This window comes from Roseicella aerolata (assembly GCF_020523605.1).
Taxonomy (GTDB): Bacteria; Pseudomonadota; Alphaproteobacteria; order Acetobacterales; family Acetobacteraceae; genus Paracraurococcus; species Paracraurococcus aerolatus.
In genome coordinates this window covers 1-56570 of the sequence record NZ_JAJAQI010000034.1, presented here as the reverse complement: position 1 = coordinate 56570, position 56570 = coordinate 1, and the positions used below count along the sequence as shown (strand labels likewise).

Genomic DNA, 56570 nt, shown 5'->3' with positions numbered 1-56570 from the left:
GGCATCAACACCGCCGCGTCGAGCGAGGACAATACCCCAGGCCGGAACGTCCGCGTGCCCCCCCCTTCAGAGCGGGCCGAGCTTCCCGAGTTCCATCGCCTTGATCTGCAGGGCGAGGTATTTCGAGTTGATCCGGCATTGCGACAGGCCACCGGCGATGAACCAGAGGCATTCCTGCGGCGTGCGCTTGTACATGTTGTTGAGCTCGCCATCCTCCCCGATGCCCCAGACCGGCCCGATGCGTTCCACCATCTCATCGCCGAGCGCGCGGCGGACGAGCTCCTGTTGCGGGTAGTAGCCGGTCGCCAGCACGATGAGGTCGGCGGGAACCGTCGATCCATCCTTCAGGAGCACGCCATCGGCGGTGAAGCGCTCGATCCGGTCATACTGCAGCAGGCCCAGCTCGCCCTTGATCATGAGAGCCGAGCTGCCCGCATCGAGGTTGTAGCCGCCGCCGCGCCGGAAATACTTCATCTGGTGGCCGGCCTCGTCCTCGCCGACATCATGCTTGAAGCCGATGCCCTTCAGCCCCTCGATCATCTCCCGGTCGAACTCGAGCATGCGCTTCGTAACGGCCTTGTAGCCCTTGACGATCAGGGGCGGCGTCGCGGAGGAGACGATCAGATCGCAATCCTCGAGCGGTCCCCCCTCATCCCAGATCGCCTCGTTGAGCCTGGCACTCGGGTCGATCGATACGACGGTCGTGGACCCGCGCTGGATGAGCGTTGTGTTCACGCCATGGCTGTGCAGGTCGAGCGCGATGTCATTGGCGCTGCTGCCGGTCCCCAGGATGAGCGCGTTCTTCCCCTTCCAGCCGGCGCCGCTCTCGAAGCCTTCGGAGTGGATGATCTGTCCCTTGAAGTCCGCAAGGCCCGGCAGGTCGGGGATGATGGGATAGCTGCTGACGCCATTGGCGAAGACGAGATGCCGGGGCCGGACGACGCGTTCGGTGCCGTCGGACCGCTTCAGCCGGGCCGTCCAGCACCTGGCCTTCCCGTCCCAGGCGCCGCTGACGAATTCCGTATCCGTCCAGCAGTTGATCTCCATGGCATCGGCATAAAACTCGAACCAGTTTCCCAGCATGTCCTTCGGGATGTATTTCGGCCAGGTCGGCGGGAATTCCATGTAGGGCAGATGGTTCAGGTGGATCGAGTTGTGCAGCGCGAGCGAGTGGTAGCGCTTCCGCCAGCTGTCGCCGATGCGTGGCCATCTCTCGACGACGAGCGTGTCGACGCCGATCTGGTTGAGCCGTGCGGCGATCGAGAGCCCCGCCTGGGCGCCGCCGATGACGAGAACCGTCGGCTCCCGGTCGTCATAGGCGCTGGCCTTCCGGCGCATGTCGGCCCAGTTGTCGCCGCCGAAATTCCGCGAATAGGCCGCCCCGGTCGGCCGGTTGGCGCCGATCTTCTCCTCATGCCCCGCAAGCGTCTCAAGCGTGGTCGAAAGGAGCCAGGCCTTCTTCTCCCCGCCGTCATCGCCGGCCGGCGACAGGCGGATGATTCCTGCCCCGCGCCCCTCGGCCGTGGTGAACTCGAAGATCGCCTCGATGCTGTCGATGCCGAGGCGCGTCACCCGCCGTGGCGGCTTCCGGCCTCGCGGCAGGTGGAAGCCATGCGCGGCCGTGCGCGCCTGTTCCGCCGCGAGTCGCGCCGCGATGCCGTCCCGGCCCGCGGCGGAGCTGAAGGTCCATGTGAAGGCCAGGATATCCCGCCAATGGGAGTCCGCATGGAACAAGGCGCCGATCCGTGACGCATCACGGGATGCGAGAGCCGACTCGAAGGATTTGAGCCAGGTCGCGGCGGAACGCCGGGCCTGTTCCGCAAGCTGGAACTCGCGCAGGGATTGATCGAAATCGTCCATTGTCTTCTCGCAGTGAGAGGTTGCCCCTGTCATGCCTCATGGTGATGCAGGGTCAGGCAATCGGGAAAGCGTCCATGCAGGCATCCCGTCCGCTGAGCGAGCCTCCGCCTGGCGCGAGCGCCGGCGGATCCGGCCTGTCACCCCGCGCCCCGGCCTGCGTTTCCGTCATCCGCCGCGGACCAGGGGACAGCCGCCCTGTTCGAGGGGACGATAGGCCTCCTCGACCGGCACCTCCCGCTCCAGCCTGTAGACGTCGTAGCGTCCGCGGGATTCCGCGGGCGACTTCACGTTGAAGACGTAGACCGGGCTGACACGGCGGCCATCGGCGCGGATCATCCCGCGACCGAAGATGGAATCCTCCGTCGGCAGCGCCTTCATCCTGGCGACGATGGCGCGCCCATCCGTGGAACTCCCCAGCGCCTCCGCCGCCCGGAGGAAATGCGTCACCGCGGCATAGACATTGGCCTGCAGGTCGGTCGGCATGCGCCCACCCATCCTTTCGCCGAAGCGGCGGGCGAAGCTGCGCGTGCCGTCGTTCAGGTCCCAGTACCAGTTGCCGACCACGGTCGCGCCCTGCGTCGCCTCCAGGCCGAGCGAGACGATGTCCGAGACATAGACCGCCAGGCCGACCACGCGCTGCCCGCGCCGGGCCAGGCCGAATTCCGAGGTCTGCTTCATCGCGTTGATGAAGTCCGCCTGGGAATTCGCCAGCGCCACGATGTTGGCGCGGGACGCCTGGGCCTGCAGCAGCACGGAGGAGAAATCGGTGGTGCCGAGCGGATGCCGGACCGAGCCGAGCACCTTGCCGCCCGCCCGCGTCACCGCATCCATCGATTGTTTCTCGAGATCATGGCCGAAGGCGTAATCGGCGGTCACGTAGAACCAGGTTGCCCCGCCGGCCTGCACCAGCGCGCGGCTCGGCACGTTGGACATGGACCAGGTGTCGAGCGAGTAGTGGACCAGGTTGGGTGAGCAGGCATCGCCGGTCAGGCGGCTGGCGACCGCCGCCGTCACCAGGGCCACCCGGTTGGCGCTGCGCGCCACCTCGCCCACCGCCAGCGCGATCGCCGAATTGGGCAGGTCCACCACCGCATCCACGCCTTCCGTGTCGAACCAGCGGCGGGCGAGGGCGGAACCGGTATCGGCGCGGTTCTGGTGGTCGCCGGAGAGGATCTGCACCGGCAGCCCCGCGGCGCGGCCGCCGAAATCCTCCGCCGCGAGCTGCGCCGCGACGACCGAGCCAGGGCCGGCGACATCGGCGAAGCTGCCGGAGAGATCGCTGAGGATGCCGATGCGGATCGCCTCCCGCTTCGGGGCCGGCTGCGCCGCGGCGGGCAGCGCGCCGAGGCCGGCGAGCGCCGTCGCCAGCAGGAGCATGCGTCTGATCATGGTTGTTTCCTCCCTTCCTTCGTTCAGCGGTCGTTGCCGCCCGAGAAGTCGCCCTCCGCCATGGGCCCGACCCCGGCGGCGGCGCGCGCCTGCGCCAGCATCGCGGGGGGCGGCCTGGCGTAGTGGCCGATGCGGCTGACCTTGAGCCCCAGCGCCGTCCTTGCCCCGGCCATGAAGGCGGCGTGCCGGAACAGCGTGCCGAGCGCATCCATCACCGGCGCGCCATGCAGGCGCCGCACGCCATGGCGCCAGGCGAATTCGTTCAGGAAGCCGTCGCCCGGGATCAGCACCTCCGCCCCCATGGCCACCAGCCGCCCGCAGGCCTCGGCGAAGGCGTCCAGCAACGGGCGCGCGGCCGCCTCGTCCACCTCCAGCATGTACTCGTCGATCGGCGGGTGCATCGGCACCACGCCGGCCAGCCGCTCCCGCAGCCCATAGGCGCGGGCCAGTTCCTCATGCTGGGCGCGCTGGCTCTCCTCCAGCGAAACCAGACCGAAGCGGTGGCCCAGCGAGCAGGCGACCAGCATGCAGGTCTCGGAAAGCCCCATGCAGGGGATGTCCACCAGCGACCGGCAGGCACGCAGCGCCGGGTCGTAGAAGCAGCCGAGGGCGAAGGCATCGTAGCCTTCGCGCTCGGCGGCCAGCGCCGCCTCCACCACCTGCTGCTCGTTCAGCATCTCCAGGTAGCGGTGCCGGATGGCGTGGATCGGCGCGAATTCCACCCCGTAGGTCCCGGGCCTGAGGCCATGCAGCGCCACGCTGTCGCCCGCCGGCATCACCGCCGCCACATGCCGCGCCAGGGTCGCGCGGTAGACCGGCACGCGGTCCAGGTCGCTGAAGCTCTGGTGCCAGATGCGCATCGGCTCAGGCCGCATTGGCCCGGCGCGCCGCATGCCTGCCCGCCAGCCTGCCGAAGACCAGCCCCTTCAGCACGGAGGTCGCGCCGGTATAGGTGCGATAATAGGTCCCGATGATCTCGCCGGCGGCATAGAGGCCCTCGATCGGCCAGCCATCGCCGTCCAGCCCCCGGCCCTCGCTGTCCACCTTCACCCCGCCGAAGGTGAAGACATTGGCGGAGATGATCGGATAGGCATGGAAGGGCGGCTCGTCCAGCGGCAGGGCCCAGTTCGACTTGGGCGGGGTGAGGCCGCGGGTGGCGAGGCCGTCGGGTTCCAGCGGCTTCCATTCGCCCGGCATGCAGGCGGCGTTGTAGGCCCGCACGGTCCCGGCCAGCGCCTCGGCCGGCAGGCCGAGCTTCGCCGCCATCTCCTCGAGCGTCGCCGCCACGACCGGCGGCTTGTCGGTGCGGATGGCGAGCCGGTGATTCGGGATGCGCAGGTGCTTCGCATCCAGGATCACATGCGCCAGGCCGTCGCGCTGCTCGAAGATCCGGCGCGTCACGCTTTCATAATGCGCATCCACCGTGCCCGGCGCCTCATCGGTGAAACGGTGGCCGTCCTTGTTCACCAGGATGCCGTATGGGAAGATGAAGACGGAGGGCTCGGAGACGCCCGAGCGGGGGTCGATCGGCTCGGCATGGTAGCTGCCGAAATCCCCGGCGGTCGCGGCGCCGACCTCCAGCGCCATGCGGATCCCGTCGCCACGGTTGAAATTGGCGCCCTTGCAGATCGGCCGCAGGAAGGCGGCGCGCGGGCCGATATAGCGCGCCAGCATCTCGGCATTGCCCTCGAACCCGCCGCAGGCCAGCACGACGCGGCCCTGCAGGCGCAGCCGCCCCTCGGCGCGGCTGCGCGCCACCAGCCCGGTCACGCAGCCCTGCGCGTCACGCTCCAGTTGCTCCGCCGTCGTTTCGTAGAGGAAGGCGACGCCCAGCGCCTCGGCCCGCGCCGCCATGCCCTCCACCAGCGCGAGGCCGCCGCCCACCGGCAGCAGGCGCGGCTGGGACTTCGTCAGGAATTGCGTCGGCAGGAAATCGAAGCGCAGGCCGAAGCCCTTCAGCCAGGCAATGGTCGGCCCGGCCTGGTCGGCGAAGGTGGCGATGAAGCCGGGCTCGGCGATCGACAGCGCATTGGCATAGGGCGCGCGCTCGCCGGCGGGACGGGCGCTCTCCTCGATCAGATCGGGATCCACATAGCCGCTGCTGTTCTCGGCGAGATGCGTCTCGAAGTCGTCGGTGACTTCGGCCTCGCTCTTCATCCGCAGATAGGCTTCGGTGTAGCGGCTCTGGCCGCCTCGCTCCTCACGCGGCGCGCGTTCCAGCACCGCGACCCGCGCACCCGCCTCGGCGGCAGCAACGGCGGCGGACAGGCCCGCGGCGCCGCATCCCGCCACGACCACATCGAAGCGCCGTTCCTGCATGGCGCGTCCTCCCATTTCGGGCAGCATGGCATGCGCCCGGTCGGCCCGGAAGACAGGGCGCGGCACGGCTTCAGGCGGCCGGTGACGAGATCAGGGGAATGCCCATGGCGCGCGACATCGTGGTGCGGCGGATGGCGACCCGCCGCGCGGCGCTGACGAGCCGCGGGAGTTCCCGATCGCGCGGGCATGCCATGCCGCTGCCTCCCATGCCGCGGCAGCGTCGCATCGACGGATCGAGGCGGATCTGCTGCTGAACGGGGCTGCCATCCGCCGCCGGCTTCGCATGGGGCGTCATGGCAAGCCGCGCGCTCCGGCCCGACGATCCAGCCCTGACGGTCAGCGGAGTGCTGCGGCAGGCGTCCGGACTCTCGCCGTCTTCCGCAACCGCTGGGATGCAGGCCGGCATCGCGACAGCGGAACATGCACGCCGGTCGCCGGCAGCAGGGCACGGATTTCGAAGCCATCGGGCCGGGTCCGGCGTTGCTTCGCCGCAGCCTGCATCGGAGACTCAGGATGGCATCGGACAAGCCAGACCCCATGACCAGCCCGGACCGGGACAAGCCCGGCAATCACCCCGCATCGCGGCCAGGGCAGGAGCCCGATCCGAAGGCGCAGAAGCCGGGCGACAAGCCGGGCGAGCCCGGGCTGGCGGGTGGGCCTGCCGGTGCAGGTTCCATGGCCGGCACGGGCGGCAGCAGAGGATAGCGAGCGTCCTCGGCCCTCCTGCGATCGGTGGCCGCCACCGCCGCCCGGGAGAGTTGCCGCTGCCTTGAAGAGCGCTTCCTGGACGGATCGTGCCTTGCTGGCATCCGGCGGGCGTAGTCCAAGGCGGCATGCCCCTGCTGCGTGCCTTCCTGCGTAATCTCGCTATTGTCCTTGTGGTCGGGTCCGTTGGTTTCCTCGCACTGCGCCTGCCCTTCTCGCCATGGATCAGCGCCTTGCTCTACGCGGCCGCGCTGGCCGCGCTGATGACCTGGGGAGAACACGCCCCGCCGCCCAGGAATCGCTCCAGGCGCAATGGCCAGCGCGATGCCGGCAACCGTTCCCAGCGCCGGCCCCGTGCCGCATCCAGGGCCAATACCTGAGAACCACCGCCAGTGCCGTGCCGTCCCGGCAAGGGACCGGGCAGGGTGAGAGATGCCGCGGGATGGCAGGCAAGTTCGACTTCCCCTTCGGAATGCAGTAGATTTTGTCCTTCGCCATGCCGCGCGCACGAGCCCGGTTTCGCGATGCCTCGCTGACGGAGCGCCCAGTGTCGAAGAAGTTCCTGACCGATGCCATCCTGCAATCCGCCGAGATGCCGGCGAGTTCGGCCAACCGGCTTGCCGGCGACATCATCGCGGCCATCAGGGCGGAGATCATCGAGACCGGCCGCTTCACCATTCCCGATTTCGGCGCCTTCGTGGTCCGCGAGACGCCGAAGCGGACCGCGCTGAATCCGCGAACCGGCGAGAAGGTCGCGGTGAAGGCCGGCGCGACGGTGAAGTTCAAGGCAAGCCCTTCGCTGAAGGAAGCTGCCTTTGCCGGCCTGAAGAAGGCCAAGCGGAAGGCCGCTCGGCAGGCCTGAGCACCGTCGCCGGCCGTGCGGCGGCGCCGGCGGGACAACCGTGCGGCGGCTCCGGGCTCACTGCAGCGGATAGGCGGGATGGACAGGCCGTGCCCTTCTTCGACAAGGCCCGCGCGAGCCTCCCGGCCTGCTGGCAGGCGGCGATCGGCGGTGAGTTCGACGCACCGTACATGCGTGCCCTGGAGGCGCTCATCGCCTCCGAATCGGCGGCGGGGAAGACGCTCTACCCGGCGGAGGAGCTGATCTTTGCCGCCCTGGCCCGGACACCGCTGAGCCGGGTGAAGGCCGTGATCCTTGGCCAGGACCCTTATCATGGGCCCGGACAGGCCATGGGCCTCGCCTTCTCCGTGCCGCCCGGCATTCGCTGTCCACCCAGCCTGCGGAACATCTTCAAGGAGCTCGAGGCCGATATCGGGGTCCCGGCGCCACGGCATGGCTGCCTCCTCGACTGGGCGGATCGCGGCGTGCTGCTGCTCAACGCCAGCCTGACCGTCGAGCACGGCAAGGCCGGAAGCCATGCACGGGCGGGCTGGCAGCGGTTCACCGACCGGGTGCTGCAGGCGGTCAGTGCCCGCTCGGCGCCGGTCGCCTTCCTCCTGTGGGGCAACCACGCACGGTCGAAGGCACCGATGCTGGATGCGGAGCGACACCTGGTGCATGTCTCCGAACACCCGTCGCCGCTCGCGGCCTATCGCGGCTTCTTCGGGTCCCGGCCGTTCTCGAAGACGAATGCCTTCCTTGCGGCGCGCGGGATCACGCCCATCGACTGGCAGATCGGCAGCGGCTGCGCGCGCTGACGCAGACCGCGGCAGGCCGTGGACGACCGGATCGCGGCGGGGACGCATCCCCTCGCCCCGGCTCTTCGCCGGCCCAGGCGCCCTCATCGAGCCCTGCTGCGCGGCCTGAAAGCGTTCGCGCGCGGCACCGCTTCCCTGACCGGTGCCCCCTGCCTGCGGGTGGGCGGAACGCCGTGCGGCGGGTAGCAGCCCCCCATCCGGGATGGCCGTGCCCGGCGCGTCCGGCAGCGCCCATTGCGGGATGCCCTCGGCATCCATGGCGATGCCCACGGCCCGATGGCGAAACCCATGTCTGCGGCGAGCCGGAGGCGCCGCAGGACCGGCCCGAGCACCTGCGGCATGCGCGGTGAAGCCGGTCGACCATCCGGCGGCAGCGGCATCACCATCGGACCGCGGACAGGATGGCTATGGGGCGGGGAGGCACGATGGCCGCCGCACGGGGCGCTCCGCTCAGCCGGCGCCTTCCTGTCACGCCCCGTGCTTCATGCCGCCCGCCCCAGGCTCGCGGGCCGATCCCGCCCTTCGGGGCGAGGCATCGCCGATGCCTCGCCCCTACGGCACTCGTCCCGGAGCCCGCGGCGGCCCTATCCGGCCGGATCAGCCCCAGAGATGGTCGGAATGGGCCTCGGCGTATGCCTTGACCGCTTCCTTGTCGATGGACTCGACATCCTTGAGCGTTATCGTGTTGTGCTTGCCCCAGGCGATGACGACGTCGCCATCTCCCTCGCCGTTGTTGAGCAGCTTGAAGTCGTAGTCGTCCTCAATCTTGATGACGTCGTGCTTGTCGTCGAAGCCCTTGATGGTGTCGTCACCACCATACTTGTCATCGAAGATGAATACCTCATCCTTGTACTTGTCTGCGATGTAGAACTGGTCACCGGGCTTGTCGTTGATGACCTTCACGGCATGGTCGTGGTGATCCTTGCCGGCGTGGTGGTCCTTGCCGTCGTGATGGTCCTTCCCGGCGTGGTGGTCCTTGCCGGCATGATGGTCCTTGTCGTGGTGCCCGCCCTTTTCGCCTTCCTTGTCCTTCCCGTGATGGTCGGGCCTGGTGCCCTCGTCATCCTTCTTGTGCCGCACAGGATAGGTGGGGCTGGTGCCTTCCTCGGCGTTCTTGTGCTTTCCGTAATGGTCGGGGCTGGCCTCCGCATCGTCCTTCTTCCGTGCGATGGGGTAAGTCGACTTGTAGTCCTTCATGCCTTCATAAGGCTTCTGGGAATAGCTGTGCGTCGTGGGCGCAGTGTCGTTGCCCATCGGAATCTCCTTTTCACATGAATACGAACCAAGCAACAAAGAAAACACCCATCTACTTTCCATGAATGCCCCTGGTCCGCGCGAGAGAGAACGCCGCAACCGCGCTTGGCTCCACGCAAGAATAAGAGATTTCAGTCAAGAACTACTTACAGATTCAAACAAGAGCCTCAGATTATTATCTTGAATGAAGACAATTGGCGGGGTGATTAGAGCGTGGGTTGCGGATTACGGCACCGATGACGGCGCCCTCATGTCATCTGTCTGGAAGGCAGCCAGAATCATCGCCCGGGTCGAAGCGCAGGACCTGACAGGCAGCCACCATCGTGCAGGAATCGTGAAGCCCGGACGACCGGGCCTGGCGCAGCCCGGGGCGAAGCGCCTTCGGGTCCGGGCCCAACCGCAGGCGGGCGGAAGGCTGGCGAGCCGGCCCTGATGGTCTGCGTGACGCCGGGGCCCACGCCGCTGGGGAAGCTGCCCGGTGATCCGGGCCGTGCGACCGCCCGAAGCCCCGCATGGCCAGGCCACCATGACCCGATCCGGTTCCGGGTCACTGCCGTCCCTGCAGACTCCGGCATTCCTGGCTGCCTCCATGCGCCCGGCGCGAAGGAAGCTGCAGTCATGAGCCGGCATGCCGGGCCCAAAGGCAAAGACCACCTTGCGGGCAGCGGCACAGGGGGTACATCCGCCCTGTGCTTCACCTCATCAAACTGTCGGTCGGCCCGAAGGATGTCACCCAGCTGCGGGACATCCAGGCGCGCCGCGCCCTGGCCGACCCGCCGCTGCGCCACCAGACCCGGATGTTTCCGAAGCGCGCGGCGGAAATCCTCGCCGGCGGCTCGATCTATTGGGTGGTCGCGGGCTTCGTGCAGGTGCGCCAGCGCATCCTGGAGATCCGGGAGGAAGCCTGGGACGACGGCACCGCCTGCGCCGGGCTGGTGCTGGACCCGGAGCTGGTCCCGGTGGCGGCGCGGCCGGTGAAGCCCTTCCAGGGCTGGCGCTACCTGGAGCCGGCGGCCGCCCCGCCCGATCTGGCAGAGGCCGCGGCGGCCGAGGGCCTAGAGGCCCTGCCGGCGAAGCTCCTGCAGGAACTGCGGGCGCTCGGGCTGCTGTAGGGCTTCGCCCCTCCTCGGGCCCTCGCCCGACATTCCCGTGCAGCGCGCCTGAGCCCCCGCCGAGGGCCCCGCGCCCGATCAAGGACAAGGAGGCTGCGCGCGGCCGGGCCACGCCCAATGGACCATGGTCGGCCTCGGCGAGGTTGCAGGCGCGCCTGCACCGGCATTGGCGGGGTGGCGCCCCCAGGCCCGGGCCCATGCCTGGCGCATGTCCTGCCTCCGCCGGCGGTCCCCAGGGTCCAGGGTCCTGGCTTCGCGGCATGGGCCGGTGGCGCGCGCCCGGCCCGCTCCACCGGCCGCAGGTCGGGACGTCATGCGCCAGACATCACAGCACCGCCCGGACCGCCGCCAGCGCGGCGAGCCCCGCCAGCAGCGCGGGCAGCAGCCGCCCGCCGGTCGCGCGGAAGGCCAGCAGCCCCACCGCCAGCCCCGCCAGCCGCGCCGGCCAGGGCACCGCCGCCGCCGCGCCGCCCGGCGCCGTCACGGCCAGCGCGACGAAGGCCGCGAGCGTCGCCTGGCTGACCGCGGCCGCCCAGGCGACCAGCGGATGGTCCGGCCGCAGTGCGCCCGCCACCAGCAGCCCGGCCGCGCGCAGCGCCAGCATGGCCAGCGCGCTGAGCGCCAGGGCCAGCCCGTGCCCGCCCCCGAGAGCACCGCCCAGGGCCTGGATCACCGGGGCAATGGGGTCAGCCACGCCGCCCCCATAGGAAGGCCAGCGTCCCGCCCGCGAGGCCGGCGGCCAGCAACCCCCAGGCGGGCGGCAGCAGCAGCGCGAGCGGCGCCGCCGCGATGCCGGCCAGGATCGCCCGGCGCGAGGCCGGCAGGCGCAGCTCGGCCGCCAGCAGCAGCGCGAAATAGAGCGGGTTGGCGAAGAGCAGCGCCGCCAGCAGCGGCGCATCGAGCAGCGGCGCGGCCAGGAAGCCGGCCGCCGTCGCCAGCCCGGCCACCATCCAGGAAACCAGCGCGAAGCCGAGGAACCAGGGCAGCCGCGCCGCCGGTGGCAGGCCGGGCAGCATCCGCATGGCCGCCGCCCAGGGCGTGATGGCGATGAAGGGCAGGGCCAGCCAGCGCCGCGCCCCGGAAGGGCCGAGCCAGGGGGCGATCGCCAGCGCCATGGGCAGGAAGCGGGCATTGGCGGCCGTGGCGCCCAGCGCCGCCGCAGCGCCGGACGGCCCGGCCTGCAGCAGCACCAGCTGCCCGGCCATGCCATAGACGAGAAGGGAGGCACCGAGCGCCCAGGCAAGGCCAAGCCCGGCCGCCGCCACCGCCGCGCCGAAGGCGAGGAAGCTCACCCCCATGGCGATGGCCGGGGCGCCGAGCGCCGCGGCGGCGCCGGATCGGGCGGGGTGGCTGGGTGCGGGCTGCGGCATGCAGGAGCCGCATCCTGGCACGGCCGACCGTCCCTGCCACCCGCTCCGTCAGGGCGAAGGCCGGTGCGCCGCCCGTCCGCCGAAATGCTGCGCCGCGCAGGGCGACGACCGCCGCGCTGGCCCTTCGGCCGGTCCCCGATGGATCCTGCGGCTTCCGGGCCGTGGCGGGCGGCTCCATGGGCGGTGCGGCCCATGGCGGCTGCGTGCGCAGCCTTCCGGAGCGGATCGCGGAGGGGCGTGAACACCCGGGAGCGTGACTCTGCTCGGGAAACAAGAGCACCAGCGGATCGGCGTTCAGACAGGAACGCAATCCGCTGTAGCGCCGCGGCACGCGATGCCGGAGCCGGGCGGCGACCATTGCATCATGACAAATTCCCGGGGCAGGGTCATGTGTAGGCCGGGGCGGCCTGACCGGTCGCAGCAGGCGGCCGGAAGGGCCATGTCAGGGAAGGCCGGACCGGCCTGGGCCGGTGACGAGGAATGATGGCGAGCATGGAAACGGCGCTGGATGTGCTGGAGGAGCGGGCGGCCGAAGCCGCGCGGCTGCTCCGCCTGCTGGCGCATGAGAAGCGGCTGCTGGTGCTGTGCCACCTGGCGGGCGCCGGCGAGATGAACGTGACGGAGATGGTGCGCGTCGTCGGCCTCTCGCAATCCGCCCTGTCGCAGCACCTGGCGCTGCTGCGGGAGGACGGGCTGGTGGCGACCCGGCGGGAAGCGCAGACCATCTGGTACCGGCTGGCGGATCCCAAGGCGGCGCGGCTGCTGGCGGTGCTGCGCGACCTCTACTGCCCGCCCGAGGCATAGGGCCGACTGCGCGCCCGCGCCGCAGCCGCGGGGCGGGCGAAGGGCGCAGCGCCGGGGCAGGCCGGATACGGCAGCGATGCGCCCCCGGTGCCCGCCGCTGCCCCTGGCGCGGATTGCGGGCGGGTGCAAACGGGCCGGCCCACGCGGCTCGCCTCTCCCGGGGGGCGTCGTCCCGGGGCATGCGCCACGCCGCCGCCGTTACCCTGAGGCGGATCGGCCGTCATGCCGACCGCATTCATCCGGCATCAGGCGCCGGCGCCGCCCCGGCACCGCGCCACCTAGCGCGGGCCGCCTATGGCGGCTGCTGCCAGAAATGCCCGGCAATCCGTCCCGGGCCATGGACCCGCGCGATGGCGCCGGGCCGCTCAGCGGGCGGCGGACTGGCTCCGCAGCTCGCGGGCGCGGGCGAGGACCTTGTCCTCCATGTCGGAATTCGTCGCGTTGGACACCGGGCTGTCCACCCACTGCCCGCGCTCCAGCACCTGCCGGAAGACCTGCACGCGGACGCCGTCCGAGCGGAGCTGGCGGCCGAGGACATAGGCCTGGGCGCGGAAGCGCTCATTCCCCGCGCCGGGGGGCGAGTACCAGTCGGTGATGATGGTTCCGCCGAAGGGGTCGGCCGAGGCCAGCGGCATGAAGGACAGGGTGTCGAGCGTCGCGCGCCAGAGATAGGCGTTGACCGAGAGCCCGGTGCCGGCGGCCGCGGCTTCCCGCGCCTCCCGGTTCTTGTCCACGCCGAAGACGACCAGGCCGGCATCGGCGCCGCGCGGGCGGTTGCGGGCGACGCCGCCCCGCCAGTCGCCGTATTCGTCATTGTTGACCATGCGCTGGTTGGAATCGCCGCAGGCGGCGAGCAGCGGCAGGGCGAGCGCGAGGGCGGCGAGGAAGGGCTTCATGGCGGGCGCACTATGGGCATGCCGCCGGCCGGATCAAGCCCGAAAAGCATCTGGAACGTTGAGGTTCCCGCCAAAAGAAAAGGGGCGGCGGATTGCTCCGCCGCCCCCGTTCCGGACAGGCCCCGATCAGAAGGCGAGGCGGGTGCCCAGGATGAAGACGTTCGCCGTGGTGCGGTCCTGGATGCCCAGCTGCTGCGGGTCGAGGTCGCGGCCACGCTCGGCGATCGTGAACTTGCTCCACTCCGCCACGATGTCCATGCCCGGGGCGATGCGGTAGTTGCCGCCGATGCCATAGCCGAGGCGACGCATCATTGCCGCACCGGCCGCGTTCGGCGTGGTCAGGCCGCTGCTGCCCGGGGCGGCATCGGCCGAGGCCGCGCTGAAGCTCGCGCGGCTCGCGCCCTCGAAGGTGCCCATGACGTAGTTGGCGCCGATGCTGAAGGGGCCAGCGGTGTAGCTGAGGCCGGCGAAGAACTGATCCATCGCGCGGTCGCCGCGAAGGGTGTTGCCCCAGAAGAAGTTCGCGTCGCCGTGCTCATACTGCGCACCAAGCGTGAAGCCATAGGCGGTCGCCTGGGCGCCGACCTGGAACACGCCGAGGTTGTTGAAGACGCGCGCCTGGGTGCCCTGCACCGTCAGCTCGCGGGCGGCGCCGGCGCCGACCCAGCCAACCGTGGTGGACAGGCCGATGCCGGCCAGGCTGCCGCGCCAGCGGCCGGCAATCTGGTACTCGTTCCGGCGAACGGACTGGTTCGGACCAGCGAAGGCGATGCCGTTTGTCGAAGCACCGGTGAACGCGTAGGACGCATCGCACCAGCCCGAGGAGGCGTTGGAGGAGCAGCCCGTGTCCTCGCCCTCGTTGTAGTTCGGGGCGTAGGAGGCGCCGAAGTCGAAGCCGAAGAACTGCGGCGACAGGTAGATGATCTTGGTGTTGTCGTTCAGCGCACCCGGGGAGGTGGTGGTGCGGGTGTTGGCCTGGCGGGTCACGAAGGACTCGCGGTCGCCGTAGATGCCGCCGGTGCCGAAGTTGGTGACCACGCCGGAGTTCATCAGGCCGCCGACCGGGCCGTCCTCGTCACCGAAGCGGAGCTGGCCGAAGCGCGGGGAGGCGATGAAGGTGTACCACTCGTCCGTTGAGGCCGTGGTCTTCCCGGTGCTGGCGCGAGCTTGAACCTGGTTGCGGCCTTCCTGCTGATTGAAGGCGATCTCGATGACCGCGCCATAGGTCAGGCCGTTGGCGGTCTTGCCGTTGACGAAGACATGGACTTCGCCATCGGTCGAGAAGTCGTGCTTCGACAGGCGGGCAATGCCGTTGCCATCGGCCGGCAGGTTGCCGCTGAGCGGGGCGGTTCCCGTAGGCGTGGTGTAGGGAACGGTCGAGTTCCGGCCGCTCTGCTGCGTGTAGCCGTAATAGACCCGGAAGAAGCCACCGATGCGGACGGTCGGGGCTTCCTGCGCCACCGCCAGGGACGGGGCCAGGAGCGCCGCGCCGACCACCGCGGTCGTGCCCAGCAGAATCTTACGCATCTCAATCCTCCTCACGCGCCGGCAATGCCGGCTGTTCCCACGACCCGCCTGTCCCCCTAGGCAGGAAGCCACCCCCCGCTTCCGGCGATAGCCAAGGAACGGATGCGCTCGGGTCCCACCAGACTATGGTGCAGCGGAACAAACGGCGGCAACCGGTCGGATGCGCCGACCGCGACTTCCCCGAAACACTGTGGCACGCCCGCCACATACCTCCGATGCATGCCCGTTACCCGCCGGACGCGGTGCTGGCCCCGCTGCTCCCCCCTTGGCCGGGCGGCTGGCCGAACGCGCCGATGGCGGCGAATCCAGCCGTCCAGCGCGGCAGCCGGGCGGCCTTCGCTCCGTCCAGCCCGCCCAGCGCCACCACCGGCCGTCCCGCCCGCCGCGCCAGCGCCGCCCAGGCCCAGGGGCCGAGCGCCGGCGCGCCCGGATGGCTCGCGGTCGGGAAGACGGGGGAGAGCAGCACGGCATCGGCGCCAATCCGGCGCGCCCGGGCGAGGCCGGCCCGGCCATGCGCCGCCGCCGTCAGCAGCAGGCCGCGGCGCCGGCGCCGCGCCAGCAGGAAGGCCGGCAGCCCCGTGCTGCCGCGCCGGTCCGGCAGGTGCAGCCCGGCCCCGAGCCGCAGCGCCAGCCGCCCCTCCGCCGCCACCAGCAGGTGCAGCCGGTGCCGGCGGGCGATCCGCGCCAGCCCCGCCACCACGCCCGGTGCCAGGCCGCGCGCCACCACCGCCGCGCCGGGCGGCAGGCGCGCCGCCGCGGCCCGCGGATCGGGCAGCCGCAGCGGGTCGCCGAGCAGGAAAAGCCGCGGCAGGTCCCCGGGGGCACCGATGCGCGGCTTGAGGCGCCGCGCCGCCGCCTCTAGCGTCCGTGCCACATGACCCCCGCCGAAGACATCGCCCTGAACCTCGCCCATATCCGGGAGAGGATCGCCGAGGCCACCGCCCGCGCCAACCGCCCGGCCGGCTCCGTCACCCTGGTCGCCGTCTCCAAGACCCATCCGGCGGAGGCGGTGGCGGCGGCGCTCGCCGCCGGCCAGACGGTCTTCGGGGAGAACCGGGTGCAGGAAGCGACAGGGAAATTCCCCTCCCTCCGGCCGGCCTGGCCGGCGCTGCGGCTGCACATCATCGGCGCGCTGCAGACCAACAAGGCGCGCGACGCCGTGCGGATCGCCGAGGTGATCGAGAGCCTGGACCGGCCGCGCCTGGCCGCCGCGCTGGCCGAGGCGATGGCGAAGGAGGGCCGGCGGCCCGACTGCCTCATCCAGGTGAATGTGGGGGAGGAGCCGCAGAAGGCCGGCATCCCGCCCGGAGAGTGCGACGCCTTCCTGCGCACCTGCCGGGAGGAGCATGGGCTGCCGGTGCGCGGCCTGATGTGCATCCCGCCGGCCGAGGGCGACCCGCGGCGGCATTTCGACTGGCTGGCCGGGTGCGCGGCGAAGCATGGCCTGCCGGTGGTCTCCATGGGGATGAGCGGCGATTTCGAGGCGGCGATCGCCTGTGGCGCGACGCATGTGCGGGTGGGATCGGCGATTTTCGGGGTGCGGGGGTGATAAACCTCGACGCGGCAGGACTCCGCGTGCGTTGCGCGAAGACCGGCGTCACGCCTGGGCTTGCGGCGCAAGCGCCCACCGAGTCCTGAGGCGGACGGGTCTACCGGCAGCCGTGAACGGTGCCCCCCTGCGGCGCGGGCGGCCGGGCTGAGCGCCTGAACGGCCGGGGCCCTGTGGAAGATGCGGCCGGCATCTTCCATGGGCAGCGGGGGCGCTGCGCCAGGTGGTGCGTCGCCAGGCCGCAGCGCGGCGCCGGCGACTGAGGCCGCAGGAATGCGTCAGCATTCCTGCGGGTTGGTATGACGCATGCGGGCCGCTGGCCAGGCGGCCAATCCGCGACAATCGGGGGGACAATGGCCCGCCTTGGCATCGCTCCGGCCGAAAAGCTGCCGCGGGCGCGGCGACCCTGACCATGGCGGCCGCGGCTCAGCCCGGCAGCACCTCGATCGCCGTCAGCCCGGCCGCCAGCGCCGCGCGCAGGTCGCGCTCGGGCAGGGCGATGCAGCCCTCGGTCGGCGCCAGGTCCGGCCGCGCCAGGTGCAGGAAGATGGCGCTGCCACGGCCGCGGAGAACCGGGTCGTCGTTCCAGCCGAGCACGCTGATCAGGTCGTAGACCCGGTCCTCGCGCCAGAGATGCTCGTGCCGGGCGGGGTAGGGCAGGCGGACCCGGCGGTTATAGGCGGCATCGCCCGGGTCGTCGCACCAGCCATCCTCGGGCGAGAGCGGCTCCACCGGCACGCGGCAGGCCGGCGGCGCCACCCGGTCGGCGCGGTAGAGCAGGCGGCGGAGCGGCAGCAGCCCGACCGGGGTGGCGCCATCCCCTTCCCGCTTGTCGGCGCGGATCCCGCCTTTCCCGAGGACGCAGCGCCAGGCGAGCGGGCCGAGGCGGAGGATCCCCTCCGGCCCCACCACCGCGCGGCCGGGGTCAGGCGGGCCCATGGCAGGCCTCCCGCCGCGGCGCAGCCCATGCCGGGAGGATCATCGCCAGCCCTCCTCCGGTCAGGCCAGCAGGTGACCGAAGCGGGCGGCCTTGGTCGCGAGATAGCCGTCATTCACCCCGTTGGGGGCGAAGGCATGCGCCTCCCGCCCCTCCACCGCGATGCCGCAGGCCGAGAGCGCCGCCAGCTTGTCCGGGTTGTTGGTCAGCAGCCGAATCCGGCCGATGCCGAGCTGCTGCAGCATGGTGGCGGCCACCAGGAAGCTCCGCTCATCCGCCCCCCAGCCGAGGGCGCGGTTCGCATCCAGCGTGTCCAGGCCGGAATCCTGGAGCGCATAGGCGCGGAGCTTGTTCACCAGGCCGATGCCCCTCCCCTCCTGCGCCAGGTAGAGCAGCACGCCGGTCCCCTCGGCCGCCATGCGGCGGATGGCGCCCTGCAATTGCGGCCCGCAATCGCAGCGGAGCGAGCCGAGCAGGTCGCCGGTGAAGCATTCCGAATGCATGCGGGCCAGCGGGGCGGGCGCGCCCTCCGGCACCGCCTCCGGCCTGCCGACCAGGATCGCCAGGTGCTCGATCCCGCCATCGGCGGCGCGGAAGGCGACAATCCGGGCATCCGGCGCGGCCTCCAGCGGCACGCCCGCCTCGGCGACCCGGCGCAGCGTGGTGGCGGCCCCGGCGGGGTAGGCCAGGATCTGGGCGGCCTCGACCGGGAGCAGGTCCTGGCGCAGCAGGCCCGGCCCCTCCCGCACCGGGGCGGCGACGAGGGCGGGCAGCAACCGCCCCAGCTTGGCGAGCGCCAGCGCGGCGCCGGCGCCGGCCGGGGCCGGCACCCGTTCGGGCCGCGCGCCCTCGGGCAGCAGTCGCTCGGCCGTGGGGTCGGCCAGGCTGCGGAGCGCCAGGGGATCGAAGAGGGCAGCGGACAGGCGGAGGGCGATGGCGGCCTCCTCCCCCTGCACCGGGCGCAGGGCCGGGGTGGGTGCGACCGCGGCGGCGCGGGCCGGGGCCAGCAGCAGGACGGGCGGCGTGCGGGCGAGGGCGGCAATCGCCGCGAGGCCCGGCGCGCCCACCGTCTCGGCCGCGGCGAGCAGCAGCGGCTGGCCGGCCCCGCGCAGCAGGACGGGCGTGCCCCGGCGCAGCTCCGAGGCGGCGCGATGCACGGCACGCAGCGCGAGCGCCGCAGCATCCGGCGCGGCGGGGGACGCCAACGGGGAGGTATTCGAAGGCACGGTGATCGTCATGCTCATGACTGTAGGTCCAACGCCACGGCATGGCGCGCCCCGAATGTGGCACCGGGACGGCGGCTGACAGGAGGGTGAACGAAATAATCTCCGGCAGCTACCCTGCTTGCGGAGGAGCCACCCGGACTCCCATGTAATCCTTGACAAGGACGCCACGGCTTCGCCATGCGGTAAAGCCATACGCGTCGACCGAATCGTACAGACACCCGGAGAAGGCATGGCCGGTCCGCGCCCCCTGCTGATCGTGGATGATGACGCCGCCCTGCGCGCGACGCTGGCCGAGCAGTTGTCCCTGGACGGCGAATTCGCGCCTGAGGAGGCGGAGACCGCCAGCGCGGCCGAGCAGATGCTCACCGGCCCCAACAGCCGCTACGATGCGGTGCTGCTGGATATCGGCCTGCCGGACGGCGACGGGCGGGAGCTCTGCGCCCGGCTGCGCCGCCAGGGCATCAAGATCCCCATCATCATGCTGACCGGCGCGGATGCCGAGCAGGATGTGGTCCGTGGCCTGGATGCCGGCGCCAACGACTACATCGCCAAGCCCTTCCGCCTGGCCGAGCTGCTGGCGCGGCTGCGCGCCCAGCTCCGCGTCTTCGACAATTCCGAGGACGCGGTCTTCGCCATCGGGCCCTATTCCTTCCGCCCCTCCGCCAAGCTGCTGATGGAGCCGGCGCGCAACCGGAAGATCCGGCTGACGGAGAAGGAGAGCGCCATCCTGAAATACCTCTACCGCGCCGGGGGGCGACCGGTGGGGCGGCAGGTGCTGCTGAACGAGGTCTGGGGCTACAACAGCGCGGTCACCACCCACACGCTGGAGACCCATATCTACCGCCTGCGGCAGAAGATCGAGCCCGATCCCAGCAATGCGCGGCTGCTGCTGACGGAGGGTGGCGGCTACCGGCTGGACCCGGCGGCGGGCCAGGCGGCGGCCTGAGAGCCGCGTGGCGGGTCGCAGCCTCCTGACGGAGCGGCTGCTGCTGCGGCCTTTCCACCCCCGGGATGTCGCGGCCTATGCCCGCATCCGCGCCAGGCCCGAGGTGATGCGCTTCCTGCCCGGCGGCGCGGCCCGCGCGGCCACCGCCGCCGCCGACACGCCCGGCCTGGTCGCCCGCTTCGCCGCGCTGTGGGAGGAGGTGGGCTACGGCCCCTGGGCGATGGAGGAGCGCGCGACCGGCCTGCTGCTCGGCCATTGCGGGCTGCGCCTGCTGCCCGAACTCGGCGGTGAGACGGAGATCCTCTACCTGCTGGACCGCCCGCACTGGGGGCGCGGCCTGGCGACGGAAGCCGCGGTGGCGGCGCGCGACTTCGGCCTCGGCTGCCTCGGCCTGCCGCGGCTGGTGGCCTATGCGCTGCCGGAGAATGTCGCCTCCCTCCGGGTCATGCAGCGCATCGGCATGCGGCCTGAGGGGCCCTGCGAGGCCTTCGGGCTGCAGGCGGTGCGCTACGCCTTGCCCTGAGCGGGCGGCGGCAGCGGATTGGCGTTCAGCGCTTGACGCCGCCAACCCGCCGGTGGCCATGGATTGCCTGGCAGCGTCTCCCTCCCGGGCCCTCCCGCGATCCGTGCTACTCCAGCCGGCAGGCCTCGTCGAAGGAGAGCCGCGGCAGGCGCGGATGCAGCCCGGCCGGGTCGCCATAGCCGAGATTGACCAGGAAGTTGGACCGCCAATTGGTGCCGGAGAGGAAGGCCTCGTCCACCTTCCAATTGTCGAAGCCGCTCATCGGCCCGGCATCCAGCCCGACCGCGCGCGCCGCCAGGATCAGATAGGCCCCCTGCAGCGTGCCGTTGCGCGTCGCCGTCTGGTCGGCCAGCGACCAGTTGTCGGCGAACCATGACTTCGCATCGGCATGCGGGAAGAGCTTCGGCAGCTCATCGTAGAAGCGGCTGTCATGCGCGACGATGACGGTGACCGGCGCGCTCATCGTCTTCTCGACATTGCCGGCCGAGAGGGCGGGGCGGAGCTTCTCCTTCCCTTCCTTCGTGCGGATGAAGACGAAGCGGCCGGGCGAGCTGTTGGCGCTGGTCGGCGCCCATTTCAGCAGGTCGTAGAGTTCCTGCAGCCTGGTGTCCGGCACCGGGCGGTCCTGCCAGGCATAATGGGTGCGCGCGGCGCGGAAGAGCAGGTCGCGCGCGGTATCATCAAGGGTCGCGGCGTCATTGGTCATGCTAGGTCTCCTCGGCCCCTGGCCGGTAACGTGCCCGAGATGACAGACCTTACCACGACCCGCGCGGTCTGAACTCCGGGCGGGGGACCGAGCGGTTGATGCGCAGGACCTGCGGACCCCGTTCGCCATGCGCCGATGCCGGGCGTCCGATGCCCGGACGATCCGGCGCGGAGCCTCATGCCCCGGGATTCGCGCCGGCGCTGCCCGGAATTCTCCGGCGGCAGGGGACGGGGAAGGCGGAACGCGCGGCCCTGCGGGGTGCTACAGAGGCCGCAGGAAAGGGACAACGGCATGGCAAGCAACGCGGAGCAGAAGGCATCCCCCAGCTACCGGCTGGCGGTCGAGGACCCGGACTTCCTGTTGCGCGACGAGGTGCGGGCGCTCCGCTTCGCCATGGAATACGAGAAGGCCGAGATCGCCCTGCGGGACTGGGGCGTGCGCTCCACCATCGTGGTCTTCGGCAGTGCCCGCATTCCCGCGCCGGAGGAGGCGGTGCCCGGCACGCCGCGCGCCCATCTGGCGCCCTGGTATGCCAGGGCGCGGGAATTCGCCCGCCTCGTCTCGCTGCGCGGCGGCGCGCTGGGGGTGCAGGAGGGCGGCCTCAGGGACAATGTCATCGCCACTGGCGGCGGCCCCGGCATCATGGCAGCGGCCAACCGCGGCGCGGCGGATGCCGGCGCCCCCTCGATCGGTTTCAACATCTCCCTGCCGCATGAGCAGGAGCCGAATCCCTGGTCCACGCCGGACCTGACCTTCCGCTTCCACTATTTCGCCATGCGCAAGATGCACCTGGCGATGCGGGCCAATGCGCTGGCGGTCTTCCCCGGCGGCTTCGGCACCTTCGACGAATTGTTCGAGGTCCTGACCCTGCTGCAGACGCGCAAGGCGCCGCCCGTCGCCGTGGTGCTCTTCGGCCGGGACTATTGGCGGGAGGTGGTGAATTTCGAGGCGCTGGCCCGTCACGGCCTGGTGGACGCGCATGACCTCTCCCTCTTCGGCCTGGTGGACGAGCCGGAGGAGGGCTGGGAATGGCTGCTGGCGCACGGGCTGAAGGCGCATGCGCCGGAGGCGTAGCGGAGGGGCGCCGGGGCCCCGCCCGGGCGGCGAGGAGGATGGTGGAGTCCCCCTCCCCGCTCCGGCGAAGGCGGCCTCCTTCGCCATGGGATGGCGCGGAGCCGTCCTGGGAAGACACTCGCGGCAAGCGCGAAGCGGCGGATCCCGATCGCGGCAACGACCTGCCGCTCGACCGCGGCCTCGGAGACGGCCCGCGGTTCGAAGTCCATCGCATACCGACCGCACGGAGTCCTGGCCCATGGCCGGCGGTGGTCCGGCCGGCATGACTCCCTTGTTGGGCGCGCCGCCGCCACGCCAACCCTGCGCGCGATATGCGCTATGGAAAGTCAGGATTTTCCGCGGCGCATATCAGGCCTCCGAACGGCTGCGCCGATGCAGGCGGCGGCTGTGGTCTTCCCCATGGCGCTGCCGCGAGCCCACCATCCTGTCCAGGCCCCTGGACGGCTGAGGCCGTGCTGCGCCTTGCGCCTGCATCCGCTCACATCCGGCGGCGCAGACCAGGTTTGGCGACCAGATGGATGCGCCGGCGCCCCGTGGTGAGCAAAGTGAGGCCGCCAGGAACCCGGCGAACGGCTCCGGAGCGGGATCGGGCGAAGATGGGTGGGTGGAGCGGATGCGGCTGCGCAGGGCCTGGGCGCTGATCAGGGACACGGGTGCAGGCTTCGTCGAGGACGAGGCAATGACCCGCGGCGCCGCGATTGCCTGCTACACCATGTTCTCCCTCGCGCCCCTGCTGTTCGTGGCCGTCGCGATCGCCGGGCTGGCTTTCGGCGAGGAGGCCGTCCAGGGGGCGCTGGCGGAGCAGCTGCGCGCCCTGGTTGGGCGCGAAGGCGCCCAGGCCGTACAGGCCATGGTCCGTGGCGCCGGCTGGGAGGGCGGCGATGGCGGGGGTAGCGGCTTTCCCGCCATCGTGGGTGCCGTGATCCTGCTGGTGACCGCGAGCGGCGTCTTCGCCGAGATCCAGTCCGCCCTCAACGTGGTCTGGAAGGCGGTGCCGAAAGCTCTCACCGTCTCCTACCTCGTCAAGGCCAGGCTTCTCAGCATCGGCCTGGTCGCAACCACCGGCTTCCTGCTGCTGATCTCGCTCCTGGCCAGCGCCGCGCTGGCGGCGCTCGAGACCTGGGCGCGCGGCTACCTGCCGGACCTCGCAGCGGTGCTGCGGGTGCTGAACTTTGCCGTCTCCTTCGCGCTCACGGCCGCCCTCTTCGCCGCCATCTACAAGATCCTGCCCGACCGCCGGCTGGAGTGGCGCGACGTGGCCGTGGGCGCGCTGGGCACCGCCCTCCTGTTCACCCTCGGCAAGGGCCTGATCGGCTGGTACATCGGCGGCAGCGGCGTGGCGGCGCGCTATGGCGCCACGGGCGCGCTCGTGGTCGTGCTGCTCTGGGTCTACTACTCCGCCCAGATCTTCCTGCTCGGCGCCGAGTTCACCCGCGCCTGGGCTGGGCTCGAGGGCAGCCGGCAGGTCGCCCCGATCAGCCCGGAACCGGAAAGGCTCAAGGCGGCCCGATAGTCCGGCGCGTCGCGCGGCTGACAGGGTGGCGCCACCCGACCCGGATACCGGACCCGGAACGAACCCGCGGCGCCGGGGCGCGTAGCTGACCGACAACAGCGCCCTGGGGCGCATGGGCAGGAACGCATCCAACGGCAGACCTCGTGGTGATCGGCTTCGACGGGCCGCATGGCCGTGTCATCGACCCCTCCGGGACCGGACAGGGCGTCAGCCCGCCCTGCGGCCGAGGCGCAGCGGCGCACCACGCCCGCCGCAGCGCGTCCCCGGCTTGACCCCGATCCTCCGCCGGGGGCTGCTGGCCGCGATGGCGGCGGGCACGGTGCCGGCAGCGCTTCCTGCGCCGCCCGCCCTTGCCATGCCGCCGGAGCCCCGCGCGGCCTTCCGACCGGGCCTGTTCCGGAGCTTCTTCCTCGGCGGCTTCGAGTGCTCGACCCAGCGCCGCGCGGATGGGCGGCGTCTCGACCTGATTGCCGCCACCCGACATGACCGGCTGGCCGCCTCCGATTACCGGCAACTTGCCGAGCACGGCATCACGGCCGCCCGCGACGGCGTGCGGTGGCACCTCGTCGAGGCGGGTGCGCCGGGGCGGTACGACTGGTCGGCCGTGCTGCCGCTGCTCCGCGCGGCGGAGGCGGCGGGCGTGCAGGTGTCCTGGGATCTGTGCCACTATGGCTGGCCGGACGGGCTGGACGTGTTCTCGGCCGGTTTCGTGGACCGCCTGGCGCATTATGCGGCGGCCTTCGCCCGCCTGCACCTCGAGGAGACCGGCCGGCCGCCCATGGTCTGCCCGGTGAATGAGATCTCGTTCCTTGCCTGGGCCGGCGGCGACATGGCACGGATGAACCCCGGCACACGCGGACGCGGGCTCGAGCTCAAGCGCCAGCTCGTGCGGGCTGCGGCGGCCGCGGCCCGGGCGCTGCGGCAGGCGGCGCCCGGTGCCCGGATCCTGGCAGTCGAGCCGGTCATCCATGTCGTACCGCACCGGCATGCGGACGCGGCGCTTGCCATGGCCTACTACAACGGCGCGCAGTTCCAGGCCTGGGACATGCTTGCCGGACGGGTGGAACCGGAACTCGGCGGCGGGCCGGAGGTGTTCGACGTGGTGGGCGTGAACTACTACTGGAACAACCAGTGGAGTTGCACGGGGGAATGGCTGCCGGAAGGACACTGGCTGTGCGAGGGCGAGCCGCTATCGCCCTTCGATCCGCGCACGCGCCCGTTGCATGCGCTGCTGGCGGCCGTGCATGAGCGCTACGGCCGCCCCCTCTTCCTGTCCGAGACAAGCATCGAGGGGGACCTGCGCGCCGCCTGGCTGCGCCATATCGGCGGGGAGGTGCGCGAGGCGCTGCGGCGCGGCGTTCCGGTCGAGGGCGTTTGCCTTTATCCGGTCCTCAGCCATCCCGGCTGGGACGATGACCGCTACTGCGCCAATGGCCTGTTCGAGATGGAGCCACTGCAGAACGGCCACCGTCCGGTGCATGAGCCCCTGGCGGCCGAACTCCGATGGCAGCAGCGCCTGTTCGCGTCCGAGTTCGGGGCGGAGGCGGGTGAAGGTGGGTTGCCGGTTCCTGGCGGATCGCGGCTCGGCACGGCACCTGCTCCACCCGGCCCGAAGCCCGCCGGCCCGGAGCGGCTGCAGGAATAGGACGGCGCCGTTGCATCCCGCGCCCGGTCAGCCGGTCATACCGGTTGCACGGAGTCCTGGCCCATGGCCGGCGGTGGTGCGGCCGCAATGACTCTCTTGTTGGGCGCGCAGCCGCCACGCCAACCCGGCGCGTGAGATGCGCCGGGGAAAGCCAGGACTTGCCACGGCGAGTATCAGGCCTCCCAGTCGGGCGCGATGTCCGGGTCAACCAGGCGCCGGTTCTTCGGCAGGGCGGCGATCGCCTCGATATCGCCGGCGTCCAGCCGCAGCGCCGCGGCCTGCAGGTTTTCCCGCTGCCGCGCCGGCGAGACGGCCTTCGGGATCGCCGCGACACCCGGCATGGCCAGCAGCCAGGCCAGCGCCACCTGCCCCGGCGTCGCGCCGTGCTTCGCGGCGATGCGGCGGATGGTGGGGTTGTCCGCCACCTCGCCCTTGGCCAGCGGCGTGTAGCTGGTCAGCACGATGCCGCGGGCGCGGCACGCCTCCAGCAGGCGCTGCTGGCCGAGGAAGACGTGGTGCTCCACCTGCAGGCAGGCGATGGGCACGATCTCCGCCTCCGCCGCCCGGCGCAGCAGGCCGGGCGGAAAATTCGCCAGGCCGACCGCGCACGCCAGCCCATCCTCCTGAAGCCGCGCCAGGGCGCGCAGAGCGTCGAGCAGATCGAGCCGGGGGCTCGGCCAGTGGATCAGGTAGAGATCGACATGGGACTGGCCGAGGCGGCGCAGGCTGTCCTCCGCCGCGCGCCGGATCTGTGGGCCGTCCGTCTTGTCGGTCCAGACCTTGGTGGTGAGGTAGACCGCCTCCCGGGGCAGGGCGGCGGCGCGCAGGGCGGCGCCGACGGCCTCCTCATTGCCATACATCTCCGCCGTGTCCAGGTGGCGATAGCCGAGCGCGAGGGCGGACTCCACGGCCGCCTGGCACTCCGCGCCGCGCATCGGCCAGGTGCCGAAGCCCAGGGCCGGCATGTGCGTCAACCCGGTCTCGATCACGGGAACGGTCATGGTCGGGATCCTCCTGACAGGGGCAGCCGAGGCGGCCCGTGCGCCTCATGCATCGCCGGCCGGAGCAACGCCGCGCCGCGCATCGGGACCGCCGCATCCCGGCCTGCCGGCTGGTGATGCCGCCTTGCCTGCACGGTTCCGGCTGCGCCCGCGGCGCCGCGAACCAGCCCTGGCCGCGCGCCAGGCCGGCGGCAACCTCCGGGTCGCGCCTTCGCCGGCGGCCCCGGGAGGCCGCCAGGATCGCGCAGCGGCCCAGGCCCATGATCGGGCCGGGGGAACATGCCGCGGGCCCACATCAGCCCACCCTGACCCGCTTCGGCGGCACCAGGAACCGGTCATCGCGCCGCCACCAGCCGGACTGCTGCAGCAGGGGATGGTCGAACTGGCCGTCCCGGCCGAGCGCCTTCGCGGCCATCGCCATCAGGGTCGGATGCGGGCGCCCGCTCGGGTGCCGCATGTCGAAGGCGCCGGGTTCGTAATGCCCGGTCTGGCGCGTGAGGAGGCTGTTCCAGTCCACCGCGCCGAGCAGCGACCAGACCGTCACGGCGCGCAGGTCGGCACCCTCTGCCCGCAGCTTGGCCGCGGCCTGCCACGCCTCCAGCAGCCAGCGGACCTGCTCATGGTCCGGGCACCAGCCGATATGCGCCTCGGTGACGGCCAGCGGGACCGGGCCGTAGCGCTCCCAGGCCTCGCGCAGGCGAGGTTCCCAGCCGGTGGCCTCGTGCGTTGGCAGCGGCACGCGCGCGGCCTCGATATCGGCATAGCTGTCGCGCCCATTGCCGCCATGCAGATGCGGCGGGTAGAGGGACAGCCGGTGGTCCAGGAAGCGCTCGCTGGTGATGTAGTAGTTCAGGCCGATCAGCATCGGCCCGGGATCGCCAGCGAGGAAGGTGTCCAGTTCCCATTCGGCCACGCCCGCGGCGCGCAGGCGCGGCCACCAGGGATGGTCGCGCCCGACGCGGCCGCAGAGCAGGTCGAGGCTGAGCCAGCGCCGCTCGTTCTCGTAGGCGGCCTGGTAGGCCAGGCGCCGCGTGCTGAAGGTCCGGCCGAGATCCTCGGTCTGCACCAGCTCCGCATCCGGGATGACGCGGCGGATGGCGCGCATCGACAGCAGCACCGCCCGGCATTCATTCACCAGGATGCGCAGGAAGCTCGCCTCGTCGCGCCGGTGCGGATGCCAATGGCCATAGAGACCCGAGAACCGCGCGGTGGTCAGCGGCTCGTTCACAGGGGTCCAGGACCGGATCCAGGGATAGCGCCGCGCGGTACGCTCCGCCTGTGCCGCCAGCAGCTCCGGGAATTCCGGATCCAGCAGGTTGGTGTAGTGCGGGCCGCCGCCGTGGTGGACGAGGCCGGCGACCGGCGTCACGCCCAGCTCGCACAGCCGGCCGAGCCGCTCGTCATGCCAGCGCCAGTCGCATTCGCCCGGATGATCGGGCGCGACATGCTCCCAGAGGACGGGATAGCGCAGCCTGCGGAAGCCAAGCTCGGCCACCACGTCGAGATCGGCGAGCCGGTCGTAATGGCCCCCCTCCCGCAGCTGGTCGCGCCAGGCATCGCCGACCCGCAGGACGGTGCACTCGATACCGCCCCAGAGCTCCAGATCACGCGCCCTGCGCCGCGCCTCTGGCTCCAGGGTGCCGAGGTCATTGGCCGGCACAGGACCGAGCGCTGCGAGATCACCGACCAGGGGCGAGCGCCACGCAACTTCGGAACAGCCCCCCCGTGATCCGGGCGCGGCAATCTCGTCATTGGCCGGCGTGACGTTTCGTTCGAGAAGCTGCTCAAAGGGCGCGCTCGGTTCCTGTGCGCCGGCCGACAGATTGTCGAGGCCGGCGCCGTCATCCAAATCAGCCATGCGAGTTCCCGGCCCCTGGGGTGAGGCACGGAAGCTCCTTCGGCGGCGTCCGGTTCAACGGGCGGCTGCCGAATTCCATGCATCACCGGCGGTGATGGAGCCGCGGTCTCGGCCGTCGCACGCACCATCCGGCCAGGACGGCACGCATGGCCCGGCGCCCTGAAATGCTTGGATACATTGCCCCGGGCGCCTGGAACCGGGTTCCGGCCAGGCTGCAATGGACCGGAACGGCATGGCATCGCGCCGATCCCGTGCGAGGTCCGTCATCGTGAACTCGTGATGGCGACGGCGATGACCGCCTCGGCTTGCCGCCCTTGCCCGGCTGCCGGAGGCAGCCCAGCCCCACGCCGCCAAGGGTGGCCACAGGCAGCTGCCCTGCGCCGGCCGCACCGGCGGCCAGGCCTCGGTCAGCCGTTTGGAGGCGCGGCCGACCGCGCGGCTGTGGCGATCGCGGTCAAAGAGCCCCAGCGGGTTGCCACGGCCGTTCCGCTCGCGCGGCGCAACCTCCCAGCCGGCATGGCCGGTAAGGGCGCAGCAGCTGACACCAGGCAGCGGCACGCCTTCCCGATGCAGGCGCATCCCGCCGGACCACTGCTTCCACACCCAGCGCTCCCCCGTCAATCCGCGGTTCCTCGACGAGGTTGGTCTCGGTACGCAGGACCGGCATCCGGCAGCGCCCGCATTGCTCCGGGGTAGCCGAAGACCTCGCCGGCCCGGCAGCAGTCGCCGTCTGCCGGGCTCAGGTGCCCGCTGGTCCGGCACCAGCCGTTGCCCATGATGCAATGGTGCTTCAGCGCCGGCCCTGGCGCAGGAAGACATGGCATTCCCCCCGCGTCGCATGCCCCAGCCCGCCGATCTTGGAACGGAGCAGGGCTGCAGCGGTTACCTCGGCGATGCCGCGCCGCCCTGATCCGGAGCCATCACATGCAACAGCGGGGCGCCGAGCGCGCGCTCGACGCCCTGAGCTTCTTCGTCTCCGACGCTCGCTACGGGCTCGGCGCCTATCTCGGTGTCTACCTGCTGGCCGAGCACGGCTGGGATCCGGCGAGCATCGGCGCGGCGCTCTCGATCGGCGCCCTGGCCGGGCTGGTGTCGCAGGCGCCGCTCGGCGCGCTGGTGGACGCGGTGCGGGCCAAGCGGGCGCTGATCGCCGGCGCGGTCGTGGTGGTGACTGCGACCTGCCTCGTCATCCCCCTCGCGCCCCGCTTCTGGTCGGTGGCAATGGCGGGGCTGGTCGGGGCGCTGGCCGGCGTCACCATCGGGCCCACCCTCGCCGCCATCTCGCTCGGCGTGGTCGGGCCGGCCCGCTTCGCCAGGCGGGCCGGGCGGAACGAGGCACTGTTCCATCTCGGGGACGGCTCGATCAGCCTGGCGATCCTGCTCACCGCCCCGTTCTTCGGCAACGCGGTCCTGTTCTGGTCCATGGGCTTCACGGCCATGGCCAGCGTCGCCGCCGCCGCGGCGGTCCCTGCGCGTGCGATCGACCACGACGTCGCCCGCGGCCTGCTGCCCGGCGACGCCGCGCATGGCGTGCGCCCCTCGGCCTGGCACCTGCTGCTGGGATCCCGGCCCCTGCTGGTCTTCGCCATCTGCGGTGCGCTGTTCCATCTCGCCAATGCCTGCATGCTGGGGCTGGTATCGCAGAAGCTCGCGCTGGGTGATCTCGGCCAGGGCATCGCCCTGACGGCGGCCTCCGCCATCGTCGCGCAGTCGGTGATGGTGCCGGTGGCGGCGCTGGTCGGCGCGCGGGCGGATGCCTGGGGACGCAAGCCGCTGCTGCTGGCCGCCTTCGCCGCCCTGGCGCTGCGCGGGACGCTCTACACCCTCTCCGACGACCGGGCCTGGCTGATCGGGGTGCAGTTGCTCGACGGCGTCGGTGCGGGGCTGATCGGCGCGCTCTTCCCGATCGTGGTCGCCGACCTGACGCGCGGCAGCGGCCATTTCGCGGCCGCCCAGGGCGTGGTGGGCACGGTGCACGGGACCGGCGCCATGACGAGCATGGCGCTCGGCGGGGGGCTGGTGGCGTGGGCAGGGTATGACGCCGCCTTCCTCGTGCTTGCCGCGATTGCCGCCTTGGGTGGGATCCTGTTCTGGCTGGCCATGCCGGAGCCCCGGGCTGCGCCGGCAATGGCGAGGGCCGGCGGGGCCGAGGCGAAACCCGTCGCCTGATACGCGCCGCGGCAAGTCCTGACCTTCCGCGGCGCGTATCGCGCGCTGGGTTGGCGTGGCGGCTGCGCGCCCAACGAGAGAGTCATGCCGCCCGCACGACCGCCGGCCATGGCTGAGGAAGCCGTGCGATCGGGATGAGGCATCAGGCCGGGTTGCGCATCGCCTGCCAGATCCGCTCGGGCGTCGCCGGCCCATCGAAGCGTGTCACCCCGAGGGGCGCCAGCGCATCCAGGATCGCGTTGCCGATGGCGGGGAAGATCCCGCCGACCGCCGCCTCGCCCGCGCCCTTCACCCCCAGCGGGTTGGTCGTGCAGCGGGAGGCATGGAAGTCGAGCACGAAGGAGGGCAGGTCGGCGGCGCGGGGCAGGGCGTAGTCCAGGAAGGAGCCGGTCAATGGCTGCCCCGAAGCGGGATCGTAGACCGCCTGCTCCAGCAGGGCCTGGCCGGCCCCCTGCGCCATGGCGCCATGCGCCTGGCCGGCGGCGATGACCGGATTCACCAGCACGCCGTAATCATCGACGGCCGCATGCCGGACCAGCGCGACGGCTCCCGTCTCGCGCTCGATCTCCACCTCCACCACATGCGCGCCGTTCGGGAATGTCATGTGCTCGCGCGTCCAGTGGTGGTAGGTGTCCAGCGGCGTCCCGGCCTCCCGCGCCAGCGCCGCAGCCTCCATCAGGCCGATCGCCCGGTTGCCGCCGGGGATGGAGAACACGCCCGCCTCGAAGCGCAGCTCGGCCTCCGTGGCGCCGAGCGTCGCCGCGGCGATGCGCCTGCCCTTGGCGATGACCGTCTTGGCCGCATGCCAGATCGCGGTCCCGCCCATATAGGTGGCGCGCGAGCTGCCATGGCCGCCGCCGGTCGGGATCAGGTCGGTATCCCCCTGCCGCAGCCGGATCAGCGCATTCGGCACGCCAAGCCGGTCGGCGAGGATCTGCGGGAAGGTCGTCTCGTGTCCCTGGCCGATCGTCTGGGTCCCGGTGACCAGGGAGATGCTGCCGTCGGCCTCGAAGCGGATCTCGACATTCTCCTGCGGCGATCCGCCGGTGCCCTTGATGTGATAGGCGAAGCCGAGGCCCCGCAGCTTCCCCTGCGCCGCGCTGGCCGCGCGGCGCGCGGCGAAGCCCGGCAGGTCGGCCAGCAGCAGCGCCCGGTCGAAGCTCTCCCGGAAGCGGCCGCTATCGACCGTGATCCCGGCGGCCGTCACCATCGGCATCGCGTCCGGGGGCACGAAATTGCGCCGCCGCAGGGCCATGCGGTCGAAGCCGCACCGGCGCGCGGCGATGTCGATCAGGCGTTCCAGAAGATTGATGGCCTCGGCATAGCCGGGCGAGCGGGTGACGCCGACCGGCACGGTGTTCGTCAGGACCGCCCGGACCTGCAGGGCAACGGCCGGGATCGCATAGACGCTGCCCTGGAGGTGGACGTACTGGTTGGTCTGCACCGCGCCCGTGCCGCCGATCAGGTAGGCGCCGATATTGGCATCGCTGCGGACGCGCAGCGCCAGGAAGCGGCCCTCGGCATCCAGGGCCAGCTCCGCCTCCGCCAGATGGTCGCGCGCCTGGTGGTCGCTCAGGAAGGCTTCCGCCCGGGTGGCGATCCACTTCACCGGCCGCTCGACCCGGCGTGCCGCCCAGGGGATCAGGGCGTGCTCGGCATAGGCGAAGTTCTTCGCGCCGAAGCCGCCGCCCACATCCGGGGCGAGGAAGCGCATGGCGGCGGGCGGCACCCCCAGCGCGCGGGCTGCCTGGTCGCGGTTGGCATGGATGTTCTGGCTGGAGAGGGTGACCGTGTAGCGCCCGGCTGCGGCGTCCCAGGCGCCGATCACGCCGCGCGGCTCCATCGGGCTGGTGACGACGCGATGGTTGTGCAGCCGGGCCGAGACCCGGTGCGCCGCGCCCGCGAAGGCCGCCTCCACCGCCGCCTGGTCGCCCCAGTGCCAGTCGAGGCAGGTGTTCCCGGGCACGCCCTCGGCGATCTGCGGCGCGCCGGGCGCACGCGCGGCCTCGGCGGTGGTGACGGCCGGCAGGACGGTATAGGTGACCTCGATCAGTTCGGCGGCGTCCAGGGCCTGGGTCCTGGTCTCGGCGACCACCAGGGCCACGGGCTCTCCGACATGGCGCACCTTGCCCTCGGCCAGCAGGGGCTGCGGCAGGAAGGCGAAGGGCTCGCCGGTATGGGCATTGACCTCGACCGTCGGTCGCAGCGGCTGCAGGCCATCGGCCCTGGCATCGGCGGCCGTCAGCACCGCCAGCACGCCGGGTGCGGCAAGGGCGGCGGCGGTCTCGATCCGGTCGATACCCGCATGGGCGTGCGGCGACCGCAGGAGGACGGCATGGGCGAGCCTGCCCATGGGCAGGTCGTCGAGATAGGCCCCCTGGCCGGTCACGAAGCGCAGGTCCTCCGAGCGCCTGGGCGCGTCGCCGATCACCGACCGGGTCATGATGGACGGTCCTTCCTGATGCCCGGGCGATGATCGGCACGCGCCGGCCTTAGGGCAACGGCGGGGAGGGAGGCTGAGCGGTCGCCCGCAAGGCGGCATGGACGCGGAACGGGGGCGGCATGGCAGGCAGGGGCGCCTCGCCCCGGTTCGCTGATCCGGCGCCTCAGGCGGAGCCCTGACCGGGATGGCGCGGTGTGAAAGCCCCCGCCCGGGCCGCGGCATTCGTGAGCTGCCGGAGTTCCTCGGCGCAATCGGCCAGCACGCCGGTGATCTCGCCCAGGGTGGAACGCAACCGGCGCATGGCCACCTCTGACTGCAGCGGCACGGTCAGGCGCTGGATCGTAACCGAGCCCCGCTCATACCCGAACCAGCAGTGCCAGTAGGGCCGGCCATCACCAGAGCCGTGCCTGGCCCATGCCGCCGGCTCCTCCAGCGACGAGAGGAGGGACGCGACCGCCTCGAGCGCCGCCTCGCCGGGATCCTTCCAGAGGACCTGCAGAAGCGCCTCCTTCACGCCATCGATGCCTTCGACCACGCCGGCCCAGGGCGTGGAGCCCTGAACGACCACCACGAAGCATGCTGACGCCTCAGGTATCGCGCCCGGGCCTTGTACGTCTCCCTCGTGCATCCCGCTCCCCCGGCCTGCCCTGGGGTCCGGCTATACCAGAAACACTGCGCGCATCGGCGGCCGTGTTCTCCACCGAGCTGACAGGGATCCTGTTCGGGTTCGCGTGCTTATCCAGGCGCCTGCGGGATGGTGGAGGCAGGCTGCCGGCCCTCATCGACCCGGGGCTTTCCGGTGGGGAAAGCCTGGACGCCGCCATGCGTCGCGGGCCCGCCTGCCTCCCATCCGGCCAGCCACCGGTTCGAGCCGCCTCCGTCCCGGCCTTGAATCCACGGCTGTAGTGCCGCGCCGTCGGAGCGGAGCCCGGGCTGCCGCGCTTCGGGCAGCCCGGGTCGGGATCAGCCCAGCGGGTTCATGTCGGCATAGGAGAACTCATAGGCCGTGATCCAGTTTTTCCCGCCCAGCTCGCCATTGTTCCATCTGGTCTGCATGCCGAGGCTCGGCGCCAGGTTCTCGCCGCCATGGGCGTAGTCCTTCGGCACATTGCTGGTCGTCGTCCACATCTGCTTGCCGTCCACGAAGCCTGTCAGCCGCCCGTGCTCCCAGAGCAGGGAGTAGGTGTGCTTCTGCGTCTCATCGACGCCGTTCCACATATTGCTCCTGTAGCTGTCGCCGCCGCTCGCGTTCTTCCAGTGCACGGTGCTGTAGGGCTGACCGTTCGAGAGGATCTCGAGCACGTCGAGCTCCGGGCCAGGCCACTTGTCGGTGCTGGGCCAGAGCAGCGCATAGGGGCCGATATGTCCCTCGGCTTTGACGGTGAAGCTGTAGAGGCCGTAGCCGAAGCCCTTCTCGGCGCCGGCCGGCTTGACCATCGCGCCGCTGTCCTTGTCGTCCCAGGTCGAGCGGATGGTGAGCTGGCCCTTCACGCTGGTGTCCACGCCGGGGCCCCAGCTGTGTGAGAAGATGCCCTTGCCGCTGTTGAAGGACTCCACGACGTCCGGCTTCCAGCCGGCCGGCAGGATCTGCTCGCCGACATAGGCGACGCCCTGCCCTCCGCTAGTGCCGATGCTGAAGTCCCGCGTGCCGGTGGTGCTGAGCTTCGCGCTCACGCCCTGGCTGACGCCGTCGAGATAGATCCCGTCCACATAGAGGTTGCGGTCAGTGGCGGCCGTGCCGCCCCAGGCGTCGTTCAGGAACTTGACGGCGACCTTGTGCGGCCCGGCGCCGATCCCGGGAATCGAGATGGTGTCGTACTTGCCGGCCGAGTGCGACGCGTTCGCGGTTCGTACGCCGCCGATCTGCGTGCCGTCGACGGTGATCGTGTACTGCGCGCTTCCCTGCCACGCATCCTGGGAGATCCTTACGGTCAGCATCATGCCCTCCTGTCCGGAGGGCGCTTTCTCGCGTATTAGTTGATATCAAGTTTATTTGAGCGCGCGCAGGGCGAAACTCCTCCCCCTACCCCGGGTGCGGCCAGGAACGGCTTGCCTCGGCCGGGGCCGTCCGCAGGGTGAACCCGGCGCTGGCCGAGTGGACGATGACCAGGGTGGAGGTGCCGTCCTCGCCGCTCGATCCTCCCAGCCCCCACGGCCAGGGCAGCCAGCACATGTCCCCCGCCTTCCAGGCGGAGCTGCGCTTCCCCGGCATCGAGAGCTCGTCCGCCTTCGCCCCTGCGCCGGGGGCAATGACCGCGCGGAGCGCTTCATCTGTACCCGCCAGGAAAAGCTGCTCGGGGCGCGGCCCTTCGGCACCGGCGAAACGCCGCGCCAGGTCCTGCTCGAGTTCCGCGAGACCTGCAACGCAGCTCGGCTGATCGGGCGGCACGGCTTCAGGCCGCGCGACACGGTCTGGCAGGGCCAGCCTTCAACCGCGGCACCCGCTGCGCAGGCTGCAATACGGCGTCTCGTCAGCTACAGCGGATTGCGTTCAGAACTGAACGCTCATCCGCTGGTGCTCCTTGTTTTCCGAGCAGAGTCACGCCTTCGGTCGTTCACGGCCGCCGGCGATCTGCTCTAGGGGGCGGTCTGCCGCGCCGGATCTGGCCGGGTCCTCGGCAACAGCGGCTTTGGAGCGGATTGCGGAGGGGCGTGAACGCCCGGCCGCGTGACTCTGCCCTACAGGCAACGGCCTGCAGCGGACTGGCCTTCAGTTCTGAACGCGATCCGCTCCAGGCCGGGGCAGGCAGGCTTCGGCCAGCTGGGCAAAGGCGCGGGCGCGGTGGCTGATGCGGTGCTTCTCCGCCGGGTCCATCTGCCCGAAAGTCTCGGCATGGCCGTCCGGGATGAACATCGGGTCGTAGCCGAAGCCGCGCTCGCCCCGCGGGGGGTGGACCCAGGTGCCGTGGACCTTCCCCTCGAACCCTTCCGTATGGCCGTCCGGCCAGGCGAGGACGAGGGCGCAGGTGAACCAGGCGCGGCGATCGGGATGGCCGCCTGCCAGCGCGGCCACCTTCGCCATGGCCATGGCATAGTCCCGCCCGCCGCCGGGCAGCTCCGCCCAGTCCGCCGTGCGCACGCCCGGATCGCCACCCAGCGCCGCCACGGAGAAGCCGCTGTCATCCGCCAGCGCGGGCAGGCCGGCCGCGCGCGCCGCGGCCAGCGCCTTGATGGCGGCATTGCCGAGGAAGCTGTTCTCCGTCTCCGCCGGCTCCGGCAGGCCCAGCTCCTTCACCGAGACCACCTGCATGCCATGCGGCGCGACCAGCGCCGCGACCTCCCGCAGCTTGCCGGCATTGTGGCTGGCGAGGACCAGCCGGCCCGGTCCCAGGCGCCGGTGCGGCATCAGCCGATGCCCACGGCCGCGCGCTGCTGGCGGAAGAGCTGGTCCGTCCCGTGCCGGGCAAGCTTCAGCAGGGACATGAGCTGCGCCTCGCTGAACGGCTCGCCCTCCGCGGTGCCCTGCACCTCGACCAGGCCGCCATTGCCCGTCAGCACGAAATTGGCATCCGCCTGGGCCTTGCTGTCCTCGTCATAGTCGAGGTCGAGCACCGGCTCCCCCTGCCACAGCCCGCAGGAGACGCCCGCCACCTGGTCCTTCAGCGGCATATGGGCGATGACGTTCATCTTCAGGCAGTGGCGGAATGCCAGGTGCAGCGCCACCCAGGCGCCGGTGATGCTGGCGCAGCGGGTGCCGCCATCGGCCGTCAGCACGTCGCAATCGAGGGTGATGGACATCTCCCCCATCGCCTTCAGGTCCGTCACGGCGCGCAGCGAGCGCCCGATCAGCCGCTGGATCTCCTGCGTCCGGCCGGACTGCTTGCCGCGCGCCGCCTCCCGGTCTCCCCGCGTGTGGGTGGCGCGGGGGAGCATGCCGTATTCCGCCGTCACCCAACCCTGGCCGCTGCCGCGCAGGAAGGGCGGCACGCGGGATTCGACGGAGGCGGTGCAGAGCACCTCGGTATTGCCCATGCGGATGCGGCAGGAACCCTCGGCATGGCGGGCAACGCCCGGCTCGAGGACGACATGGCGAAGCGCGTCGGGGGCGCGGCCGGAAGGACGGGTCATGCGGCGGGGCCTAGCACGGGGGCGGAGAGCCGGGGAAGGGCGCAGGCCCCGCCATGGCCAGAGCGGATCGCGGACGGGCGTGAACGTCCGGAAGCGTGAATCTGCTCGAAAAACAAGGAGCACCAGCGGATGGCGTCCAGGCATGGCGCCATCCGCTGCAGGTTCCCGGTGACAGGGCGGATTCACGCCTTCGCTCGTTCACGGCCTCAGGCGATCTGCTCTACCGCAGCACGGCGAAGCCGAACGCCATCAGCACGACGAGGGCGCCGGTGAGCATGGCCAGGCGGAACGCGATCCTGCGGCGCATCGATGCCTCTCCTCATGGGGCCGAAAGCCCCGGCACGGACGGGGCGCGAATGGCGGCTCGCCCGCGGATTGCCCTGCCTGAACCATGGCGCCGGCCATGCCGGCCCGGTCAGACAAGCTCGAAGACCTCGGTCTGCACCCGGTGGGCGGGGAGGCCGAGCTCGTGCAGGGCCTTCTCCGCCGCCGCCGTCATGGGCGGCGGGCCGCACAGGAAATGGTGCAGCCGCGGGCGCAGCTCGGGCGACAGGTGGCGCTCCAGCAATTCGCGCGTCACATGCCCGGTCTCGCCCTGCCAGCCCTCCGGCGGCTCCTCCAGGATATGCACCAGCCTGAGGTCGAGGCGGCTCCGCAGCGCCTCGAGCTCCTCCCGGAAAACGACCTTCTCCCAGGTCTTGTTGCCGTAGAACAGCCAGACCGGTCGCCGGTCGGCCCGCGCCGCCATGCTGCGCAGCATGCTCATCATCGGGGTCACCCCGATGCCGCCGACGATACCGACGAAGCCCGCCGCGTCGGGGACGCGGTCGATCGAGAAGACGCCATAGGGGGCATCCAGATAGGCCACCTCCCCCGGCCGGATCTCGCCGATCCGGCCGGTGAAGTCGCCAAGCGCCTTGATGCCGAACTCGATGCGCGGCAGGTCCTCGGGCGCCGAGGCGATGGAGAAGGGGTGCTCGCGCAGCCCGAAGGGCGAGCCCCGCAGCGTCAGCCAGGCGAATTGCCCGGGGCTGAAGCCCTTCAGGCCCGCATGGCCATCCGGCTCCAGCGCCAGGGTCCAGGTGTCGTTCCGCTCCGGCCGCACCGCGACGACGCGCCAGGGATGCCGCTTCTGCTCCCAGGGCTTGGCCACCCGCACCCAGACCAGCAGCAGCACCCAGACCAGCGTGACGGAAAGCCACAGCACGCGCTTGACCGGCGCGGCGGTGAAGTAGCCGATGCCCAGGATATGCGCGACCGCCGCGGCGAAGCCGAGCGTGGCGAGGGCGACATGGGCGTAGCGCCAGAGCCCGTATTCGAGGCGCAGCAGCTTGCGCCATTCCGAGGTGATGACCGCCAGCGCGAACAGCACCAGCGCCGCCCGCCCGGCCGTCAGTTCCCAGGGCGCCTCCCGCGGGTCAATCGTCGGGCCGAGCGCCTCCTCGTAGCCCAGCCAGAGGATCCCGAAATGCACGAGGACGAGGGCGAGCGCGATCCAGGCGAGGTAGCGATGGAACAGGTAGATGATGTCGATGCCGAAGGGCGCGGTCAGAGGCCGCAGCCTTGCGGTCAGGGCGAACTGGACGCCCATCATCGCCATGCCGGCGAAGCCAAGCGCCATGGAGAAATCCCACCAGAACTCCCGGCCGGGCGGCACTTCGCCCAGCAGCAGCACGGCCTGCGGTGCAAGCACCAGAAGCAGGTAGATCGCGATCCAGGCTGCCGCCCGCCTGCGCATGCACCACTCCTTCCGGGACGGTATGCCTGCGAAACCGGGCCGGCCGTCATGGGTTCCGCGGGACCGGAATCCCGGCGCGGCTCGCCCGGCGGCACGGGATGCGGCTGCCCGGGGCAGGGCATGCCTCATCAAGGCGGTTCCGGCGCCAGCCATGGGCAAACCGCGTCGGCGGGCGGGCCGGCGGACCAGCGGATGGGCGCCGCCCATCCCGCAGATCTCCGCCAGAGACGCGATGTCGTCCCGGCGGCGCCTGCCATCCTCCCCGGACGCGAACAGCGCACCCTCGCGACGAGAGAGCAGAAACCCGATGGTGCGCTCGGCCAGGGCGCTGTCCACCCCCGCATCGCCGGCGCGCATCGCCGCCCGAACGCCCCCGCCCGGCCGCCTGCGGATCGTCGGCACCTCCGGCAGGCAGGGCGGGCGCCCGGCCTCTTTTTGCCGTGTCCGCGCACCCGGCCACCCGCGGCGGTGTTCGACTGACCGGGATGGACCACGGTGCCGGCGGCGCCCCGCCAGGGCCGGGCCATTTCCCACCTCCAGGGAAGCGGGAGAATGGCCGCCAGACCGCGACAGGGCTCCGCCGATGCCGAAGGCTCGGGACTCCAGGCCCACGGGCATCCCGGAAAGGCGGCCAGGGCGCCGAGCCGGGTTGCAGGCCGGCCCGGCCTGCGCCGGTTCTGGCCGCTGGCGCTGCTGCTGGCGGCCATCCTCCTGATCTTCGCGCTGGGCCTGCACCGGCAGCTCTCGCTCGCCGCGCTGGCGGAATACCGCAGGGCGCTGGCTGAACTGGTGGCGGCGAGGCCGGTCGCGGCGGCGCTGCTCTATGTCGGGACCTATGCCGGGGCGATTGCCCTGGCGGTGCCCGCCGGCCCCGTGCTGACCATGGCGGGCGGCCTGCTCTTCGGCCTCTGGCTCGGCACGGCACTCGCGGCGGCAGCGGCGACGACCGGCGCCTGCCTGCTGTTCCTCGCGGTCCGGTCGGCGCTGGCCCCGGTGGTGGCGCGCCATGCCGGCCGCCTGGTCGAGACGCTGCGGCCGGGGCTGGAACGCGATGGCGGCTGGTACCTGCTCTCGCTCCGGTTGCTCCCGATCGTGCCCTACTGGCTGGGTACCATCGCACCCGCCCTGGTCGGGATGCGCCTGCTGCCCTTCGCCACCGGAACGGCGCTGGGTATCCTGCCGGGCACGGCGGTCTTTGCCAGCCTGGGCGCCGGGCTCGACGACATCTTCGCGCATGGCGAGACGCCCGACCTGTCGGCGGTCCTCTCCCCATCGGTGCTGCTGCCGCTGACCGGGCTGGCGGTGCTGTCGCTGCTGACCACCTGGTGGCGCCGGCGGCGGCGCGAGGGATGACGCCATGGAATGCTCGCCGGCCCGGAATGGGCACGATCCCGCCAAGGCGCCAATCCCGGGGAACTCACGCGGGGGAAACGTGTCTCATGCAGATCGACGAACCATAACGGTCAACGGGAGATCGGTGCCCAGCCTCAGCACTCTCCGGCCCGGGGCCGTTCCGGCGGCTGACACCCCGACCACGGCCGCGACCACATCGCTGCTCCGGCCGGGCATGACGTGCTGGCAGGCCGGCCTGGCGGAACGCGCGTCGCTGCTGCTCGACACCGCCGACTATTTCGCCGCCGCGCGGGCCACGATGCTGCGCGCCCGGCATTCGATCCTGTTGCTGGGCTGGGACTTCGACCCGCGCACCCGGCTGTGCCCGGATGCAGGCGACAGCCAGGCGGAGCCCTGGCCGGATGCGATCGGCCCCCTGCTGAATGCCCTGGCCGAGCGCCGCCCGGACCTCGATATCCGCGTGCTGGTCTGGGACATGCCGCTGCCGCTCCTTGCCACCCGTGAGGGGCTGTTCCCGCGGCGGGCACCGGACTGGTTCCGGGCCGCGGGCGGCCGCGTCCGCTGCCGCCTTGATGCCTCGCTGCCCTTCGGGGCCTGCCATCACCAGAAGCTGCTTGTCATCGATGATGCGGTCGCCTTCTGCAGCGGGGGCGATTTCGCCGCCAATCGCTGGGACACGCCGGCGCATCTGGACGAGGATCCCCGCCGGGTCATGCCTTCGGGCAATGGCCACCCGCCGCGGCATGAGGTCACGATGATGGTGGACGGCGCGCCGGCCGCGGCGCTCGGCGCCCTGGCGCGCGAGCGCTGGCGCCACGCCACGGGGGAGCGGGTCGCCCCGCCACCACCGGCGGCGACGGACCCCTGGCCACAGGATCTGTGCCCCGACCTCACCCGGGTCCCCATGGCCGTCACCCGCACCGAGCCAGCCTGGCTGCACAACCCGCCGGCACGGGAGGCCGAGGCGCTGCACCTCGCGGCGATCGCGGCGGCCCGCCGCTTCATCTATCTCGAGAACCAGTACTTCGCCTCCCCATGCCTCGCCGAAGCCCTGATGGCGCGCCTCGCCGAGCCGGACGGGCCGGAGGTCGCGCTGGTCGTCTCCGGCGAGAGCCCGAGCTATTTCGACCGCATGACCATGGATGCGCCGCGCGATGTCCTCATCGCGCGCCTGATCGCCGCCGATGCCGGCCGCGGCCGCTTCCGTGCCTATGCCCCGCGGACGCCGAACGGCCGCATCATCATCGTGCATTCCAAGGTCGCCATCATCGACGACCGCCTGCTGCGGGTCGGCTCGGCCAATCTGAACAACCGCTCCGGCGGCTATGACACCGAATGCGACCTCGTCGCCGAGGCGCCGGACGGGCCGGAGGGCACGCGCGTGGAGGCGGCGATCCGGCGGTTCCGCCACCACCTGATCGGCCATTATGTCGGGCTGGACACCGAAGCCGCCAGGGTGGCCTTCGCGGCGGGCGGCGGCCTGATCCGCGGCATAGAGGCGCTGGAGGCCGGCGTACCCGACACGCGCCGGCGGCTGCGCCCGATCCGCCCCGGTCGGGCCGGCCCCTTCGGCGCGCTGGTGGCCCGGTTCCATCTGGGCGATCCCCGTGGCCCGGACGATGCCTGGCGACCCTGGCGCCGGCGGTGAGCGGAGCGGGCCCGGCGCCGCGGCCATGCCAGCGGCCGTCGATGCTGGCCCGTCAACGGCCCCTCCATCGCCGGGCGGTGTCCTCCGCAGAGCCTGGCCGCGCCCCACCGACGGCGGCGCCGTTCGGGCACCCGGCGCGAACGGAACATTCAGGCCGCCGGTCAACCTCCACAGGGCAGGATCCCGTGTTCGTCGGGCAGCAGGCTGGCGCCACGCCTGAGCCTGCGACGCAAGCGCCCGCCGAGTCCTGCGGCGGTTGGGTCTCTCAGGCCGGGCCGGTGGTGGCGATCCGCAGGTCCACGACGAGGGGCAGGTGGTCGGAGGCCACGCGCTCCGGCATGCCGCGCGGCACCTCGGCGCGCAGCGCCTCGATCCCCTCGCCGAGGAAGACGTGGTCGATGCGCAGCATCGGCCAGCGCGCGGGGAAGGTGGGGTGCGGCCGGTGGTGTTCCGGCAGCGCGCGCTGCGCATCGCGAAGCCGTCCGGCCAGCCGCAGATAGGCGCGCGAGCGCGGCATGGCGTTGAAGTCGCCGAGCAGCACCACCCGCTGCCCGCGGCATTCCGGATGGCCGAGCCAGCCCCCGCCCAGCAGCGCCTCGACCTGCACCTCGCGCTCGGCCGCGCGCAGCCCGAGATGCGTGTTGATCACGTGCAATTCGACTCCACCGCCGAGATCCACCGCGACCCAGAGCGCGCCGCGCGCCTCCAGCCGGGGGCGGTGCGGCAGGCCGGGAAGCGGCCCCGCCTTCACCAGGCGGACCGGCAGCGCGGTCAGGATGGCGTCGCCATAGCGCTCCTCCTCCACCGTGATCGCCGGATGGAAATGGAAAGCCATGGCGAGGTGGTGCGCGATGGCATGGGCCTGATCCACATGGCCGGTGCGGGCGCGCCCGACATCCAGTTCCTGCAGCGCCACGATGTCGGGCGCGTGGCGCGCGATGACCTCGGCGATGCGCGACGGGTCGGCGCGCCCGTCGCCGCCGACGCAGCGGCGCACGTTGTAGGTCAGGATGCGCAAGGCGCGCATCATGCTGTCCCGCATCACTGCCGCCACGCCGATGCAGCCTCAGCCGCCGATGGCGGCTGCACGCCGGGCCCCATGCCGGCCGGCATCATCGGCTCTCTCGCATCCCCGCCACGGCGCCGCTCACCGGAAGGGCGGCTCGTCGAAGCTGCGCAGCTTGCGCGAATGCAGGGAGGCGAGCTGCCCGCGGAGGATGTCGAGCGTGGCAAGGCCGATGGTGAGGTGCTGGCCCACGGCGCGCTCGTAGAAGGCGCTCGCGGTGCCGGGCAGCTTGATCTCGCCATGCAGCGGCCGGTCGGAGACGCAGAGCAGCGTCCCATAGGGCACCCGGAAGCGGTAGCCCTGGGCCGCCAGCGTGCCGCTTTCCATATCCACCGCGATGGCGCGGGAGAGGTTGATGCGCCGCCGCTCCCGCGACCAGCGCAGTTCCCAATTGCGGTCGTCATAGGTCACGACCGTGCCGGTGCGCAGCCGCCGCTTCAGGTCCTCGCCCTGCTCGCCCGTTACCCGTGCCGCCGCCTCCTGCAGCGCCACCTGCACCTCGGCCAGCGCCGGGACGGGGATCTCGGGCGGCACCAGGTCGTCCAGGATGCGGTCGCGCCGCAGATAGCCATGCGCGAGCACATAGTCGCCGATCGCCTGCGACTGCCGCAGGCCGGCGCAATGCCCGACCATGAGCCAGCAATGCGGCCGCAGCACCGCCAGATGGTCGGTGATGTTCTTGGCGTTGGACGGCCCGACGCCGATATTGACCAGCGTGACGCCGCCCGTCCCATCCCGCCGCATCAGGTGATAGGCCGGCATCTGGTAGCGGTGCCAGAGGGCGGAGGCGGCCAGGGCCTCCGCCGCGGCCGGGTCGCCGCCGCGTTCCACCTCGACGCCGCCGGGCAGGACGAGGCGCTGCCAGGGGCTGTCCGCGGCGGCGAGTTCCGCCAGCGCCCAGCGGACGAACTGGTCCACGTAGCGGTGATAATTGGTCAGCAGGATCCAGGGCTGCACCCGGCGCCAGTCGGTGCCAGTGTAATGGACCAGGCGTCGGAGCGAGTAGTCAACCCGGACGGCGTCGAACAATGCGAGGGGGCGCGGCTGCCCGGGCTCGAACCGCCAGAGGCTGTCCGGCACCTCATCGCCCACCGCCGCGAGCGAGGGGGTGGGGAAATGCCGGGCGAGGCTGGCCGCGGCGACGCCGTTGCCGTCGAGCTCGTCGCCGCGCTCCAGGACATAGGGGTAGGGAATCTCCTGCCCGCTCGGGCCCACCTCGATGCTGGCCCTGAAGTCCTCCGTCAGTGGCCGGAGCTGCTCGAGCAGGTAGGGCCGGAAGAAGCCGGGCTGGGTGACGGTGACGGCATAGGCGCCGGCGGCCTGGAATTTCGCCCAGGCCCGGCGCGTGGCGGGCGGCTCGACACCGCTCGGGTCATAGGTCAGCCGGAGCTCGGGATAGCGGAACCGCGCCCGCTCCGCGGCATCGGGCGGCGGCCCGCCGGCCAGGAAGCGCCTGAGGGCGATGCGCATCGCCTCCACGGCGGCCCCGTGCATCTCCTCGAGGCGCCCGACGGCCTGCTCGGGCGTGAGGGAGCGGCCACTCGCTTGCGGGTCTGGGGTCGGCGGCAGGGGTGACGTCCTCCTCATGCTGCGATGCGCTGCGTCTGGCCCCGAGCAACGCCGGTCCGCCGCCCCGGATCGCCTTCGGCAGCGCCGGCACGGCGCCTGCCTTACCGCGGCGGGGCGACAGGCCCGGACCGTGCCCCTGCGACCCGCGGTCCGCCCCGGCACCGTGATTGGGACTCGGGCCTTCCCGCGCAGTATCGCGCCCCTGGTTGTCGGCTGCCCGCTGCCGGATGCCGAGTGCCGATCACCATGAGATGAGCTCGACATCCCGCGGCCCTCCCCCGCTTCCGCGGCTCTTCCGCAGAAATCGTGGAACCGGCCTGTAGGCGCTGTCTCCGCCGTTTCGCATTGCCGCGGCCTGAAGCGTTGAAGCCTGAGGGTGCCAGGGAGGAACCGGGGTTCGGTCCTCGCCCGGTCCCGGCGGTGGACGCTGCGACAGCCTTCTTCCACGCTTTCTGCGGAAGAGCCGCCTCCGCGGGCACCGTTAGGCGGCTGATGCAGCCGCCTGGAATGCCGCTGTTCCCTGCTCCGGCGTGAGCAGGCTGCACGCTTCTTGGCCCAGGGCTTCGACTTGCCGGTGGCCGTAGCACGGGGCCGTGCCGCCGGCGAACCGTCACTGTCCGGCTTCAAGGATCTCCTTCGACCAAGCGTAGTACGGGCTCTCCGCGATCCCCTCGCGCCGGCGCAGCCCGGCGACGCTCTCCTCGCCATGCAGGCCCGCCGGCAGAATGCGGATCCTCTCCCCGGCCCGAAACTGCTTGCGGGGGCGCGCCGGATGCCGCGCACCGCCGGCTCGGCAGACGCCTCGGCGGCAGCCGGTTCCCGGACGGCCGGGGTGGCGTGGTTCTGGCTCGTCCTCACGCCTCGGCGGTCGCGATGAGCCGCCAATCCTCCGCTTCTCGGCATGGCCCTTCCGCCCCAATGGCCATGACGGCAGAGAGGGAGCCGGAGCAGCATCCCTGCGGGTCGGGCAAGTCAGCCTGTGCTCACATCGCCTCCGCCAGTTCCAGGCATTCGAAACCCAGCACGGCGTGGATGCGACGGAGCATCTCTCTCGTCCGGTCGTCGAGGTCCTCCATGGGGCCGGCGACCTGCTGGACGACGTCAACCGCCCGCTTTCGCTCCTCCGGTGCGGGCAGCAATACGGGAAGGCTGGCCAGGCACTCCTCGGGCGCAAGCGAGACCAACCTGGTCTGGGTCTGGATAAGCTCCAGCCGGCCTGTCTCGGACATGGCTGCGAAGGGCAGTTGCGAGCTGAGGAGGTACTTGGACCGTTCCAGCTTCGAGCGCCGGACGCCGCCCCGTGCCCGGGCCAGCAGCAACATCATGCGGATGACGGCTTCGGCATAGCCGCCTTCCCGGCAGCGGGCCGCCAAGCCGGTCGTGTCGACCTCCCTCGTGGCGCCCGGTCGTGCCTCTGCGGCCGGCTCACGGGCGCTCCGGCCGATGCCGAAGGCGGCCAGCCATCCATAGGCGCCGAAGAAGAGGGCCTCGGTCGCCCCGTCCCGCAGGTCGCGCCAGGTATCCAGCGTATGCTCGACCTGCTGGGCCCAGATCTGCTCCATCTGCCGGAACAGGTTTTCGGGCGGTGCTGGCCGCCGGGCCCGGCGCGCCGCTTCCGCCAGGGCTGGCAATGCCGCGAGGGCGGGATTGGCGTCGCTCACCACGTAGCGGCGAAGCCGCAGAGGGTGCAGCCTTCTGCCGAGTTCGGCGGCCGGTTCGGTCACCATCGGACGGAGGATCGGCGCGACGCCGGCATCGTACACCCGGCTGGCCGCCCCCGACACTTCGGCAACGGCGGCAAAGGCATCCGCCGCGGCATCGTCGCCGGAGATGGCGCGCACATCGGCCAGGCTCCGCTCCTGCAGATCGACCTGATATCCCTCCTCCTCCGTGCCGGTGATGCGCATTTCGTAGAGGCCGGGCGCCACCGCCTCGATCACTTCGAGGATGGAGGCGATCCCGCTGTGCTCCTTCCGGGCCACGCTCGCGGAGACAAAGATGCCGAGATGCCCGACGGTGTCGTGCAGCAGGTAGACGATGGTCTGCCCGGCCGCCTTGATGTCGTCCTCGTCGCGGTAGACATCGGCGATCCAGCGCAGCGCCTGCCCCGGGGGGGTGATGTGATCGCCCTCGGAGGCGAAGACGATAACCGGCGAATGCAGGGAACGGATGCTGATGGGCTCACCCGTCTCCGAGACGATCCCGCCGCGCGCGAGGCGGTTGCCGACGAAGAGGTTCTCCACGATCCAGCGGATCTCCGCGCCGTTCATCAGGAACAGCCCGCTCCACCAGCGCTCGAATTCCAGGAAGCGCTCGGCTTCGGTGTCCACCTTGGAATAGATGTCGAAATACTTCCGGAACCAGGTGTTACCAGGCGACAGCGCCTCGAAGTTGAGCCCGAGATGCGCGCCGTCGAAGCGGCCATTGCCGAGGTCCGAGAGCAGCGCCACCGGCCAGCTGCCGCCAGCCAGGCCGCCGATGTAGCGCATCGCGGCCCGGCCGGTGCGCCCGGCCCAGTAGGACAGCGGCGCCCCGTTCAGCACGAGCGGTCCCACCAGCTCGGGCGCGGTGGCGGCCAGCAGCATGGCCGCCCAGCCTCCCTGGCAGTTCCCGAGGACCACGGGCTTCGGCGCCTCGGGATGGCGGGCCATCACCTCGCGCAGGAACTCCCGCTCGGCCGCGGTCACGTCAAGGATGGTCTGCCCCGGCTCCGGGTCCCGGAAGAAGATGACGAAATAAACCGGGTGGCGCGCGCGCAGCGCGACGCCGACCTCGCTGTCGGTCTTGAAGCCGCCGATCCCGGCGCCGTGCCCGGCGCGGGGATCGATCACCACGAAGGGCCGCAGCATGGGATCAGTGGACGGGCACCCGTCGGGCACCCTGATCCGCACCAGGGCATAGTTGACGGGACGCGCCAGGCTGCGCCCGTCCATCACGATGTCGTACTCGAAGGCGAGCACCGGCGGGCAGCCGCGCCGCTCGTGTTCGAGCAGGCCGTTGCCGGCACGCCGCATCGTATCCCAGAACAGCACCTGGCGTTGCAGGCTGTCGATGCCGTAGGCCAGGGCGTCCTGCCACAGGTTCAGGGGAGGCTTCACGGGCAGCGGCCGGAGCGGCGCGGCGGCACGCTGACCGAGCCGTGGCCAGAGGGTGCGCGCCTGCTCGCCGGCGACCCGCGTCAGCACCTGCTGCTGTCTCAGCGCCCCGGAGAGGACGCCTGCGCCAGGCAGGTCAGCCGCAACCATATCGAATCTCGTGTCCATGGGACGCCTCTGTATCGGGTTCGCGCAGCTTCGGATGTCCGTCAGGCAGCGGCAGCATGGCCGGCGGCCAGGGTGGCCAGCACGTGCTCGGCGATCATCCGTTCCTCATCGGTGTGGCGGACCAGGACCTTGACGGCTGTGGCAGTCGCGGAGATCTCCGCCGCCCCCCTGGCGTTCCGCTGCGGATCGAGGCTGATGCCGAGGAAGCCGAGGCCGTCGCAGATCCTCGCCCGCAGTCCCGCCGCGTTCTCCCCGATGCCGGCGGTGAAGACGAGCGCGTCGAGCCCACCCAGCACCGCGGCCATGCCGCCGATCTCGCGCCGGACACGCCAGGCGAAGTAGGACAGGGCGCGCGACGCCTCGGGCCGGTCGCTGGCCTCGAGATCCCGCACGTCCTGGCTGAGGCCCGAGAGGCCCTTCAGACCGCTCTCCTTGTAGAGAAGCCGGGCGACCTCGGCGGGCGTCATGCCCTCGGCCTGCATCAGGTGCAGCACCACGCCCGGGTCGATCTGGCCGCAGCGCGTGCCCATCGGCACGCCGTCGAGCGCGGTGAAGCCCATGGTGCTGTCCAGGCTCCGGCCGTCGCGAATGGCGCAGAGCGACGCGCCATTGCCGAGATGGGCGACGACGAGGCGACCGCGCCCGAGCGCCGGATCCTCGGCTGCCAGGCGTCGCGCGATGTATTCGTAGGACAGGCCGTGGAAACCGTATCGCCGGATGCCGCGGTCGTAGAACTCGACCGGGAGGGCGAAGCTGTCCGCCTCCCAGGGATGGCCGCGGTGGAAGGCGGTGTCGAAGCAGGCCACCTGCGGCACGCCGGGGAAATGCTCCATGGCCGCCCGGATCCCGGCCAGGTTGTGCGGCTGGTGCAGCGGCGCGAGAGCGACCAGAGCCTCCAGGCGGCGCAGCACCGCCGCGGTGATCACGACCGGCGCCGCGAAGTCGGGACCGCCATGCACGACCCGGTGGCCAATGGACGAGACCCGCCGGCCCGTCATGACGCCCTTCAGCCAGTCCATGATGATACCGAGCGCAGCCGCATGGTCCCCGGGCGCGTCATCCGTCGTCCAGCGCCGGTCGGCGAGGCTGCGACGGGCGGCATCGCGGACAAGTAAATGCGGCGCGGCGCCGATGCCTTCCATCTGGCCCAACCAGAGGAGGCGCAGCGCCGATCCTTCGAAGACCTCGAACTTGATCGAGGAGGAGCCGGCATTCAGGACCAGGATGAGGTCGCTCATGCGGCCCTCCCGGCCGCGGGGCACGATCCCCGGCTTCTGCGCCAGTGGCTGAACAGCACGGCAAGGGCGGCCGACATCAGCCGGGCCTGCGCGTCGTCGGCACGGCTGGTGAGCATCACTGGGACCCGCGCACCGACGACGAGCCCCGCCGTCTCCGCGCCCGAGAGGAAGACGAGTTGCTTGGCGAGCATGTTGCCGGCCTCGAGGTTCGGCGCGACCAGCACGTCGGCGCGGCCGGCAACCTCCGAGGCAATGCCCTTGATGCGGGCCGCGCCGAGATCCACCGCATTGTCCATCGCCAGCGGCCCGTCCACCAGCCCGCCGGTGATCTGCCCGCGATCCGCCATCTTGGCGAGGATGGCGGCATCGAGGGTGGAGGGGATGGCGGGGTTGATCGTCTCGACCGCGGAGAGGATGCCCACGCGGGGCTGCTGCAGGCCGATGGCGTGCGACAGGTCGATCGCATTCTGGATGATGTCGGCCTTGGTCTTGAGATCCGGCAGGATATTGATGGCCGCATCGGTGACCAGCAGCAGCCCCTCCCGTCCCGGCACGTCGAGCACGAAGGCATGGCTGATGCGCCGGCCGGCACGGAGCCCGCCTTCCGCCCTGGTCACGTGGTGCAGCACCTCGTCGGAATGGATGTTGCCCTTCATGATCGCCTGGGCGGCGCCCTCATGCACCATGGCGACGGCACGCGCGGGCGCAGCATGCGGATCGGCGACGTCCTCGATCCGGGCGCCGGCCAGGTCCCAGCCGATGCGCGCGGCCACGGCGCGGATTGCCGCGGCCGGTCCCACGAGCAGGGGTTCGATCAGGCCTTCCTGCACCGCCTCCCGCGCGCCTGCGAGCGAGGGCTCGTCCGTCGGCGCGACCACCGCGGTGGGCATGGCCGGCAGGCCGCGGCAGGCGGCGAGCAGGCGGTCGAACTTGCCGCGGCGCCGCAGTGCCAGGTCCGGCAGCACGACATCCTCGGCAATGACGGGCCGCTCCGGCGCAAGGACTTCGGCGATGCCCTCGGCGATCAGCGTCCCGTCGCTCCGCGTGAGCCGGCAGTCGAGCTCGGCCACGCGGCCCGGCCGCTTGGCGCGTACCGTCACCTCCGCCACCAGCATGTCGCCGGGATGCGCCCGCTCATGGAAGCGCAGCGTCTGGCCGAGATAGACGGTCCCCGGGCCGGGCAGCAGGTTGCCGAGCACGGCGGAGAAGAGGGACCCGCCCCACATGCTCGGCGCGATCGGCTCGCGCTCCTCTTCCGCCTCGTTGAGGCCGGGCAGGTTCAGCGGATTGTGGTTGCCCGAGGCATGCGCGAAGACCAGCAGGTCGTTCGCGGTGCAGGCGCGCTCCAGCCTTGCGCTCTGGCCGGGCCGCAACTCGTCCCAGCAATGGCCGACCAGCACTCGCTTGTCCATGGTGCCTTTCCTCCCGCCTCAAGCGGCCGCCCGCGCGGGGCCGTCCAGGGGCATTTCCGGTACCTCGCCCGGGATAATCAGCGGGGCGGCGGTGGCAGCGATGATCGCCATGACGGGAATGCCGGGCGCGCGCTCGCGCAGGAGCAGCCCTTCCGGCGTCGGCTGGATGACTGCCAGGTCGGTGATGACCAGGCTGACACGCCGCTCGGAGGTCGGCGGCAGGCTCAGCCTGGGCACGATCTTCGACTCGCCGCGCGCGGCATGCTGCATGGCGACGATGACGCGGCGCGCGCCGGTGACGAGGTCCATGGCGCCGCCCATGCCGGGGACGAGCTGGCCGGGCACCATCCAGTTCGCCAGCCGGCCCGCCGCATCCACCTGCAGGCCGCCCAGGACCGTCATGTCGAGATGCCCGCCACGGATCAGCGCGAAGGACATGGCGCTGTCGAAGCTGGCGGCGCCCGGCTCGGCACTGATGAAGCCGCCGCCGGCATCGGTGAGGTTCGGGTCCTCCATGCCCTCGGGCGGGCGGGCGCCGAAGCCCAGGATGCCGTTCTCGCTCTGGAAGGCCACGCGCAGGCCGTGCGGCACGAAGCGTGCCACGAGCGTCGGGAGGCCGATGCCGAGATTGACGAGGGTGCGGTCGCGCAGTTCCAGTGCGGCACGCCGCGCGATCATCTCCCTGGCGTCCATCAGTGCGCCCTTTCCAGGAGATGGTCGACCAGGAGGCCCGGCGTCCGCACGGCATCGGGCGGGATGACGCCGACCGGCACGGTCTCCACCGCCTCTGCGATGACGCATTCCGCCGCCATGGCCATCAGCGGATTGAAGTTCGTCGCCGTCAGCCTGTAGGTCAGATTGAACTCGTGATCGGCTTCCTGCGCATGCAGCAGCGCGAAATCGGCCCGCAGCGGCGTCTCGAGGAGGTAGGGCCGGCCTTCGACCTCGATCACCTGCTTGCCTTCGGCAGCGAGCGTGCCGAGGCCGGTCGGCGTCAGCACGCCGCCGAGGCCGGCGCCGCCGGCGCGAACGCGCTCGGCCAGCGTCCCCTGCGGCACCAGCTCCACCTCGAGCTCACCTGCCAGCATCTTCTTCTGCGTCACCGGGTTGGTGCCGATATGGGAGACGATCGCGCGGGCGACGCAGCCCGCCTCGACCAATTTGCCGATGCCGAGACCGGGCCGCGCCGTATCATTGGCGATGACGGTGAGGTCGCGCGCGCCGCGCGCGACCAGCGCGTCGATGATCCGCTCCGGAGAACCGACGGCGACGAAGCCAGCGATCATCAGCCTGGCTCCGTCCGGGATCATGGCGGCTGCCTCGGCCGCGCTGATGCTTCTGCGCATGCTGGAATGCCTCCGGTTCAAGCGACGTTGTGCAGGCCGCCATCCACGAAGATCGTGTCGCCGGTTATCCCGGAGGCGGCGCCGCCGACCAGGAAGGCGACGACCCGCCCGACCTCTGCGATATCGACCAGGCGACGTGCCGGCGCGCGCTGGACGGCGCTCTCGACCAGGTCGTCGAAACGGGCGATGCCGCCCGCGGCGCGGGTCCTCAGCGGGCCGGGCGAGACGGCATAGGTGCGGATGCCGCGCGGCGCCAGATCATGGGCGAGGTAGCGCACGCTCGCCTCCAGCGCCGCCTTGACCGGTCCCATGAGGTTGTAGTTCCCGACAACCTTGTCCGCTCCGTAATAGGACATGGTGACGAGGCTGCCGCCCGGGCGCATCAACGGCTCGGCGAGCCGTGCCATCTCGATGAAGGAGTAGCAGGAGACGCGCATGGCCTGCTGGAAGCCATCAAGCGAGACATCAACGACGCGTCCATGCAGATCCGCGCGGGGCGCAAAGGCAATGGAATGAATGACGAAATCGAGCCCGCCCCAGGCGTCGCCGATCCGATCGAAAACGGCTTGCATCTGGCCTGGCTGCTCGACATCGAGAGGCAGGATCAGGTCTGCGCCCAGATCCATGCCCAGAGGTCGGACCACGCGCTCCGCCTTCGCATTCAAGTAGGTGATGGCGAGATCGGCACCGAAGGCGCGCAGCTTCGCGGCGCATCCATAGGCAATGCTCTGATCATTCGCGATCCCGACGACCAACCCGCGCTTGCCGTGCAGCATGTCGCCGATGCGGGATGCAGGATCCCAGACTCGCGGCAATGGGTCGCGAAATTCGGTTGACTGGGGCATGATCGGCATCTCCGCTGCGACATCCGGAAAACCGGATTGCAAAGTAGGCGGTCGCGTTTTGCCCCGCGGGTGGTGCAGCCGATCCTAGACGGGATCAGTTAGCACATGCTGAACAGCGGTTCACCCGGGCGCCAGGCCTGCGGCATCCGCCTGATCTGGCCGGGCACGAGTTGCGGACTGGGATAGAGCAGATCGCGGACGGGCGTGAACGCCCGGGAGCGAGGCTCTGCTCGAAAAGCAAAGAGCACCAGCGGATGGGCGTTCAGACAGGAACGCGATCCGCTGTAGTGCGGCCGCTTGGCCGGGAGGCGCCGATGCCCAGCCCGCATGGTGTTCCAATCAGCCTGACCGCGGTTGACCGCGCCAGGCTGGGGGGCGGGACGGCACAGGCGCTAGCCCTGCGGGCCCGCATCATGCCGGCCTGCGCCGGGCCTGGCGCGGCCAGCGGCGCAAGCGCTTCGCCGCCTGCCATGCTGCTGCGGCCAGCGGGGCTGCCGGTCCTCTCACGGAACTTGCCCCCGAATCTCAGGAGAAAGCCCGATTGCTGACGCTCCCGGCCGACCCGCTTCGGTGGATCCCGCTGCATGAGCAGCTTTGCGAGCACTCGCCGTCCCAATTTTGGCAGCGCCCGGCACGTCGACGCCGAAGATCGGCCGCCATGCCCTTGGCGACGATCCAATCCCGGGGCGCATCCGACGGGATGCACCAAGGCCCAGCTGCGACCATCGCGACCTCCGCCCGACTTGGCCCGGGGCGCGCCGGGCGGATGGGGCCGTCAGCGCATCAGCGTGTAGGGAAGCCAGGTGATCAGCTCCGGGAAGATGATCATCAGCGCCATCGCCAGCGCCTGGAGCGCCACGAAGGGCCCAACCGAGCGGTAGATATCCGCCATGCTCACATTCGGCGGCGCCACACTGCGGATGTAGAAAAGGTTGAAGCCGAAGGGTGGCGTAAGGAACGCCATTTCCATGTTCACCACGAAGAGCACGCCCAGCCAGACCGGATCGAAGCCAAGCTGGGTTGCGATGGGGAAGAAGAGCGGCGCGGTGAGGATCATGATGCCGATGGGATCAAGGAAGCATCCCATGATGAGCCAGATCACCTGCATGCCGATCAGCACGCCCCACCTGCCGCCGGGCAGCAGGGACAGCGCGTCGCGCACCAGCTGGTCGGCACCCACCGCGGCGTAGAGCGAGGTGAAGATCGCGGCCGCGAAGACGATCCACATGACCATGCAGCTCAGCCGCAGCGTGATCTTGCAGGACTCGTAGACGGTGGCCCAGGTCAGCCGCCCCTTCACGAGGGCGCAGAGCATCGCGCCGAAGGCCCCAAGGCCGGCCGCCTCGCTCGGCGTCGCCGCGCCGGCGATGATGCTGCCGAGCACGACCACGACCAGCATGATCGGCAGGATGACCGATCGCAGCGCCGCCAGCTTCTCCGGAAAGCTCGCGCGCTCGTCCTCGGGAACCGCCGGGCCGAGATGCGGCCAGATGGCGGATACGACCAGGATGTAGATGGTGAACAGGGTGACGAGCACGAGGCCCGCGGTGATGCCGCCCATGAACAGCATCCCGACCGAGGTGTTGGTGTAGAGGCCGAGCACGATCATGAGGACGCTGGGCGGGATCAGCACGCCGAGCGCGCCGCCGGCGGCAATGCTGCCGAGGCTGATGCCCTTGTCGTATTTGTGGTTCAGCATCGACGGCAGCGCCACCAGCCCCATGGTCACGGTGGCGGCGCCGCTGACCCCCACCAGCGCGGCGAAGATGGTGCAGACGAAGATCGTGCCGACGGCGAGGCCGCCGCGGACCGCGCCGAGCCATTTCTGCATCATCGCGTAGAGATCGCTGGCGATCCCGGAGCGCTCGAGCATCGCCCCCATGAAGATGAACATGGGGATCGCCAGCAGGACGAAGCTGGTGGCCGAGCTGAAGGTACGGATGCCGACGGCGTAGAGCGCGTCCGGCCCCCACAGGAAGTAGGTGCCGATGACCGCGGAGCCGCCGAGTGAGAAGACCAGCGGAACGCCGGCCACCATGAGGAGAAGGAAGGAGCCGAAGAGAAGGACGGTGATGAGTTCGATGCTCACAGCGCCGGCTCCTCTCCAGCCATACTCCTGGGCTCGGGAAGCAGCACCTGCCCCGTGAAGGCCATGTGGAGGTCGCGCACGAGCTTGGCGAGTGCTTGCAGCAGGATCAGCGCCGCGCCGACCGGCAGGACGAGGTAGACGGGAAACAGCGGCGGGCTCCAGTCGGAATTGGCGCGCTGCCCGGTCTCCCAGGCCTCGTAGGTCATCACCGCGGTCTCCCGCAGCAGCACGACACAGTAGATAATGACGAAGCCGGCGGTCAGGACGTCGAGCGTCGCCTGCGCACGCGGGCTGAGCCGTGCATAGACGATGTCCATCGCCACGTGATCGCGGTGCAGCAGCGTGTAGCCGCCGCCGAGCAGGATGTACCCGGCGAAGACATAGCCGACGAGCTCGTTGCTCCAGGTGGTCGGTGCCTGCAGCACGTAGCGCTGGAACACCTCCCAGACAACCAACCCGATCAGGCCGAGGAGGGAGACGGCCGTCACACGGCCGATGGCGCCGTTCAGCGCCTCGATCGCCTGGACGGCGAGCCGGTAGGCTCTCATTGCATGATCCTTGGGAAGGGCGCGTGCGCAGCGCGAGGCGGCTCCGGAGAGCCGCCCCCGATGGCCTGCGCGGCAGGGGTCTCGAAACGGTCAGCCGCGATCAGATCTCGGCAGGGCGCAGGCCGAGGATATCGCGCGTGTCGGAGATGATCTTGAGCACGCGCTGCGTGTCCTCGTCCTTCCCCGCCATGCGCTCGAGAGCCTCGCTCGAGATCTTCTTCATCGTGTCGAGGTCCTCGGGCGGCAGCGCGGCGAACTTGACCCCCGCCTGTCGCATGATACCCACGGCCTTCGCGCTGTTGATCGTGGACGTCGTGGCGCGCTCGACCGCGTAGATGCGGGTCGCCAGGTTCATCACCGCCTTGAGGTCGTCCGGCAGGCGGTTGTAGGCCCGCATGCTCATGAACTGGTCCTCCATGTCGAATTTGATGATGGAGGGACCGAGATAGAATTTGGCGACCTCATGCAGCTTCACCGCCACGAAGCCGTCCGGCGAGCCCCAGTTCGAGGCGTCGATGACGCCGGTGGACATCGCGGTGTACTGCTCCTCGCCGGGGACCGTGACGATGCTGGCCCCCTGCGCCTTCCAGATCTCGGCGCCGAGGCCGAAGCTGCGGATCTTGACGCCGCTGAAGTCGGAGAGCCGGCGCAACTCCCGCCGCGACATCGTGGCGCCCCACTCATCGGAATAGATGGGCCCGAGGAAATGCACGTTGTGCTTGGCGAAGGCAGCACGGACGATGCCGAGCAGGTCGGTTTCGTGCCAGAGGTAGTCGTAGTGGTCGAGCGCCGAGAAAGCGAAGGGGATGCCCCAGGTCCAGAGCGTGAAGGGGATCTTGCCTCGCCAATAGACCTGCGCGCCATAGCCGATATCGACGACGCCCTTGCCCACCGCGTCCAGCATCTCGAAGGTCGGTACCAGCGCGCCCGGCGGGAAGGCCTGGATCTGGATGCGCCCGTTCGAAAGCTCGGCCACGCGCTTCACGTAGCGGGGCACGAGGACGTCCCATTCGGTCGTGCCCGGCCCGAGGAAGGACTGCATGCGGAAGCGGAATTCCGCCCTCTGCGCCTGCGCGCCCGTCGAGAGGCCGGCCACCGCGGCGAGCGACGCGCCCGCCATCCCCGCGCGGATGATATGCCGTCTTTGGATCGCCGCGCCGCCGATCTCGTGGACGATACGCTCATTCTTGTCGCGATTGGTCATTGGTTCCTCGGACGTTTCCCTGCGTCAACCAAACCAAAGCGTGCACAGGGATCAAGCAGTATCCCGCGAACCGATCGCGCTTGCGCTTCCCGGCCACGGGGACGGAGGCCCCCTGTGATTCATGTTCGTTGGCGCCGAGACTAAGCTGGCCGCGACGCAGGCGCAACCGTCCCAGGCAGGGTCGGTTCGACCCGCCGGAGTCCGACGGAGATCGATGGCGTCCCGCCATCTCAGCTCGGCGGTCAAGGACATGACACCGGCCTTGGCCGGGCCGATCCCGGCGCTGGCGCAGCAGCCCCGCCCCCCCGCATCACCACGGCCCGCGGCCGCCTGATATCTGCAGCCAAGGCATTGTCGGATGCTCGGCCTGTATGGACACCGGGTTGCCGACCGCAACAGCCGAAGACCGCACCTGGGCAGGTGATGCCAGGGCAAGACCCCGATGCAGACTTTCTGCGCCACCTGCTCATCAGGGAGAAGATCATGCACCGCTGACCACGGCAGGCACGCGCATCGGCTCACCCAGCCAACGCCGTCTGTGAGATGAATTCCTGGCTAAAAATCTGAACACGAAATAAACAGGCAGATCAGCGCGGGGCCGACACAACGGGCCGGGTGCCGGCCCATCGCCACCATATCGAGCCGATGTCTCCCGCTGGCATTCTCAGCCCCCTTGATCTGCCGCCGCCCTCTGCTCG

General features: G+C 71.1%; 48 protein-coding genes. 14 read left to right on the top strand and 34 right to left on the bottom strand.

The genetic code is table 11. From position 1 onward, the window contains the following. Positions 1-66 precede the first annotated feature (66 nt). The 5 genes from LHA35_RS19800 to LHA35_RS19780 all read right to left on the bottom strand — a co-directional run bounded on the left by LHA35_RS19800 (position 67) and on the right by LHA35_RS19780 (position 5974). Positions 67-1860, bottom strand: a complete 1794-nt coding sequence (locus LHA35_RS19800) for a flavin-containing monooxygenase (RefSeq protein WP_226611346.1) — start codon at positions 1858-1860, stop codon at positions 67-69. A gap of 165 nt (positions 1861-2025) precedes the next feature. Next, positions 2026-3249, bottom strand: a complete 1224-nt coding sequence (locus LHA35_RS19795; RefSeq protein ID WP_226611344.1) for an ABC transporter substrate-binding protein — start codon at positions 3247-3249, stop codon at positions 2026-2028. 23 nt (positions 3250-3272) lie between these two features. After that, the gene (locus LHA35_RS19790) at positions 3273-4109 is read right to left on the bottom strand and encodes an aspartate/glutamate racemase family protein (protein ID WP_226611341.1); all 837 of its coding nucleotides are present in this window, start codon (positions 4107-4109) and stop codon (positions 3273-3275) included. Positions 4110-4113: 4 nt separating this feature from the next. Beyond that, a complete protein-coding gene (locus LHA35_RS19785; RefSeq protein WP_226611339.1) occupies positions 4114-5568 on the bottom strand; it encodes an FAD-dependent oxidoreductase in 1455 nt (484 codons plus the stop codon). A 70-nt stretch (positions 5569-5638) separates the two neighbouring features. Then, positions 5639-5974 (bottom strand): hypothetical protein, encoded by a 336-nt coding sequence (locus LHA35_RS19780; RefSeq protein WP_226611337.1) that lies wholly within the window; start codon positions 5972-5974, stop codon positions 5639-5641. 427 nt (positions 5975-6401) lie between these two features. Here LHA35_RS19780 and LHA35_RS19775 point away from each other — a divergent pair, with 427 nt between their 5' ends. The 3 genes from LHA35_RS19775 (at position 6402) to ung (ending at position 7932) form a co-directional block, all read left to right on the top strand. Beyond that, the gene (locus LHA35_RS19775; protein ID WP_226611334.1) at positions 6402-6653 is read left to right on the top strand and encodes a hypothetical protein; all 252 of its coding nucleotides are present in this window, start codon (positions 6402-6404) and stop codon (positions 6651-6653) included. Between the two features lie 167 nt (positions 6654-6820). Further along, on the top strand, positions 6821-7135 hold the full coding sequence (locus LHA35_RS19770) for an HU family DNA-binding protein (RefSeq protein WP_226611332.1): 315 nt from the start codon (positions 6821-6823) through the stop codon (positions 7133-7135). Positions 7136-7224: 89 nt separating this feature from the next. Then, the gene (gene ung / locus LHA35_RS19765) at positions 7225-7932 is read left to right on the top strand and encodes a uracil-DNA glycosylase (RefSeq protein WP_226611329.1); all 708 of its coding nucleotides are present in this window, start codon (positions 7225-7227) and stop codon (positions 7930-7932) included. 597 nt (positions 7933-8529) lie between these two features. On the opposite strand, the gene LHA35_RS19760 is transcribed toward ung, so the two are convergent. Continuing rightward, positions 8530-9186, bottom strand: coding sequence for a hypothetical protein (locus tag LHA35_RS19760; protein ID WP_226611327.1), 657 nt, complete (start codon positions 9184-9186; stop codon positions 8530-8532). A gap of 689 nt (positions 9187-9875) precedes the next feature. Between LHA35_RS19760 and LHA35_RS19755 the strand changes: the two genes are divergently transcribed. Continuing rightward, positions 9876-10298 (top strand): DUF1489 family protein, encoded by a 423-nt coding sequence (locus tag LHA35_RS19755; RefSeq protein ID WP_226611325.1) that lies wholly within the window; start codon positions 9876-9878, stop codon positions 10296-10298. Between the two features lie 325 nt (positions 10299-10623). Here the strand turns inward: LHA35_RS19755 and LHA35_RS19750 are convergent, their stop codons facing one another. Together LHA35_RS19750 and LHA35_RS19745 are read right to left on the bottom strand one after the other, a co-directional pair. Next, entirely contained in the window at positions 10624-10992 is a 369-nt protein-coding gene (locus LHA35_RS19750; protein ID WP_226611323.1) for an AzlD domain-containing protein, read from the bottom strand. After that, positions 10985-11668 (bottom strand): AzlC family ABC transporter permease, encoded by a 684-nt coding sequence (locus LHA35_RS19745; RefSeq protein WP_226611321.1) that lies wholly within the window; start codon positions 11666-11668, stop codon positions 10985-10987. Before LHA35_RS19745 ends, LHA35_RS19750 begins: the two co-directional genes overlap by 8 nt. A gap of 492 nt (positions 11669-12160) precedes the next feature. On the opposite strand from LHA35_RS19745, the gene LHA35_RS19740 reads away from it, so the two are divergent. After that, entirely contained in the window at positions 12161-12472 is a 312-nt protein-coding gene (locus LHA35_RS19740) for an ArsR/SmtB family transcription factor (protein WP_226611319.1), read from the top strand. A 365-nt stretch (positions 12473-12837) separates the two neighbouring features. Here LHA35_RS19740 and LHA35_RS19735 read toward each other — a convergent pair whose 3' ends face one another. The 3 genes from LHA35_RS19735 to LHA35_RS19725 all read right to left on the bottom strand — a co-directional run bounded on the left by LHA35_RS19735 (position 12838) and on the right by LHA35_RS19725 (position 15769). Next, complete coding sequence (locus LHA35_RS19735; protein WP_226611317.1) at positions 12838-13368, bottom strand: DUF3576 domain-containing protein; 531 nt, start codon at positions 13366-13368, stop codon at positions 12838-12840. A gap of 126 nt (positions 13369-13494) precedes the next feature. Beyond that, positions 13495-14895, bottom strand: coding sequence for a porin (locus LHA35_RS19730; RefSeq protein WP_226611315.1), 1401 nt, complete (start codon positions 14893-14895; stop codon positions 13495-13497). A gap of 226 nt (positions 14896-15121) precedes the next feature. Next, a complete protein-coding gene (locus tag LHA35_RS19725; RefSeq protein ID WP_226611312.1) occupies positions 15122-15769 on the bottom strand; it encodes a thiamine phosphate synthase in 648 nt (215 codons plus the stop codon). Between LHA35_RS19725 and LHA35_RS19720 the strand changes: the two genes are divergently transcribed. Further along, entirely contained in the window at positions 15770-16444 is a 675-nt protein-coding gene (locus LHA35_RS19720; protein ID WP_226611310.1) for a YggS family pyridoxal phosphate-dependent enzyme, read from the top strand. 426 nt (positions 16445-16870) lie between these two features. Here LHA35_RS19720 and LHA35_RS19715 read toward each other — a convergent pair whose 3' ends face one another. Both LHA35_RS19715 and LHA35_RS19710 read right to left on the bottom strand, forming a co-directional pair. Next, entirely contained in the window at positions 16871-17383 is a 513-nt protein-coding gene (locus tag LHA35_RS19715) for a L,D-transpeptidase family protein (protein ID WP_226611308.1), read from the bottom strand. A gap of 60 nt (positions 17384-17443) precedes the next feature. Then, positions 17444-18625, bottom strand: coding sequence for a GTP cyclohydrolase II (locus LHA35_RS19710; protein WP_226611305.1), 1182 nt, complete (start codon positions 18623-18625; stop codon positions 17444-17446). Between the two features lie 211 nt (positions 18626-18836). Here LHA35_RS19710 and LHA35_RS19705 point away from each other — a divergent pair, with 211 nt between their 5' ends. Both LHA35_RS19705 and LHA35_RS19700 read left to right on the top strand, forming a co-directional pair. Continuing rightward, the gene (locus LHA35_RS19705) at positions 18837-19553 is read left to right on the top strand and encodes a response regulator transcription factor (protein WP_226611302.1); all 717 of its coding nucleotides are present in this window, start codon (positions 18837-18839) and stop codon (positions 19551-19553) included. A gap of 7 nt (positions 19554-19560) precedes the next feature. Continuing rightward, positions 19561-20076 carry a GNAT family N-acetyltransferase gene (locus tag LHA35_RS19700; RefSeq protein WP_226611301.1) on the top strand — a complete coding sequence of 172 codons (516 nt, stop codon included), beginning with the start codon at positions 19561-19563 and terminating at the stop codon, positions 20074-20076. Positions 20077-20182: 106 nt separating this feature from the next. Here the strand turns inward: LHA35_RS19700 and LHA35_RS19695 are convergent, their stop codons facing one another. Next, the gene (locus LHA35_RS19695; protein ID WP_226611299.1) at positions 20183-20782 is read right to left on the bottom strand and encodes a malonic semialdehyde reductase; all 600 of its coding nucleotides are present in this window, start codon (positions 20780-20782) and stop codon (positions 20183-20185) included. Positions 20783-21073: 291 nt separating this feature from the next. Here LHA35_RS19695 and LHA35_RS19690 point away from each other — a divergent pair, with 291 nt between their 5' ends. The 3 genes from LHA35_RS19690 to LHA35_RS19680 all read left to right on the top strand — a co-directional run bounded on the left by LHA35_RS19690 (position 21074) and on the right by LHA35_RS19680 (position 25014). Further along, positions 21074-21856, top strand: a complete 783-nt coding sequence (locus tag LHA35_RS19690; RefSeq protein ID WP_226611297.1) for an LOG family protein — start codon at positions 21074-21076, stop codon at positions 21854-21856. Positions 21857-22469: 613 nt separating this feature from the next. Beyond that, positions 22470-23369 carry a YihY/virulence factor BrkB family protein gene (locus LHA35_RS19685; RefSeq protein WP_226611295.1) on the top strand — a complete coding sequence of 300 codons (900 nt, stop codon included), beginning with the start codon at positions 22470-22472 and terminating at the stop codon, positions 23367-23369. A 355-nt stretch (positions 23370-23724) separates the two neighbouring features. After that, positions 23725-25014, top strand: a complete 1290-nt coding sequence (locus LHA35_RS19680) for a glycoside hydrolase family 1 protein (RefSeq protein WP_226611293.1) — start codon at positions 23725-23727, stop codon at positions 25012-25014. Positions 25015-25187: 173 nt separating this feature from the next. Here the strand turns inward: LHA35_RS19680 and LHA35_RS19675 are convergent, their stop codons facing one another. Together LHA35_RS19675 and LHA35_RS19670 are read right to left on the bottom strand one after the other, a co-directional pair. Continuing rightward, on the bottom strand, positions 25188-26015 hold the full coding sequence (locus LHA35_RS19675) for an aldo/keto reductase (RefSeq protein WP_226611291.1): 828 nt from the start codon (positions 26013-26015) through the stop codon (positions 25188-25190). Between the two features lie 295 nt (positions 26016-26310). Then, positions 26311-27873 (bottom strand): family 1 glycosylhydrolase, encoded by a 1563-nt coding sequence (locus LHA35_RS19670; protein WP_226611288.1) that lies wholly within the window; start codon positions 27871-27873, stop codon positions 26311-26313. 924 nt (positions 27874-28797) lie between these two features. Between LHA35_RS19670 and LHA35_RS19665 the strand changes: the two genes are divergently transcribed. Continuing rightward, positions 28798-30042 (top strand): MFS transporter, encoded by a 1245-nt coding sequence (locus LHA35_RS19665; RefSeq protein ID WP_226611286.1) that lies wholly within the window; start codon positions 28798-28800, stop codon positions 30040-30042. A gap of 142 nt (positions 30043-30184) precedes the next feature. On the opposite strand, the gene LHA35_RS19660 is transcribed toward LHA35_RS19665, so the two are convergent. The 7 genes from LHA35_RS19660 to LHA35_RS19630 form a co-directional block, all read right to left on the bottom strand. Then, positions 30185-32485 carry a xanthine dehydrogenase family protein molybdopterin-binding subunit gene (locus LHA35_RS19660; RefSeq protein ID WP_226611284.1) on the bottom strand — a complete coding sequence of 767 codons (2301 nt, stop codon included), beginning with the start codon at positions 32483-32485 and terminating at the stop codon, positions 30185-30187. Positions 32486-32648: 163 nt separating this feature from the next. Further along, a complete protein-coding gene (locus LHA35_RS19655; RefSeq protein ID WP_226611282.1) occupies positions 32649-33053 on the bottom strand; it encodes a hypothetical protein in 405 nt (134 codons plus the stop codon). Positions 33054-33448: 395 nt separating this feature from the next. After that, the gene (locus LHA35_RS19650; protein WP_226611280.1) at positions 33449-34423 is read right to left on the bottom strand and encodes a carbohydrate-binding domain-containing protein; all 975 of its coding nucleotides are present in this window, start codon (positions 34421-34423) and stop codon (positions 33449-33451) included. Positions 34424-34508: 85 nt separating this feature from the next. Continuing rightward, positions 34509-34874 carry a hypothetical protein gene (locus LHA35_RS29080; protein WP_408902365.1) on the bottom strand — a complete coding sequence of 122 codons (366 nt, stop codon included), beginning with the start codon at positions 34872-34874 and terminating at the stop codon, positions 34509-34511. Between the two features lie 321 nt (positions 34875-35195). Further along, the gene (locus tag LHA35_RS19640; RefSeq protein ID WP_226611277.1) at positions 35196-35831 is read right to left on the bottom strand and encodes a non-canonical purine NTP pyrophosphatase; all 636 of its coding nucleotides are present in this window, start codon (positions 35829-35831) and stop codon (positions 35196-35198) included. Next, on the bottom strand, positions 35831-36553 hold the full coding sequence (rph, locus tag LHA35_RS19635) for a ribonuclease PH (RefSeq protein ID WP_226611276.1): 723 nt from the start codon (positions 36551-36553) through the stop codon (positions 35831-35833). Before rph ends, LHA35_RS19640 begins: the two co-directional genes overlap by 1 nt. 415 nt (positions 36554-36968) lie before the next feature. Further along, positions 36969-38291, bottom strand: a complete 1323-nt coding sequence (locus LHA35_RS19630; RefSeq protein WP_226611273.1) for a ferredoxin reductase family protein — start codon at positions 38289-38291, stop codon at positions 36969-36971. Between the two features lie 552 nt (positions 38292-38843). Between LHA35_RS19630 and LHA35_RS19625 the strand changes: the two genes are divergently transcribed. Beyond that, complete coding sequence (locus tag LHA35_RS19625) at positions 38844-39644, top strand: TVP38/TMEM64 family protein (RefSeq protein WP_226611271.1); 801 nt, start codon at positions 38844-38846, stop codon at positions 39642-39644. 214 nt (positions 39645-39858) lie between these two features. Further along, entirely contained in the window at positions 39859-41292 is a 1434-nt protein-coding gene (locus LHA35_RS19620) for a phospholipase D-like domain-containing protein (RefSeq protein ID WP_226611269.1), read from the top strand. A gap of 265 nt (positions 41293-41557) precedes the next feature. On the opposite strand, the gene LHA35_RS19615 is transcribed toward LHA35_RS19620, so the two are convergent. The 11 genes from LHA35_RS19615 to dctP all read right to left on the bottom strand — a co-directional run bounded on the left by LHA35_RS19615 (position 41558) and on the right by dctP (position 55872). Further along, positions 41558-42319, bottom strand: a complete 762-nt coding sequence (locus tag LHA35_RS19615) for an endonuclease/exonuclease/phosphatase family protein (protein WP_226611267.1) — start codon at positions 42317-42319, stop codon at positions 41558-41560. A gap of 120 nt (positions 42320-42439) precedes the next feature. Next, complete coding sequence (locus tag LHA35_RS19610) at positions 42440-43945, bottom strand: AMP nucleosidase (RefSeq protein WP_226611265.1); 1506 nt, start codon at positions 43943-43945, stop codon at positions 42440-42442. Between the two features lie 965 nt (positions 43946-44910). Beyond that, complete coding sequence (locus LHA35_RS19605) at positions 44911-47190, bottom strand: DUF3141 domain-containing protein (protein ID WP_226611263.1); 2280 nt, start codon at positions 47188-47190, stop codon at positions 44911-44913. 41 nt (positions 47191-47231) lie between these two features. Further along, a complete protein-coding gene (locus LHA35_RS19600) occupies positions 47232-48428 on the bottom strand; it encodes an acetate/propionate family kinase (protein ID WP_226611261.1) in 1197 nt (398 codons plus the stop codon). Continuing rightward, positions 48425-49840 (bottom strand): bifunctional enoyl-CoA hydratase/phosphate acetyltransferase, encoded by a 1416-nt coding sequence (locus LHA35_RS19595; RefSeq protein ID WP_226611259.1) that lies wholly within the window; start codon positions 49838-49840, stop codon positions 48425-48427. Before LHA35_RS19595 ends, LHA35_RS19600 begins: the two co-directional genes overlap by 4 nt. 18 nt (positions 49841-49858) lie before the next feature. Then, complete coding sequence (locus LHA35_RS19590) at positions 49859-50533, bottom strand: 3-oxoacid CoA-transferase subunit B (RefSeq protein WP_226611257.1); 675 nt, start codon at positions 50531-50533, stop codon at positions 49859-49861. Continuing rightward, positions 50533-51186, bottom strand: coding sequence for a CoA transferase subunit A (locus LHA35_RS19585; protein WP_226611254.1), 654 nt, complete (start codon positions 51184-51186; stop codon positions 50533-50535). The genes LHA35_RS19590 and LHA35_RS19585 overlap by 1 nt, the downstream gene beginning before the upstream one ends. Positions 51187-51203: 17 nt before the next feature. Then, complete coding sequence (fabI, locus tag LHA35_RS19580; protein ID WP_456316088.1) at positions 51204-52040, bottom strand: enoyl-ACP reductase FabI; 837 nt, start codon at positions 52038-52040, stop codon at positions 51204-51206. A gap of 766 nt (positions 52041-52806) precedes the next feature. Then, positions 52807-54120, bottom strand: a complete 1314-nt coding sequence (locus LHA35_RS19575; protein WP_226611252.1) for a TRAP transporter large permease — start codon at positions 54118-54120, stop codon at positions 52807-52809. Further along, positions 54117-54668, bottom strand: coding sequence for a TRAP transporter small permease subunit (locus LHA35_RS19570; protein ID WP_226611250.1), 552 nt, complete (start codon positions 54666-54668; stop codon positions 54117-54119). Before LHA35_RS19570 ends, LHA35_RS19575 begins: the two co-directional genes overlap by 4 nt. Before the next feature lie 100 nt (positions 54669-54768). Further along, a complete protein-coding gene (gene dctP / locus LHA35_RS19565; protein WP_226611248.1) occupies positions 54769-55872 on the bottom strand; it encodes a TRAP transporter substrate-binding protein DctP in 1104 nt (367 codons plus the stop codon). Positions 55873-56570 lie beyond the last annotated feature (698 nt).

Bases quoted from the DNA above. Each gene is read 5' to 3' on its own strand.
- LHA35_RS19600 (WP_226611261.1), bottom strand. From the start codon at position 48,428: ATGAGCGACCTCATCCTGGTCCTGAATGCCGGCTCCTCCTCGATCAAG.
- LHA35_RS19740 (WP_226611319.1), top strand. From the start codon at position 12,161: ATGGAAACGGCGCTGGATGTGCTGGAGGAGCGGGCGGCCGAAGCCGCG.
- LHA35_RS19785 (WP_226611339.1), bottom strand. From the start codon at position 5,568: ATGCAGGAACGGCGCTTCGATGTGGTCGTGGCGGGATGCGGCGCCGCG.
- LHA35_RS19650 (WP_226611280.1), bottom strand. From the start codon at position 34,423: ATGCTGACCGTAAGGATCTCCCAGGATGCGTGGCAGGGAAGCGCGCAG.
- LHA35_RS19790 (WP_226611341.1), bottom strand. From the start codon at position 4,109: ATGCGCATCTGGCACCAGAGCTTCAGCGACCTGGACCGCGTGCCGGTC.
- LHA35_RS19595 (WP_226611259.1), bottom strand. From the start codon at position 49,840: ATGGACAAGCGAGTGCTGGTCGGCCATTGCTGGGACGAGTTGCGGCCC.
- LHA35_RS19800 (WP_226611346.1), bottom strand. From the start codon at position 1,860: ATGGACGATTTCGATCAATCCCTGCGCGAGTTCCAGCTTGCGGAACAG.
- LHA35_RS19590 (WP_226611257.1), bottom strand. From the start codon at position 50,533: ATGGACGCCAGGGAGATGATCGCGCGGCGTGCCGCACTGGAACTGCGC.
- LHA35_RS19570 (WP_226611250.1), bottom strand. From the start codon at position 54,668: ATGAGAGCCTACCGGCTCGCCGTCCAGGCGATCGAGGCGCTGAACGGC.
- LHA35_RS19715 (WP_226611308.1), bottom strand. From the start codon at position 17,383: ATGGGCCCGCCTGACCCCGGCCGCGCGGTGGTGGGGCCGGAGGGGATC.
- LHA35_RS19640 (WP_226611277.1), bottom strand. From the start codon at position 35,831: ATGCCGCACCGGCGCCTGGGACCGGGCCGGCTGGTCCTCGCCAGCCAC.
- dctP (WP_226611248.1), bottom strand. From the start codon at position 55,872: ATGACCAATCGCGACAAGAATGAGCGTATCGTCCACGAGATCGGCGGC.
- fabI (WP_456316088.1), bottom strand. From the start codon at position 52,040: ATGCCGATCATGCCCCAGTCAACCGAATTTCGCGACCCATTGCCGCGA.
- LHA35_RS19685 (WP_226611295.1), top strand. From the start codon at position 22,470: ATGCGGCTGCGCAGGGCCTGGGCGCTGATCAGGGACACGGGTGCAGGC.
- LHA35_RS19605 (WP_226611263.1), bottom strand. From the start codon at position 47,190: ATGGACACGAGATTCGATATGGTTGCGGCTGACCTGCCTGGCGCAGGC.
- LHA35_RS19620 (WP_226611269.1), top strand. From the start codon at position 39,859: ATGACGTGCTGGCAGGCCGGCCTGGCGGAACGCGCGTCGCTGCTGCTC.
- LHA35_RS19680 (WP_226611293.1), top strand. From the start codon at position 23,725: ATGCCGCCGGAGCCCCGCGCGGCCTTCCGACCGGGCCTGTTCCGGAGC.
- LHA35_RS19730 (WP_226611315.1), bottom strand. From the start codon at position 14,895: ATGCGTAAGATTCTGCTGGGCACGACCGCGGTGGTCGGCGCGGCGCTC.
- LHA35_RS19720 (WP_226611310.1), top strand. From the start codon at position 15,770: ATGACCCCCGCCGAAGACATCGCCCTGAACCTCGCCCATATCCGGGAG.
- LHA35_RS19615 (WP_226611267.1), bottom strand. From the start codon at position 42,319: ATGCGCGCCTTGCGCATCCTGACCTACAACGTGCGCCGCTGCGTCGGC.
- LHA35_RS19735 (WP_226611317.1), bottom strand. From the start codon at position 13,368: ATGAAGCCCTTCCTCGCCGCCCTCGCGCTCGCCCTGCCGCTGCTCGCC.
- LHA35_RS19690 (WP_226611297.1), top strand. From the start codon at position 21,074: ATGGCAAGCAACGCGGAGCAGAAGGCATCCCCCAGCTACCGGCTGGCG.
- LHA35_RS19780 (WP_226611337.1), bottom strand. From the start codon at position 5,974: ATGCCGGCCTGCATCCCAGCGGTTGCGGAAGACGGCGAGAGTCCGGAC.
- rph (WP_226611276.1), bottom strand. From the start codon at position 36,553: ATGACCCGTCCTTCCGGCCGCGCCCCCGACGCGCTTCGCCATGTCGTC.
- LHA35_RS19585 (WP_226611254.1), bottom strand. From the start codon at position 51,186: ATGCGCAGAAGCATCAGCGCGGCCGAGGCAGCCGCCATGATCCCGGAC.
- LHA35_RS19675 (WP_226611291.1), bottom strand. From the start codon at position 26,015: ATGACCGTTCCCGTGATCGAGACCGGGTTGACGCACATGCCGGCCCTG.
- LHA35_RS19760 (WP_226611327.1), bottom strand. From the start codon at position 9,186: ATGGGCAACGACACTGCGCCCACGACGCACAGCTATTCCCAGAAGCCT.
- LHA35_RS19670 (WP_226611288.1), bottom strand. From the start codon at position 27,873: ATGGCTGATTTGGATGACGGCGCCGGCCTCGACAATCTGTCGGCCGGC.
- LHA35_RS19695 (WP_226611299.1), bottom strand. From the start codon at position 20,782: ATGACCAATGACGCCGCGACCCTTGATGATACCGCGCGCGACCTGCTC.
- LHA35_RS19705 (WP_226611302.1), top strand. From the start codon at position 18,837: ATGGCCGGTCCGCGCCCCCTGCTGATCGTGGATGATGACGCCGCCCTG.
- LHA35_RS19775 (WP_226611334.1), top strand. From the start codon at position 6,402: ATGCCCCTGCTGCGTGCCTTCCTGCGTAATCTCGCTATTGTCCTTGTG.
- LHA35_RS19660 (WP_226611284.1), bottom strand. From the start codon at position 32,485: ATGACCCGGTCGGTGATCGGCGACGCGCCCAGGCGCTCGGAGGACCTG.
- LHA35_RS19795 (WP_226611344.1), bottom strand. From the start codon at position 3,249: ATGATCAGACGCATGCTCCTGCTGGCGACGGCGCTCGCCGGCCTCGGC.
- LHA35_RS19630 (WP_226611273.1), bottom strand. From the start codon at position 38,291: ATGCGCAGGCGGGCGGCAGCCTGGATCGCGATCTACCTGCTTCTGGTG.
- LHA35_RS19625 (WP_226611271.1), top strand. From the start codon at position 38,844: ATGGCCGCCAGACCGCGACAGGGCTCCGCCGATGCCGAAGGCTCGGGA.
- LHA35_RS19710 (WP_226611305.1), bottom strand. From the start codon at position 18,625: ATGAGCATGACGATCACCGTGCCTTCGAATACCTCCCCGTTGGCGTCC.
- LHA35_RS19665 (WP_226611286.1), top strand. From the start codon at position 28,798: ATGCAACAGCGGGGCGCCGAGCGCGCGCTCGACGCCCTGAGCTTCTTC.
- LHA35_RS19745 (WP_226611321.1), bottom strand. From the start codon at position 11,668: ATGCCGCAGCCCGCACCCAGCCACCCCGCCCGATCCGGCGCCGCCGCG.
- LHA35_RS19610 (WP_226611265.1), bottom strand. From the start codon at position 43,945: ATGAGGAGGACGTCACCCCTGCCGCCGACCCCAGACCCGCAAGCGAGT.